The sequence below is a fragment of the Mesobacillus sp. QJM3NY_10 genome, assembly GCF_056173465.1.
In genome coordinates, this window is record NZ_CM149675.1 from 1,654,043 (window position 1) to 1,711,461 (window position 57,419).

The 57,419-nt window shown below is 42.6% G+C and carries 59 protein-coding genes and 1 other annotated feature (2 of these 60 running past the window's edge); of the genes, 52 read left to right on the top strand and 7 right to left on the bottom strand.

The features are described 5' to 3' along the window. On the top strand, positions 1–316 hold the 3' portion of the coding sequence (locus tag AC0VX7_RS08200; protein ID WP_475427427.1) for a hypothetical protein. It extends 41 nt beyond the left edge of the window; the window shows 316 of its 357 coding nt (coding positions 42–357); its start codon lies off the left edge, out of view; the stop codon is at positions 314–316. 23 nt (positions 317–339) lie between these two features. Here AC0VX7_RS08200 and AC0VX7_RS08205 read toward each other — a convergent pair whose 3' ends face one another. Then, complete coding sequence (locus AC0VX7_RS08205; protein ID WP_214909729.1) at positions 340–699, bottom strand: YugN family protein; 360 nt, start codon at positions 697–699, stop codon at positions 340–342. Positions 700–936: 237 nt separating this feature from the next. Between AC0VX7_RS08205 and AC0VX7_RS08210 the strand changes: the two genes are divergently transcribed. Together AC0VX7_RS08210 and AC0VX7_RS08215 are read left to right on the top strand one after the other, a co-directional pair. Next, a complete protein-coding gene (locus tag AC0VX7_RS08210) occupies positions 937–1,365 on the top strand; it encodes a CBS domain-containing protein (RefSeq protein WP_475427428.1) in 429 nt (142 codons plus the stop codon). A gap of 316 nt (positions 1,366–1,681) precedes the next feature. Beyond that, positions 1,682–2,758, top strand: coding sequence for a CAP domain-containing protein (locus tag AC0VX7_RS08215; RefSeq protein ID WP_475428108.1), 1,077 nt, complete (start codon positions 1,682–1,684; stop codon positions 2,756–2,758). A gap of 147 nt (positions 2,759–2,905) precedes the next feature. Here AC0VX7_RS08215 and AC0VX7_RS08220 read toward each other — a convergent pair whose 3' ends face one another. Next, positions 2,906–3,262: a hypothetical protein gene (locus tag AC0VX7_RS08220; protein ID WP_475427429.1), complete on the bottom strand. Its 357-nt coding sequence runs from the start codon at positions 3,260–3,262 to the stop codon at positions 2,906–2,908. Positions 3,263–3,273: 11 nt separating this feature from the next. Beyond that, positions 3,274–3,765 (bottom strand): PaaI family thioesterase, encoded by a 492-nt coding sequence (locus AC0VX7_RS08225; RefSeq protein WP_041965536.1) that lies wholly within the window; start codon positions 3,763–3,765, stop codon positions 3,274–3,276. Positions 3,766–3,968: 203 nt separating this feature from the next. Here AC0VX7_RS08225 and AC0VX7_RS08230 point away from each other — a divergent pair, with 203 nt between their 5' ends. From AC0VX7_RS08230 to AC0VX7_RS08245, 4 genes are all read left to right on the top strand, one after another. After that, positions 3,969–4,364, top strand: coding sequence for a YlbD family protein (locus AC0VX7_RS08230; RefSeq protein WP_041965534.1), 396 nt, complete (start codon positions 3,969–3,971; stop codon positions 4,362–4,364). A gap of 14 nt (positions 4,365–4,378) precedes the next feature. Then, positions 4,379–4,618, top strand: a complete 240-nt coding sequence (locus AC0VX7_RS08235; protein ID WP_215037018.1) for a YlbE-like family protein — start codon at positions 4,379–4,381, stop codon at positions 4,616–4,618. A 136-nt stretch (positions 4,619–4,754) separates the two neighbouring features. Beyond that, positions 4,755–5,222, top strand: coding sequence for a YlbF/YmcA family competence regulator (locus AC0VX7_RS08240; protein WP_475427430.1), 468 nt, complete (start codon positions 4,755–4,757; stop codon positions 5,220–5,222). 341 nt (positions 5,223–5,563) lie between these two features. After that, positions 5,564–5,839, top strand: a complete 276-nt coding sequence (locus AC0VX7_RS08245) for a YlbG family protein (RefSeq protein WP_215031965.1) — start codon at positions 5,564–5,566, stop codon at positions 5,837–5,839. 264 nt (positions 5,840–6,103) lie between these two features. Here the strand turns inward: AC0VX7_RS08245 and AC0VX7_RS08250 are convergent, their stop codons facing one another. Beyond that, entirely contained in the window at positions 6,104–6,493 is a 390-nt protein-coding gene (locus AC0VX7_RS08250; protein ID WP_475427431.1) for a DUF7147 family protein, read from the bottom strand. A gap of 165 nt (positions 6,494–6,658) precedes the next feature. Between AC0VX7_RS08250 and AC0VX7_RS08255 the strand changes: the two genes are divergently transcribed. From AC0VX7_RS08255 to coaD, 3 genes are all read left to right on the top strand, one after another. Then, entirely contained in the window at positions 6,659–8,053 is a 1,395-nt protein-coding gene (locus tag AC0VX7_RS08255; protein WP_475427432.1) for a stalk domain-containing protein, read from the top strand. A 298-nt stretch (positions 8,054–8,351) separates the two neighbouring features. Beyond that, on the top strand, positions 8,352–8,909 hold the full coding sequence (gene rsmD, locus AC0VX7_RS08260) for a 16S rRNA (guanine(966)-N(2))-methyltransferase RsmD (RefSeq protein WP_475427433.1): 558 nt from the start codon (positions 8,352–8,354) through the stop codon (positions 8,907–8,909). Between the two features lie 206 nt (positions 8,910–9,115). After that, a complete protein-coding gene (gene coaD, locus AC0VX7_RS08265; RefSeq protein WP_475427434.1) occupies positions 9,116–9,610 on the top strand; it encodes a pantetheine-phosphate adenylyltransferase in 495 nt (164 codons plus the stop codon). Between the two features lie 18 nt (positions 9,611–9,628). On the opposite strand, the gene ylbJ is transcribed toward coaD, so the two are convergent. Next, positions 9,629–10,852: a sporulation integral membrane protein YlbJ gene (gene ylbJ, locus AC0VX7_RS08270; protein WP_475427435.1), complete on the bottom strand. Its 1,224-nt coding sequence runs from the start codon at positions 10,850–10,852 to the stop codon at positions 9,629–9,631. Positions 10,853–11,139: 287 nt separating this feature from the next. On the opposite strand from ylbJ, the gene AC0VX7_RS08275 reads away from it, so the two are divergent. Together AC0VX7_RS08275 and AC0VX7_RS08280 are read left to right on the top strand one after the other, a co-directional pair. Then, positions 11,140–11,955 (top strand): patatin-like phospholipase family protein, encoded by an 816-nt coding sequence (locus AC0VX7_RS08275; RefSeq protein WP_215031948.1) that lies wholly within the window; start codon positions 11,140–11,142, stop codon positions 11,953–11,955. After that, positions 11,952–12,977, top strand: a complete 1,026-nt coding sequence (locus tag AC0VX7_RS08280; protein WP_475427436.1) for a SepM family pheromone-processing serine protease — start codon at positions 11,952–11,954, stop codon at positions 12,975–12,977. The genes AC0VX7_RS08275 and AC0VX7_RS08280 overlap by 4 nt, the downstream gene beginning before the upstream one ends. Positions 12,978–13,040: 63 nt before the next feature. On the opposite strand, the gene AC0VX7_RS08285 is transcribed toward AC0VX7_RS08280, so the two are convergent. Then, positions 13,041–14,258: a nucleotidyltransferase gene (locus AC0VX7_RS08285; RefSeq protein WP_475427437.1), complete on the bottom strand. Its 1,218-nt coding sequence runs from the start codon at positions 14,256–14,258 to the stop codon at positions 13,041–13,043. A 146-nt stretch (positions 14,259–14,404) separates the two neighbouring features. On the opposite strand from AC0VX7_RS08285, the gene AC0VX7_RS08290 reads away from it, so the two are divergent. From AC0VX7_RS08290 to AC0VX7_RS08305, 4 genes are all read left to right on the top strand, one after another. Next, positions 14,405–14,929: a YceD family protein gene (locus tag AC0VX7_RS08290; RefSeq protein WP_215031939.1), complete on the top strand. Its 525-nt coding sequence runs from the start codon at positions 14,405–14,407 to the stop codon at positions 14,927–14,929. Positions 14,930–15,009: 80 nt separating this feature from the next. Further along, complete coding sequence (rpmF, locus tag AC0VX7_RS08295) at positions 15,010–15,183, top strand: 50S ribosomal protein L32 (protein WP_041965520.1); 174 nt, start codon at positions 15,010–15,012, stop codon at positions 15,181–15,183. Positions 15,184–15,366: 183 nt separating this feature from the next. Next, on the top strand, positions 15,367–16,128 hold the full coding sequence (locus AC0VX7_RS08300) for an enoyl-CoA hydratase/isomerase family protein (RefSeq protein ID WP_475427438.1): 762 nt from the start codon (positions 15,367–15,369) through the stop codon (positions 16,126–16,128). An 89-nt stretch (positions 16,129–16,217) separates the two neighbouring features. Then, positions 16,218–16,838: an RsfA family transcriptional regulator gene (locus tag AC0VX7_RS08305; RefSeq protein ID WP_475427439.1), complete on the top strand. Its 621-nt coding sequence runs from the start codon at positions 16,218–16,220 to the stop codon at positions 16,836–16,838. Between the two features lie 195 nt (positions 16,839–17,033). Here the strand turns inward: AC0VX7_RS08305 and AC0VX7_RS08310 are convergent, their stop codons facing one another. Beyond that, on the bottom strand, positions 17,034–17,507 hold the full coding sequence (locus AC0VX7_RS08310) for an N-acetyltransferase (RefSeq protein WP_475427440.1): 474 nt from the start codon (positions 17,505–17,507) through the stop codon (positions 17,034–17,036). 236 nt (positions 17,508–17,743) lie between these two features. Between AC0VX7_RS08310 and AC0VX7_RS08315 the strand changes: the two genes are divergently transcribed. The 36 genes from AC0VX7_RS08315 to AC0VX7_RS08490 all read left to right on the top strand — a co-directional run. After that, positions 17,744–19,087, top strand: a complete 1,344-nt coding sequence (locus AC0VX7_RS08315; protein ID WP_475427441.1) for an acetyl-CoA carboxylase biotin carboxylase subunit — start codon at positions 17,744–17,746, stop codon at positions 19,085–19,087. 14 nt (positions 19,088–19,101) lie between these two features. After that, positions 19,102–19,314 carry an acetyl-CoA carboxylase biotin carboxyl carrier protein subunit gene (locus tag AC0VX7_RS08320; RefSeq protein ID WP_041965515.1) on the top strand — a complete coding sequence of 71 codons (213 nt, stop codon included), beginning with the start codon at positions 19,102–19,104 and terminating at the stop codon, positions 19,312–19,314. A 21-nt stretch (positions 19,315–19,335) separates the two neighbouring features. Further along, entirely contained in the window at positions 19,336–20,877 is a 1,542-nt protein-coding gene (locus AC0VX7_RS08325) for an acyl-CoA carboxylase subunit beta (RefSeq protein ID WP_475427442.1), read from the top strand. A 395-nt stretch (positions 20,878–21,272) separates the two neighbouring features. Further along, a complete protein-coding gene (locus tag AC0VX7_RS08330; protein WP_475427443.1) occupies positions 21,273–22,169 on the top strand; it encodes a 2-dehydropantoate 2-reductase in 897 nt (298 codons plus the stop codon). Continuing rightward, on the top strand, positions 22,166–22,558 hold the full coding sequence (locus AC0VX7_RS08335) for a DUF3397 domain-containing protein (protein WP_475427444.1): 393 nt from the start codon (positions 22,166–22,168) through the stop codon (positions 22,556–22,558). Before AC0VX7_RS08330 ends, AC0VX7_RS08335 begins: the two co-directional genes overlap by 4 nt. A 755-nt stretch (positions 22,559–23,313) precedes the next feature. Next, a complete protein-coding gene (bshC, locus tag AC0VX7_RS08340; protein ID WP_475427445.1) occupies positions 23,314–24,948 on the top strand; it encodes a bacillithiol biosynthesis cysteine-adding enzyme BshC in 1,635 nt (544 codons plus the stop codon). A 343-nt stretch (positions 24,949–25,291) separates the two neighbouring features. Beyond that, positions 25,292–25,723, top strand: coding sequence for a division/cell wall cluster transcriptional repressor MraZ (gene mraZ, locus AC0VX7_RS08345; RefSeq protein ID WP_102262102.1), 432 nt, complete (start codon positions 25,292–25,294; stop codon positions 25,721–25,723). 57 nt (positions 25,724–25,780) lie between these two features. Beyond that, a complete protein-coding gene (gene rsmH, locus AC0VX7_RS08350; RefSeq protein ID WP_475427446.1) occupies positions 25,781–26,719 on the top strand; it encodes a 16S rRNA (cytosine(1402)-N(4))-methyltransferase RsmH in 939 nt (312 codons plus the stop codon). Positions 26,720–26,748: 29 nt separating this feature from the next. Next, on the top strand, positions 26,749–27,108 hold the full coding sequence (gene ftsL, locus AC0VX7_RS08355) for a cell division protein FtsL (RefSeq protein ID WP_475427447.1): 360 nt from the start codon (positions 26,749–26,751) through the stop codon (positions 27,106–27,108). Then, complete coding sequence (locus tag AC0VX7_RS08360; RefSeq protein WP_475427448.1) at positions 27,108–29,318, top strand: penicillin-binding protein; 2,211 nt, start codon at positions 27,108–27,110, stop codon at positions 29,316–29,318. The genes ftsL and AC0VX7_RS08360 overlap by 1 nt, the downstream gene beginning before the upstream one ends. Positions 29,319–30,527: 1,209 nt before the next feature. Then, entirely contained in the window at positions 30,528–32,441 is a 1,914-nt protein-coding gene (locus tag AC0VX7_RS08365; RefSeq protein ID WP_475427449.1) for a stage V sporulation protein D, read from the top strand. Between the two features lie 219 nt (positions 32,442–32,660). Beyond that, positions 32,661–34,121, top strand: coding sequence for a UDP-N-acetylmuramoyl-L-alanyl-D-glutamate--2,6-diaminopimelate ligase (locus tag AC0VX7_RS08370; RefSeq protein WP_475427450.1), 1,461 nt, complete (start codon positions 32,661–32,663; stop codon positions 34,119–34,121). A 1-nt stretch (position 34,122) separates the two neighbouring features. Then, positions 34,123–34,572, top strand: a complete 450-nt coding sequence (locus AC0VX7_RS08375) for a hypothetical protein (RefSeq protein ID WP_475427451.1) — start codon at positions 34,123–34,125, stop codon at positions 34,570–34,572. A gap of 1 nt (position 34,573) precedes the next feature. Beyond that, the gene (gene mraY, locus AC0VX7_RS08380) at positions 34,574–35,548 is read left to right on the top strand and encodes a phospho-N-acetylmuramoyl-pentapeptide-transferase (protein ID WP_475427452.1); all 975 of its coding nucleotides are present in this window, start codon (positions 34,574–34,576) and stop codon (positions 35,546–35,548) included. Continuing rightward, entirely contained in the window at positions 35,549–36,901 is a 1,353-nt protein-coding gene (gene murD / locus AC0VX7_RS08385) for a UDP-N-acetylmuramoyl-L-alanine--D-glutamate ligase (protein WP_475427453.1), read from the top strand. It abuts the gene before it with no gap. 101 nt (positions 36,902–37,002) lie between these two features. Further along, complete coding sequence (gene spoVE, locus AC0VX7_RS08390; RefSeq protein ID WP_475427454.1) at positions 37,003–38,103, top strand: stage V sporulation protein E; 1,101 nt, start codon at positions 37,003–37,005, stop codon at positions 38,101–38,103. A 534-nt stretch (positions 38,104–38,637) separates the two neighbouring features. Further along, the gene (murG, locus tag AC0VX7_RS08395) at positions 38,638–39,732 is read left to right on the top strand and encodes an undecaprenyldiphospho-muramoylpentapeptide beta-N-acetylglucosaminyltransferase (protein WP_475427455.1); all 1,095 of its coding nucleotides are present in this window, start codon (positions 38,638–38,640) and stop codon (positions 39,730–39,732) included. A 61-nt stretch (positions 39,733–39,793) separates the two neighbouring features. Further along, positions 39,794–40,702, top strand: a complete 909-nt coding sequence (gene murB, locus AC0VX7_RS08400) for a UDP-N-acetylmuramate dehydrogenase (protein ID WP_475427456.1) — start codon at positions 39,794–39,796, stop codon at positions 40,700–40,702. A gap of 262 nt (positions 40,703–40,964) precedes the next feature. Further along, the gene (locus tag AC0VX7_RS08405) at positions 40,965–41,756 is read left to right on the top strand and encodes a cell division protein FtsQ/DivIB (RefSeq protein ID WP_475427457.1); all 792 of its coding nucleotides are present in this window, start codon (positions 40,965–40,967) and stop codon (positions 41,754–41,756) included. After that, entirely contained in the window at positions 41,704–42,438 is a 735-nt protein-coding gene (locus AC0VX7_RS08410; protein ID WP_475428109.1) for a DUF881 domain-containing protein, read from the top strand. Before AC0VX7_RS08405 ends, AC0VX7_RS08410 begins: the two co-directional genes overlap by 53 nt. A gap of 77 nt (positions 42,439–42,515) precedes the next feature. Further along, on the top strand, positions 42,516–43,295 hold the full coding sequence (locus tag AC0VX7_RS08415) for a DUF881 domain-containing protein (RefSeq protein ID WP_475427458.1): 780 nt from the start codon (positions 42,516–42,518) through the stop codon (positions 43,293–43,295). Then, complete coding sequence (locus tag AC0VX7_RS08420) at positions 43,295–43,645, top strand: small basic family protein (protein WP_215031879.1); 351 nt, start codon at positions 43,295–43,297, stop codon at positions 43,643–43,645. Before AC0VX7_RS08415 ends, AC0VX7_RS08420 begins: the two co-directional genes overlap by 1 nt. A gap of 137 nt (positions 43,646–43,782) precedes the next feature. Further along, on the top strand, positions 43,783–45,066 hold the full coding sequence (gene ftsA, locus AC0VX7_RS08425; protein WP_475427459.1) for a cell division protein FtsA: 1,284 nt from the start codon (positions 43,783–43,785) through the stop codon (positions 45,064–45,066). A 40-nt stretch (positions 45,067–45,106) separates the two neighbouring features. Beyond that, positions 45,107–46,249 carry a cell division protein FtsZ gene (gene ftsZ / locus AC0VX7_RS08430; protein ID WP_041966019.1) on the top strand — a complete coding sequence of 381 codons (1,143 nt, stop codon included), beginning with the start codon at positions 45,107–45,109 and terminating at the stop codon, positions 46,247–46,249. 642 nt (positions 46,250–46,891) lie between these two features. Continuing rightward, positions 46,892–47,830 carry a sigma-E processing peptidase SpoIIGA gene (spoIIGA, locus tag AC0VX7_RS08435; protein WP_475427460.1) on the top strand — a complete coding sequence of 313 codons (939 nt, stop codon included), beginning with the start codon at positions 46,892–46,894 and terminating at the stop codon, positions 47,828–47,830. Positions 47,831–47,874: 44 nt separating this feature from the next. Continuing rightward, a complete protein-coding gene (gene sigE / locus AC0VX7_RS08440) occupies positions 47,875–48,594 on the top strand; it encodes an RNA polymerase sporulation sigma factor SigE (RefSeq protein WP_475427461.1) in 720 nt (239 codons plus the stop codon). 171 nt (positions 48,595–48,765) lie between these two features. After that, positions 48,766–49,545 (top strand): RNA polymerase sporulation sigma factor SigG, encoded by a 780-nt coding sequence (gene sigG / locus AC0VX7_RS08445; RefSeq protein ID WP_023614979.1) that lies wholly within the window; start codon positions 48,766–48,768, stop codon positions 49,543–49,545. A gap of 343 nt (positions 49,546–49,888) precedes the next feature. After that, positions 49,889–50,164 carry a YlmC/YmxH family sporulation protein gene (locus AC0VX7_RS08450; RefSeq protein ID WP_041966015.1) on the top strand — a complete coding sequence of 92 codons (276 nt, stop codon included), beginning with the start codon at positions 49,889–49,891 and terminating at the stop codon, positions 50,162–50,164. A gap of 66 nt (positions 50,165–50,230) precedes the next feature. Next, a complete protein-coding gene (gene pgeF / locus AC0VX7_RS08455) occupies positions 50,231–51,061 on the top strand; it encodes a peptidoglycan editing factor PgeF (RefSeq protein WP_475427462.1) in 831 nt (276 codons plus the stop codon). Further along, the gene (locus AC0VX7_RS08460; protein WP_475427463.1) at positions 51,061–51,747 is read left to right on the top strand and encodes a YggS family pyridoxal phosphate-dependent enzyme; all 687 of its coding nucleotides are present in this window, start codon (positions 51,061–51,063) and stop codon (positions 51,745–51,747) included. The genes pgeF and AC0VX7_RS08460 overlap by 1 nt, the downstream gene beginning before the upstream one ends. Position 51,748: 1 nt before the next feature. Then, positions 51,749–52,189 (top strand): cell division protein SepF, encoded by a 441-nt coding sequence (locus AC0VX7_RS08465; RefSeq protein WP_215031864.1) that lies wholly within the window; start codon positions 51,749–51,751, stop codon positions 52,187–52,189. Between the two features lie 5 nt (positions 52,190–52,194). Next, positions 52,195–52,455, top strand: coding sequence for a YggT family protein (locus AC0VX7_RS08470; protein WP_475427464.1), 261 nt, complete (start codon positions 52,195–52,197; stop codon positions 52,453–52,455). 80 nt (positions 52,456–52,535) lie between these two features. Continuing rightward, positions 52,536–53,309 (top strand): YlmH family RNA-binding protein, encoded by a 774-nt coding sequence (locus AC0VX7_RS08475; protein ID WP_475427465.1) that lies wholly within the window; start codon positions 52,536–52,538, stop codon positions 53,307–53,309. Between the two features lie 91 nt (positions 53,310–53,400). Next, positions 53,401–53,922 (top strand): DivIVA domain-containing protein, encoded by a 522-nt coding sequence (locus AC0VX7_RS08480; protein WP_215031857.1) that lies wholly within the window; start codon positions 53,401–53,403, stop codon positions 53,920–53,922. Between the two features lie 49 nt (positions 53,923–53,971). Next, positions 53,972–54,214 (top strand) — a binding site (T-box leader). Between the two features lie 77 nt (positions 54,215–54,291). After that, entirely contained in the window at positions 54,292–57,051 is a 2,760-nt protein-coding gene (ileS, locus tag AC0VX7_RS08485; protein WP_475427466.1) for an isoleucine--tRNA ligase, read from the top strand. A 155-nt stretch (positions 57,052–57,206) separates the two neighbouring features. Next, a protein-coding gene (locus AC0VX7_RS08490) for a TraR/DksA C4-type zinc finger protein (RefSeq protein ID WP_215031853.1) crosses the window boundary here: on the top strand, positions 57,207–57,419 show its 5' portion. 75 nt of this gene lie beyond the right edge of the window; the window shows 213 of its 288 coding nt (coding positions 1–213); its start codon is at positions 57,207–57,209; its stop codon lies beyond the right edge, outside the window.

The following is a 57,419-nucleotide window of genomic DNA, read 5'->3' on the forward strand; positions in this document are numbered from 1 at the left end:
GGTATGCCGTGCAGTCTGTGCAATTGTTCATGCCAACATAAATGAAAACGTCTTTTTTCAACAGTCGGGGGCTAAAACCAGGATTTCACGATTGCGAAGAAATGCATTTGCTGACAATGGAGTAATTGTTGAACTTGATCAAGGTTACGTAAAAATAAAAGTATACGTTGACACTGTAGTTGGAGAGTACTCTATCCTACTAAATGCCACGGAGCTTCAGAAAAACTTAGAAGAGGAGATTGTGCTGCTTACTTCCTTTTTACCGAAAGAGATTGATGTCATCATAACGGGTATTAATGTAAAAAAGACGCAATGAATGCGTCTTTTTACATTATGATTTTAGAGTGCGAATTTCTCTACTTCTGCTTTCACATCGTTTAAAAGCTTTTCGCACTGGCTGACAAGTGCTTTCGGGAATTGCTCACCTTCACCATATTCAACGCCATGCGGATAATAGTGTTTGCCTAACAAAGGAGTCATCAACTGTATGATCGCTTTGTGTGCACCGACGTCACCTTCATGCACATAGCCCTGGACACGCAAATAAAATGTACCTTCTTTAACCACAAGCTTTTTGTCATAGGTTACTCGCTCATAGTCCCATTGACCCTCACGGACTAGGCCGTGCTCTAACATAACCTCATCAAGACGGTTCAAGTCCGCCTTCAGGTTTTCAATACCTGTATTTTCGAATTTCATCCTATTCCCTCCTAAAAACACACTGCAGTAATATCGCCTAAAATAGATTATATCTCAAATTTAATAATAGTAAAAATATGCTTAAGTTGCAATGAATATAAAAGCGAATTTATCTGCTTTCACACTAAGGGAAACTATAGACTAAATAAGAATTAAGTAATTGAGGGCATAAATAGCCTGATCCGGGCAACCCTAACTGTGAGTAGTCAAGCTTTGATTCATAAGGAGGAAATGAAAGTGCGTAAAATCCGTGATATCATGACTAGCGATGTGGAAACATGTACTTTGTTGGATAATGTATTTGAAGTTGCGGTCAAAATGAAAGAGTGGAATGTCGGATCAGTCCCTATCGTTGACAAGGATAAGCTTGTAGGTATGATCACCGACCGGGATATTGTCATTAGAGGGATAGCAGAAAAACATCCACCGTCTTCTAAGGTTGAGACGGTAATGAGTGACCACCTAGTTACAGCGACACCGGAAATGTCCACTAAAGATGCAACCAAGCTTATGGCGGAACATCAAATAAGAAGGCTGCCAGTAGTGGAAGGTGAAAAATTAGTAGGAATCGTTGCGCTTGGTGACTTTGCTGTGAATGAAATGACAGACGAACAAGCACAACATGCTCTATCAGAAATCTCAGAGCCTGGAAACCACATGCAATAGTCTAAGGCACTCATATTGGGTGCCTTTTTGTTATCATTCATACTACAATTGTTCGAGCATTTTGTAAGGGTTGTTGTTTGATTTTGCAATAAGCAGGCCGTATGTTAAAAGTAAGTTAATCAATAAACCGCAAGAAATATCGCAATCATGTTAATGCTTATGATTTTTTTTCAATCGGAAAGAACTCTTCTATTAAAAAGAACCATATAAATGATATAATAATTTCAAAAATCACTCATATAGTGATAGAGAGAGAATAGTGTCTTTTGACTCACATCAGAGTGGCTTGTCATACTCAAAAGAAGGGGGGATCTACCTGCGAACTATTTTTAGGATTTTAATTTTTGCCGCAATCTTTTTACTTATTGGTTTATACATGGGATTTAATAAGGAAGATACTGACGAATTGGTAATTGAACAGAAGTCGGTCCCTAAAGAGGATGAATCTCTCAACAAGGATATCGATGAACAAAATATTAGTGAGGGCATTGACCAGCCTGCACAGGGAGTTGGTTCCCTATTAGGTAAGGATATCGATTCTCTTAAGGCTACATTAGGTGAACCATCCAGGGTTGACCTTTCAGCCTATGGCTTCCATTGGTGGATTTTTAACAATGACCTTGACCAATATATCCAGGCTGGTGTCCTGAATGGCAAGGTTGTGACCGCATACGGGATTGGCCCTTCGGTAAATGTACAACCATTTAAAATAGGACAGCCAATCGAACAAATCTTTTCAATGAACGTGATTGAGCCTGATGTTACGTTTGAATATAATGGAAGTTCCTACAAATTCGAGCTTTCCGAGCAGGATATGAACACAAGACCCATTATAAAAATGGGTGAATACTTTGTTCAGCTTTATATTGATAAATTTACTGGTTCCGTCTCAAGCATCCGATATATGGACAAGGAAACGATCGTCAAGCAGCGTCCATATGAAATGGTCTACAGGGGAACTCTGATAGAACCGCCTGCATTATCTGAAGGGGATTGGGTCAGAATTGAGGCTGGTCTCGAAAAACAAATCCTTGATATTACAAATTCAATCAGATCAAGGCATGAACTGCCAACGCTGGAGTGGGATGAAAAAACGGCAGAAGTCGCATATGCCCATAGCAAGGATATGGCAATTGAAGACTATTTTTCGCATGAGTCGGAAAAATTTGGAGATTTATCGGAAAGGCTAAATGCAGCGGAGATCTTGTACCAAGTGGCTGGGGAAAACATCGCAGCTAATTATACAGATGGACCTGCAGTTGTCGAGGGATGGCTGAATAGTGAATCCCACCGTGAGGCGTTATTGAATGAGGAATTTTCGCATCTAGGAGTAGGGGTGTATCAGATGCATTATACCCAGAACTTCTTGAAAATGTGGGAGCAACAACAGTAATTGCTATTTTACATTATTCATTATGTACAGCGAAGGAGCATGCCCCAAGAGGTCATGCTCCTTCGTTCTGCCTTCATGATAGAAAGTGCAAATTTTATACTTTGAGAATTGTCCAGCTCCAGCGCATGTCCGGGCTGAATAAGGCGCTTACGCTTTTCTTATTGCCCTGTTGATTGAAAAGTAACCTTGCTTCCAGTTGCCGTATAGGTGTACCATTTCCCCTTCTTCGAATCGAGGTGGAACTGCCCCTTTCTTCAATGGAGTTACTTTTTTTACGGTTATCTCCTTTAAGCCAGTGTTAATCCTCAACACTGTTATGTGATTATACCGATGATAATAAAACCGTTCTCTATATTCATTAGACTCAATGATTTTTCCGCTCACGATCGCTTCCTCAGGAATATTCTCCAGGTTGATCCACTCCTGAAAATTCGCCTGCATTTCTTTTTTTGTCAACCAATAAAAATAGGCAAGGACAATCGGAATCGCAATTGCTGTAACCATTCATGATCACCTTATTTATGCTGTTTTTTTACAACGAAGAAGCTTCCAGAGGAGTGAGCGATCTTTCTGCCATCAGACCTGAATACATCAGCTTCAAGGACAACAGTACTTCTTCCTTTATGAATCAGCGTAGCTTTACAATGAAGATTGTCGCCGATCCCTGGCGCAAGATAATGGATGTTAATCTGTGACGTGACAGCTGCATACCCTTCTGGCAGGAGCTTATTCGCAAGTGTTCCCATCGCCGTGTCGAGTATCGTGGCAGTAAAACCGCCATGTACGATGCCAAGGGTATTATCAAGTACATTCGTAATCGGAATATCAATTTCACAAGTTTCATGATCGAGTCTCCTATCCATATGGAGAAGCCCATCGATGTACGTACTGTTTTTCCCGCTTAGTTTATTTTTAACCCCGGATAGTACCGTTTTAAGGGCTTCAAGTTCCTGCTCGCCTGATAGCGAGATGCATTCGTCTAAAAGCTGTTGCAATTCTTTTTCCACTATACTATTACCTCTTTCTGAATGGCTCTGTTCCTATAATTTCAAATGAATATCATTATTTTAAAAAAGCCATCTTTTAATCTGTTTTTTATTTTAACACTTTGGCTCTGCTAAAGCACAAGGTTGACTTCTGAAATCCTTCACCAATAATGATGAGTTTCATATGCTATTATAGGCATTTGTTACACTGTGAGGTGAAAGCTATGGCCAAAAAGAAACTTCATCCCTCTGTTGAAAAGTTCAAAGAATTTGTGAAAGCCCACCCTGAGCTCGTGCAGGAAGTCAGGAAGGGGAATACAACCTGGCAGGAAATGTACGAAGATTGGTACTTGCTTGGTGAGGATGATCCAAAATGGACTAACAAAAGCAATAATGACAAGGACGAAAAAAGTGAAGAAAAGAAAACCGATTGGATAGGGACGATCATGGGTGCTGTTAAAAATATGGATCCCGAACAGGTTCAAGGACAAATCCATAACATAAGCCAGGCACTCGGGGCAATCCAGGGAGTGCTTTCCCAGTTCCAGGGAAGCAAAGGCGGACAGCAGGCATCAAATAGTTCAGGACCTGCACATCCTTTCTCATTCAGGCAGGATTAGAATGGAGGCTAACAATGCGTAAAGATGTCATGGAGCAATTACGAACGAATAAAGAGTTGATAGAGTTCGTCCGAGCCCAGCCCCACTGGTACAGGAAGCTGAGCAGGGACCCAAGGGACATTTATTCTGCGCAGATCGCCGCGTTGAACCATTTTGAAAAAACGATCCCGCATAAGGTTCAGAAGTTCTCCAACAATGTCCAGATGGCATCGATGATGATGCATATGTTCTCAAGCATGAACTCCCAATCATGACAAAGCTTTCTTCTGTATGAGGAAGGCTTTGCTAGCTTTTAGAAGTGGACTAAGCAGACATGCCAGGCCTTTTAGATGAGGCCTTTTAGATGATGCTGGCTGGAAAGTTTAGCTTTTCTGGCAGTTTCATGGTAAAATGAGGTTCGGAGGTGAGCCAGCATTGCTTGCTGTTACATCAGAAAGAGTACTATTGTTGGAAGAAGCTGAACAGTTAGTCAGCATGATTTTACAATCTGATATTGCCGAGGATTATCGGGAATGTTTATATAATGTTAAAAATAATCCGGAGACACAAAGGAAGGTTCGTGAATTTGTGGACATGAAGGAACGCTATGAAGAGGTTCAGCGTTTCGGAAAGTACCATCCTGACTACAAGGAAGTCATGGGCAAGATCCGGATTGTAAAAAGAGAGCTGGACATGGATGAGGTTATTGCTGAATTCAAGAAAGCGGAAAATGACCTGCAAAGCCTGCTTGATGAGGTTAGCGTGATCATCGGCAGATCCGTTTCGGAGAGCGTGAAAGTTCCTACCGGGAATCCATTCTTCGAAAGCTCTTGCGGAGGCGGATGCGGCAGCGGAGGAAGCTGTGGGTGCTCTGCATAAATCGTTGCCAAAAGCATGGATTATCCATGCTTTTTTCTTTTGGTTTGGCTGGTACAGATTATTGTTAAAATCCTAAAGCCGATTTTAACGTAATATATACCCGTTTTGCAGGTCGGTATTAAGCTTGCATGCTCTTTTCTCATAAGAAGCGTCAACTTTACGAAGGAATATAGGTAATTCACTCCAATTTTGTATTCAATAGCAACAAAGTTTGAGAAAAGAGCCTTTGGTTTAGCTTTGATTGACCGCAATAGAGGGTTAAATAGGATTGATTATTGAAAAAACTGGTTTTTGTATGCTAGACTAGTACAAAGCAAACGTTTACCAAAGGGGAAAAGAATATGATAGGACAGAGGCAGGGAATCATCGTCTGGCTGTATTCATTAAAGCAGGCCAAGATGCTCAGAAGATTTGGAAATGTTCATTTTGTCTCGAAAAAATTGAAATATGCAGTCATATACTGCAATCTCGATGAGGCAGAAACGCTGATGGAAAAAATCAGTTCATATTCGTTTGTTAAAAAGGTGGAACCTTCCTATAAACCATTTTTAAAGATGGAATTCGAAAACTCTTCCCCTGATAAGGCAAAAGAATATGATTATAAGATGGGAATATAGAAACAAAGAGGGTGCCCAAAAGCTATTTAACTTTTGAGCACCCTCTTTATTTTTAGTATTATCTTGTTAAATTGGTCCGTTGATTTACGTTCCAGGCGCTTCGCTTTCCGCGGGGCTAGCGCTGAGCCTCCTCATCGCTTCGCTCTTGCGGGGTCTCACCTGGCCAGCTGATCCCGCAGGAGTCTTCGCGCCTTCCACTCCAATCAACTCAGGTAATATTAATTTTAGAAATGCAAAAATTACAACAATCCCCTTTTTATTTCTCTATTGCAGTGGTGGTATATAGTGGTTCAGCCTTAAAATTCCAATAAGGTGTTGATAGTAGAGTTCTTTTTCGGCGAACATCGTTGATGGTTTAGCATCGAATTCAATGATGGTTTTGCCCAGGTCGGCAGCTAGTTCTGCAAACAAGTCATAACGTTTGTTCTTCAACACATGTGGATTCGGAATGCCTTCCCTGCATACATAAAGTGCCTGGAATTTCCCAGGGTGTGTTGGCTTTAGCACAACGACAAGGGAGCTTACATCTTTTTCATTTATTTTTGTATGGATTGCCATCAAATGCATCAATCGATGCTGGTTTGCCCTGGCGGTTTCTATCAATTCGTAAAGGTCTGAATATCCTTGTCCAAGCTCAATAAAACGTTGAATCAATCTAAATTACCCCTTCCAACTTATCTTCCATCATACTTTACCATTTGTGGTCGAGAAATTGAAGCGTTAGTCAGACTCAATTTTTTCTTACAAATTTAAAATTTTATCTTACTCTCGAGCTTTGTATTTGCTATTTTATAGTAGTAGAGATTGGAGAGTAATTCAATGAAGAAAGTGTCTTTCCTGTTGACCACAGGATTATTCATAATTATATGCGCAGCCGTCATTTGGCAATGGAGTGCTTTTCAAAAAAACAACGACCAGCCAGCTGCTGTATCAAAAGGAGATATATCTCTTATTGTGACGGTAAAGGTTGAACAGAACGAGCTTCAAGTGAAGCAGACCTTTGATCATCTTGATATGAACCAACAATATCATGCAGTCATACCATCACATGCTATAGAGGTCAAGTGCACAGGTGCGGATGGGAATACATGCGAGGAAGGACATAAGCCAAAAGGGGATAAGTTTTATTTTGAATACACGATAAAATCTGGCCCCGGGCTTTCGATGCTTATGAATGATTGGATGATTGTTCTGAAGGATGCGGCGGTCAAAAAGACGAGAATCGAGTTAGTAGATCAATATCATAGCAGGGGCACATGGTCGGCCGGACTCCCGTTGAAAGGTTATAAGCAAACGGAGTTGCTGCACTATTATGTTTTTGAAGGAGCGAATCCAACTCCTTCGCTATATTGGCAGGAAAAGCCCCTTATCAAACTAACAGGGCAAAAGGGAATCGATTACTATACGACTCAAAAGGAACAGGTAATTTACAAGTTTGACAGTCTTGAGTCCTTTTCTGACAACCACTTATCTGTAGTGATCATTGATGGCCAAAGGACTGTCCGCGGTAACGGGCTCCTGCTGGCAGGAAACGAGTTGACCGATAAGGAGTTTGAGCAAGAATTGGCATTGGCATTTTTGTCTTCGAAGTTTGGAGCAGACGAGGAAGCAGCAGGGGGGATTCTTGAGGCATTGGCTTCACTGGTAACAAAGCAGGAGTCAGAAAATGAAAAGAGCAGGGCGATGGTTGAAGAGTTGGTAAAAACTTTGACTCAAGACGAAATAGCTTCTTTTATCACCTATTTATCCAAACAAGGACACATTGATGGCAACTCTCTTGATGGGTATTTGTTATCAATCAAGGGAATGGAAACGGACTTCTTTTCAATGAACAGCAAAAAAGGACGAGGAATTTTCCCATTGCTATTTACAGACGCAAGAAGCGTCATAGTGAATGGAGATGAAAAGGAAGAACTGGCAGTTGTCATCAAAGGAGATCAATATCTGTTTCCTTTAGTGCCGACTATGAATGCTTTAGGCTATAAAACAACATTAGGAACTGACTTTACATCATTCGAAATTTCATCTGAGAGCGACACTTATAAATTCAACGTAAAGAATAAAACATTCATTCATGATGGCCAAAGCTTCGGACTCCTTGAAAACCCATTCCAGAACCTGAATGGGGAATGGTATTTAGAAAAGCACTGGTTAAATGCGATTTTTAAAGTGCAGGTTTCGGAAGGTGAAGAATCGATTACTCTTGGGTTGTAGGTTTTTTACGATCATTATCAAGAAAAAAAAAAGCCCTGCAGTTTCTGCAGGGTCCTTCTATATCCCGTCAAAAGGATAGAAGGCAAAGGGAGAGGAGAAACCGGAGGAAGAACTTATGGGGAAACGTAAGTCTTCTCCGCGGTTGGCAACAACATCCTCAAATTGATGTTGTTAATCATCATTATTTCCACATTAGGAAGGGATATACACTTATTTGGTTAATTTTTTATATGTGTGGTAGGATAAGGGAGTAATTTACATAGAATGAAAATGCTTAAATGATTGAGGAGTACATAATATGAGAGTTGTATCAGGTGATTTGAAGGGCCGCGTCTTGAAAGCGGTACCGGGAACGTCCACAAGACCTACCACTGATAAAGTGAAGGAATCGCTGTTCAATATGATTGGGCCTTATTTTACAGAAGGATTGGGTCTGGATTTATTTGCTGGAAGCGGAGGCCTTGGGATCGAAGCTCTAAGCAGAGGTCTGGATAAAGTTATTTTTGTCGACCGTGAAGGCAAGGCGATACATGTTATTAATGAAAACCTTAAATCGTGCGGGTTGGAAGAAAGGGCCGAAGTATACCGAAATGATGCTGTCAGGGCGTTGAAAGCAATTCAAAAAAGAGACTTAACGTTCGATTATATATTCTTGGACCCGCCCTATAAAAAACAACAGCTGGTCAAGCTGTTGGAAACGATTAATAAAGAGAGACTTGTTCATCATGATGGCCTGATTGTCTGTGAACATGCTTCTGAAATCACTCTGCCAGAAAAGGTAGGCAGACTTGTGCAGACAAGGAACGAAAAATATGGAATCATAGGAATCACTCTTTATAAAGGGATGTTTTCGTGAAGATTGTTGTTAAAATCCTAAAGCCGATTTTAACGTAATAAAAAGCCGTTTATTTGGTCGGTATTAAGTTTGCATGCTCTTTTCTCATTTAAGAGTCAAATTTGCGAAAAAAATATAATTCATTCAATCCTGTTTTGTATTCAATAGCGACAAAGTTTGAGAAAAGAGCCTTTTAAAGTTGATACGGTAGATGAGGGGGAAGTATAGTGGCAAGAGTGGCTGTGTGTCCGGGCAGTTTCGACCCGATTACATTGGGGCATTTGGATATCATCACAAGGGCGGCGAAGGTATTCGATGAGCTTTATGTAGTGGTTTTGAATAATTCTTCAAAGCAACCATTGTTTTCTGTGGAAGAAAGAATTGAACTTATTGAACAAGTGACAAAGAGCATCCCGAATGTAAAGGTGGATTCATTCCAGGGATTGCTGGTTGATTATGCAGAGAGCGTCAACGCCGATGCCATTATCAGGGGCTTGCGAGCTGTTTCGGATTTTGAGTATGAAATGCAAATCACATCAATGAACAGAGTGTTGAGTGATAAAATCGAGACTTTCTTCATTATGACAAACAACCAGTATTCATTCTTGAGTTCAAGTATTGTCAAAGAGGTTGCAAAGTATGATGGGAATATCTCTGAATTAGTTCCTCGCGAGGTTGAAGAAGCATTACTTAAAAAATTCAATAGCGAAGAAGAGAAATAACGGGCAGAAATTTGCCCGTTATTTTTCTTTCAATATACGATTTCCAAGTAACCATACATAAATGAGCAAACTGCCGATTGTAATAAGCGGTCCGGCTGTGATGAGCATGTTATGCGCTGCTGCGAGGCGGCTGCCTTCCGAAGTAAGATATTCCATTACCGGCAGAGCATTGGATGGCTGGCCATCTTCAAAAAAGCGTACATATACCGGCTTCCATAAAATGAAAGCATAAAATGCTGAAAAGATGCCGTGAATGATCCTTGCAAAAAAGAAAGGCTGAAAGCGGATGTCTGTCTGGGCAAGAATGCTGGCAACCTGAGCCTGGACACTAAAACCGCTGAAGGCGAGTATGAAGCTGGTTATAACAGCCTGATGCATCAGGGTAGCTTCCTGAATCTGGCTGGTCATTTGGCTGCCGAGAGTAATTTCGAAAAGGCCTGAAATGAATGGCAGGCTAAGCATATCTGTCATGCCGAGCATCACTAGCATTATTTCAAGGAATTCAGCCAGGAATGAGGTGATGTGAAGATGGAATAGTAGTTTGTTAATAACCGAGAATAAGATAATGAACCCGCCGATCATTAACAAGGTCTGGATGGAAGACATCACAGCGTCACCCAGCAGTTTTCCTATCGGACGATTGTCTTTTATCCTTGTCCTGTGCAAAGCGGCAAACGCATCCCTGATCGTCAGGTTTCGTTCCTTTTCCTTTGTGGCATTTTCTTCACTTCTGCCATAGAACCTCATAATCAATCCAACGCTGATGTTTCCAAGGTAATGGGCAAGGGCCAGAATAACACCGAGCTGAACATTATAAAAGAAGCCAACTGACACAGCGCCAAAAATGAATAACGGATTGGATGAATTAGTAAACGATACAAGCCGTTCTGCTTCGATCTTAGACAGCTGTCCTTCCTGGCGCATTCGGGCCGTCAGCTTTGCTCCTGCAGGGAAGCCGGAAGCCATGCCCATTGCCCAGACAAAACCTCCTACACCCGGTACCCTGAACAGTGGCCTCATCAAAGGTTCCAACAAAACACCAATAAAACGAACCACACCAAATCCAATAAGCATTTCTGAAACGATGAAAAAAGGAAGGAGTGAGGGAAAGACAATTTCCCACCACATATTCAAGCCTCTAATCGAAGCATCAAAGGATTGCTGTGGAAAAGAAATAAGTGAAGCAGCCAGAAAAGTGACGGAGGCTGCAAGGAAAATTGTTTTAATTCTAGATTTAATCACCTAAATATCCTCCTTCCTGCGGTCTTGCTGTGAAACTTTTTTAAATCAATGGTAAAATAGAAGGAAACTCACCAGAGGGGTTATTTTCCATTTATCTTCCGATTCTATGTACCTTCCTTACAGTCATATATGTGGAAGGGCCTGTTATGATTTCAATTTAATTCAACTGATTATTTGGTTTAGAAAAATACATAAATAATGATTAGTTGTCAGCCTTGTCCTCATATAAATCAATATACTCGCTGAACTTCAAATTAGACCAAGTTTAGTCTGTACCCGAAAAAATCATGGTTTTAAGGGAGGAAAAAGCTTTGGCAAGTCCAAAGATAGGTTTAGCTCTAGGGTCAGGTGGAGCACGGGGATTTGCCCATCTGGGTGTCATAAAAGTTTTAAGAGATGAAGGCATCCCAATCGATTTGATTGCCGGAAGCAGCATGGGTGCACTGGTAGCATCATTTTATGGTGCGGGACTTGACGTCGACCGTCTCTATAAACTATCGCGTGTGTTCAAACGGAAATATTATCTTGATTTTACGGTACCAAAGATGGGATTTATCGCCGGGAAAAGGGTGAAAGAGCTCATCAGGATTTTTACCCATGGAAAAATGATCGAGGAACTGGATATCCCGATTGGCATAGTTGCCACAGACCTGATGTCAGGGGAGAAGGTCGTCTTTAAAAAAGGACCTGTGGCGGAGGCTGTAAGAGCTAGCATCGCGATTCCGGGTATTTTTGTCCCGGAAAAGCTGGATGGAAGGTTGTTCGTCGATGGCGGAGTTGTTGACCGGATTCCTGTATCAGTTGCTAAGGAGATGGGAGCAGATATCGTTATCGCAGTTGATGTATCCAGCGTGAAGAAGAACGAGGATGTTACCTCGATTTTCGATGTGATCATGCAGAGTATCGATATCATGCAAATGGAGCTGGTCTCAAATCGAGAGGTCGCTTCCGATGTAATGCTAAGGCCTCCGGTCGAAATGTTTAATTCCAAAGCATTCACTAATATAGAAGAGATCATTGCGATTGGCGAAGAAGAAGCAAAAAAGCACATCGATAAGATAAAAAAGTGCATTGAACAATGGAAGGAGCCTCAATCAGAATGAGCAGAAAAAAGTCTATAGCTCTGTCTATATTTGCAGCTATATTATTAATGGCCAGCGCTCTTTATTACTTGCCTTACTATGTTACCAAACCGGGAATGGCTAAGGAGCTGGAACCGATTGTCGAAGTTGAAGACGGGTACGATGAGGAAGGAAGCTTCATGCTTACGACAGTCAGGATGGGCAGAGCGAATATATATGCCTATATCATTGCCAAACTGAGCAAATATCAGGAAATCTATCCTGTAGAAGATATCAGGGCGGATAATGAGTCTGATGAAGAATACAATATCCGCCAGCTGCACATGATGGATAATTCGAAGACATCGGCAATAGAGGTGGCCTATAAAAAAGCTGGTAAACCAGTTAACTACACCTATAAGGGAGTATATGTGTTAAGGATCATGGAAGGGATGCCGGCTGAAGGCAAACTTATGCCTGGCGATCTAGTTTTCCGGGTGGATGATAATGACTTTGAATCATCTGAAGAGTTCATTGAATATGTCAGTTCAAAAAAACCAGGAGATACAGTCGAGCTTTCCTATAAACGGAATGGGAAGTCAAATTCAGTTAAAATACCTCTAAAGGCACTTGATGATGGAAGCGACCGACCGGTAGTAGGAATTCAGCTTGTGGATGACAAAGAAATTGACGTTGAGCCAGATGTAACAGTACAATCTGATGAAATCGGTGGTCCATCTGCTGGCCTAATGTTTTCGCTGGAAATCTACAATCAATTGATCGAGGAAGATTTGACCAAAGGTTATGAAATAGCTGGTACAGGAACAATGAGTTCCGATGGAACAGTGGGAAGGATCGGCGGGATCCAGCAAAAAGTAGTAGCTGCAGATAAGGCAGGTGCAGAAATCTTCCTTGCTCCGTTTGAAAAAGGTGCCAAGGGCTCGAACTATGAAGAGGCGCTGATCGCCGCTAAAGATATTGAGACGAAAATGAAAATAGTCCCTGTAGATACTTTTGAGGAAGCTGTATCCTATCTGGAGAATTTAAAAGAAAAATCAAGCTGAGACCAGCTTGATTTTTCTTTTTTTTGCGGATTTGTTACGTCTTTAAGACGCTCCAGAGATTTTTCATAATTTCAACATGATTGGCGGCCGTGCGAATTCTTCTGTTAGCAGCTGTTCTTGTCCATAGCCCTTTTGGCCGAGAGCATATATCCTTGATGCTTTGATATCCATTTCAATATCAGGATCGGAAAAAGCAGAAAGCTTTGAAACAAGTGGCAGGCTGAAATCCTTTTTCATATAGTTCAGGTAGGAGCGGCCTTTTTCCGTTGCGCCTAATAGTCTCAAATAATTCACCGTTTTTTGGCTCGTTTTCATGGTGTCTTTGCTTGTATTGGTTAAAATATGAAGGCAGACTCTCTGCAGCCTTGTCCAAGTGTAACGCTTGGTTTTGATTGATTCCATGAATTGCTGGAATGAGCCTGAGGAAGCTGCTGCTGCAAGCAATCTGTTCTCCAGACCTTCTTCCACTTCATAGAAGCCTCTTAATTCTGATGGTTTGCTCTGAAGCAATTTATATTTCAATAATGGCCAGTAATTTTCCCATGAATGAAAACCGCCATATTGATCTCTGTAGTTTATAAGCTGATCGTAGGTCGTTGCTGGTACGTACTGCTTAATATTTTCTATTTCTCCTGCGGCTCCGAATAGGGCTTTGCGTATGCTCGTAGCGCTGGCAATCGTGGCGGAAGCAAAATGCTCATCATGGTAACCGGCGTTCTTTCTGGTGATCGTATCAGCTTTCATTGAGCTTTTTTGCCTGATGATCGCCTGTATGTAATGAAGACCGAGGATGTTATTCGGCCTTGAAATATCGATGTAGCTTTCATCTGGAGCAAGATATTGAAAACTTAGGGAGATTGATTTAGGGTAACTATATCCTTCTCCAGTGTAAAATCTTATTCTCTCCTGGAATTTTTCATTGTTTTCTTCAAGAAAGGCGATCGTCTTATTGAAGGCAGCCAAATCACCTGATTCACTGCCAAAACAAAGAGTATCGCAGCCAGCAGCAGAAAGAATCGATACTGCCCCTTCTGCAAAGGTTTCCGCATGCTGTGTCGCAAAACGATAAGGAAGCTCGAACACGATGTCAACACCTGCTTCTAGAGCCATCTGTGTCCTTGCCCACTTTGAGACAAGTGCAGGCTCCCCGCGCTGCAGGAAGTTCCCGCTCATCGCCGCAATAGAGATATCTGCCCCGGATTGTTGCTTTGCCTGTTGCAGGTGGAATAAATGGCCATTATGGAAAGGATTATATTCAACAACAACGCCAACAGCTTTCATTCTTGTACTCCTTCATGTTAAGATGGATAGTGCATTGTCTTGAAGTTTAATTTAAAGTATTTATGTAAATTATAGTGTAAAGAAAAAATATTGACAAATGATTACGCGAAGGTCTATAATTACCTTTGTTGCCTTGGGGTGATTCTATGAAATGGACAATAAGTCAGATACAAAAACATCGAAACAAGGACTTTCTGATTGACGAGTTTGTCCGAATGGACTCGATTAAGGAAATAGATCCGACAATCCGCGAGGTATCTCCCATCCATCTTACTGGAAGGGCAGACATCAGTGCCACGAGAGTGACATTCCATTTCCGGGTTGATGGACATCTAGTCCTTCCTTGTTCACGGACACTGGTTGATGTAAAATATCCAATTGATGTGGAAACTACTGAAACTTTCATGTTAAACAGCCACGATTATGAGGCTGTTGAGGAAGTTCATCAAGTAACAGGCGATGTCATTGACCTTGAACCAATCATTAGGGAGATCTTGCTAGTGGAAATTCCAATGCAAGTATTCTGTGATGATAGCGCTGGTCAAGAAGGCGCACCCCAGTCAGGTAAGGATTGGGAAGTAATCGAGGAACAGGAGAAATCCGAAAAACTCGATCCCCGGCTTGCCGGACTTGCAAAATTCTTTGAGGACTCTAAGGATTCCTCTGACTAATTGATTAAAAAAGAGCGTGGAGGTCCAGAAAAGGACTGGCCTTCATAAACTTTCTTATTCCTTTTAAGGAGGTGGGAAGAATGGCTGTACCATTTAGAAGAACGTCTAAAACTGCGAAAAGAAAACGCCGTACTCATTTTAAATTACAAGTTCCGGGTATGGTAGCATGCCCTAACTGCGGTGAAATGAAACTTGCTCACCGTGTGTGCAAAGCTTGCGGAACATACAAAGGAAAAGAAGTTGTAAACAACTAATTTTTCTCGAAAAAAGCACAGGATGCATCCGCATCCCTGTGCTTTTTTTCTTTTGCGTGAAATTCATGTTTTTCCTGCAAACTCTTTTACACGCTAATTTTAGTCACTCCAGAAGCTTCAGCACTTTTTAAATGTACAGAAGATTGATAAAATTTAGTGGACGAGAATTATAGGAGGCAAACAATGGATCCATACATAATTTTAAAAGAAAAAAATGGAGTGCTGCTTTTTACGATCAACAGGCCCGATAGAAGAAATGCCATAAACTATGAAGTAATGTCCGGACTTGAAAAAGCAATCGATATGGCTGCAGGAAATGATGTTAAAGTCTTTGCTATTACAGGGGCAGGTGACCAGGCATTTTGTTCTGGTGGGGATTTGTCCGCCTTCCACAGTTTAAAAACAGAGACACAGGCGTATGGGATGCTCTCAAGGATGGCGGGTATTTTATATAAGCTTCTAGTCCTGCCGAAGCCGACGATTGCCATTCTGAATGGTTCTGCTGTAGGCGGAGGTTGTGAAATCGCTTCTGCCTGCGACTTCCGGATCGGAAGAGAAGGAATGAAAGCGGGATTTGTCCAGGGGAACCTCGCCATTACGACCGGATGGGGAGGAGGATCGATCCTATTAGAGAAACTTCCACAGAATATTGCGATGAAAATGCTCCTTGATGCAAAAATTCACACTGCTGAAGAACTCAAGGAATTTGGGTACATCCACCAAATTTATAAAGATGATCCGATAGATGCCTGTCTCTCATTTATGAGTGGGAGCTTGGATAAAGAGGCAACTGTATTAGAAGCATATAAAACAATGTTGAATAAAAAATGGAAGCTATTATCAATGAGAGAAAGGATGGAAGAAGAGGCTGCAAGATGTGCTGTCCTTTGGGAGGATGACGCACACCACAAAAAAGTGGACGAATTCATGAACAAAAAAAAATAAAAATAATTAGCAGGGTATTAGGTGTTATCAGTCTATCTTTCCTATTAGATGCATATGAATGAATAAAAAACAATAGGAGGGATTTATTGATGCCATTAACCCGTCAGGATGCCTGGTCACAGGATGAAGATTTATTGCTTGCTGAAGTTGTACTACGAAATATCAGAGAAGGCGGTACACAACTGAAAGCGTTTGAAGAAGTAGGAAAGCAGCTTTCGAGGACAGGAGCTGCTTGTGGTTTTCGCTGGAATTCCTATGTAAGAAAACAATATAAATCTGGTATTGAGCTGGCGAAAAAGCAACGGAAGGAAGCAAAAAAACAGGCAAAGACACAAGAGAAGGAAGAAGTGGCTGCGGCACCAGTAAGCGAAGCGCCAAGTAAGCCTTCAGAACAAGAGGAGAAGCATTCAAACCTTAGCATAGAAGCAGTAAAGCAATATCTTGACGATCTCTATGAAAAAGCTGCAGCAGCAAATAGCCAGGATGTGCAAAAAGAAAAAATCCGTGGGCTGGAAAAGCAAATCTATTACTTGTCTGCTGAAAATGATAAATTAGAAACACAGTTGCGTTCCATGGAAGAAGATTATCGTGCCTTGATTGACATCATGGATCGCGCGAAAAAAAGAGTAGGCCCTAAAGGCGAGGACCAGCAGCAAAAAATGAACTTCCAGGTTGAAGGAAAAGGAAATCTGGAGAAAGTCGAAAAATAGGCAATAGCGCCTGCCGGACATGGCAGGCGCTATTGTTTTGCATGATAGGAAAGTGTGAATTTTCAGTTCGATTATTGTCTAGCTCCAGCGCCTAGCCCCTCGAGACGTTTCGGTCCGCCCAATGAAGTCAAAGAACGACTTCACTGGTCGGCCCTCCAACGCTTGTCGGGGCTGACCAAGGCGCTTGCGCTTTTCTTATTGAACCTGTTCTGTTACACCTGCTGGATACCAGACAAGCGGATTCTCGCCACGGTCTCTCTCTACATCATAATGAACTGGCGTGAAGCCCATTTTATCCCAGAAGTCCTGGGATTTGACTCTAGGATTTGTTTTGATTGGCAAACCATAACTTTTGGCGAATTCAACAAGTGCTTTTCCATAACCATTGCCCTGGTAATTTGGAAGAACTTCTAACTTCCAAAGCTCAAGATAATCCTGGGGAGGTTCGAAATAGCGGTCAAATTGCTTCTTGACCTGGTAAAGGCTCATACGGGCAACAAGCTTGTCACCGAAATAGATTCCGTAGAACGGTGAATCGCTATCATTTTCAACAATGTTCGCTTCCAAGTCCTCAAGCATCGAAAGTTCCTGGTGGCCATACTCTTTGAATTTCTTGAATTCTTCTAATGTCTTATAATTGATTTTCAGTTTCTCCACTTTATTCACCATAAAACAATCCCCCGATCAAGCCGCCAATAATTCATTGTACATTTACCCGAAATATGGAATATTTAAAGGCAGCTGAATATATTTGTTTTTTATAGCCTATTTTTATTATATTATAAAAACATGAAAAATTCTGCATTTGAATTTTAGAAAGCGGTTCCAATTTTTGCAGGAAAGATACAGAATATTGTAGAATTTTATATAGTGAGCGTATTTTTTTACGGGAAAGGGGAAATAGCGTGCAAAAAATATTAATTGCGAACAGAGGAGAAATTGCGCTTCGTATTATCCGAACTTGCCGCGAACTTGGGGTTAAAACAGTAGCTGTCTATTCTGATGCGGATAAAGAGCTGCCTTTTGCAAAAGAAGCTGACAGCGCTTACCGGATTGGCGAGCCACCTGTTCAAAAATCATATCTTAATGCAGATGAAATTTTAAGAATTGCAAAGGAAGAAAAGGTGGATGGCATCCATCCTGGTTATGGCTTTTTATCAGAAAACGCAGAGTTTGCCCGTAAAGTGAAGGAAGCAGGTTTGACTTTCATTGGTCCTGCTCCGGATACGATTGAAAAAATGGGTGATAAAATCGTCGCAAGAACAACGATGGAAGAAGCAGGTGTACCTGTCGTTCCGGGCAGTGACGAGGGATTAAAGACGCTGGAGGATGCTGTCAAGCTTGCAGATGAAATAGGCTATCCTGTCATGCTAAAGGCGAGCGGGGGCGGCGGAGGCATTGGCATGGTGCTTTGTGAAAATGAGCAAGCGCTCGCTAAGAATTTTGATTCTACGAAGGGCAGGGCAAAGGCTTACTTTGGTTCTGATGAAGTATTCATTGAAAAATACATCAAAAATGCTCGGCATGTCGAGGTACAGATTTTTGGCGATACCCATGGCAACCATGTACATATGTTCGAACGTGATTGCTCGATCCAGCGTCGCCATCAAAAAGTGATTGAAGAGGCACCTTCGCCATTCCTGAAGGAAGAAGCACGGCAGAATATGTATGATACAGCTGTAAAAGCCGCTAAAGCAGTGGACTATGTGAACGCAGGAACTGTGGAATTCATTGTTGATGAGAACGAAAACTTCTACTTCCTTGAAATGAACACAAGACTGCAGGTTGAACATCCAGTCACAGAAACCATTACAGGCCTTGATCTTGTAAAGTGGCAGATTCTCGTCGCCCGTGGGGAAAAACTGCCGTTGCTCCAGGATGAAATTGAAAAGAAGGGTTGGGCCATAGAATTCCGTTTGTATGCGGAAGACCCAGTAAGGTTCCTGCCTTCACCTGGTAAGATCAATGAGTTTTCATGGGTAGATGCAAAAGGTGTTCGGGTTGATTCTGGTTATGAATCCGGTTCGACTGTAACCCCATTTTATGACCCTATGGTGGCCAAATGCATTGTAGGGGGCAATACTCGGGAAGAAGCAATTCTGCTAGCGCAGGAATTTTTCGAGAACCTGAAAGTCGAAGGCATTAAATCCAATGCCCCGTTGTTTGCGGAAATTTTAAGTGAAGAGGGCTTCAAATCGGGCAGCTACACGACAGCCTATTTAACAGAAAGAAAAATGGCATCTAAATAGAGGAGGAAGAGAACATGAAAGAAATTACAGCAAATATGGCAGGTACAGTACTTAATGTGATGGTAGCAGCGGGAGACACGGTATCAGAGGGGCAGGAAGTCCTAATGCTTGAATCAATGAAGATGGAAATCCCAGTTGAAAGCCAGGGTGCTGGAAACGTTGCTGAAGTGAAGGTTAATATCGGAGACTTTGTAAACGAAGGCGATGTCCTGCTTGTTTTAGAATAATAGATTTTTAGGAGGAGTAGAATGACTACCGCAAAGACTTTAACTGATACATTACAGGAAAAAGTTCAACAAATCGAAGCTGGCGGACAACAGAAATATCATGACAAGCTAGCTGAACAAAATAAATTGTTTGTACGTGAGCGCTTAAATCTATTATTTGACGAAGGAGTCTATGAGGAAGATGGCAAATTTGCCAACTTCCAGGCTGGCGACCTTCCGGCAGATGGTGTCGTAACAGCGATTGGCAAAATCGGCGGCCAGACAGTATGTGTCATGGCGAATGATTCAACAGTAAAAGCGGGTTCCTGGGGAGCCAGGACGGTTGAGAAAATCATCAGAATCCAGGAAACAGCCGAAAAGCTGAAAGTGCCATTATTGTACCTCGTGGATTCTGCTGGAGCCAGGATTACAGACCAGCTTGATATGTTCCCTAACAGAAGGGGAGCAGGCAAGATCTTTTACAATCAAGTGAAATTGTCTGGAGTAATCCCGCAAATCTGCCTTCTTTTCGGGCCTTCTGCAGCTGGAGGAGCATATATCCCTGCTTTCTGCGATATCGTCATCATGGTTGACCAGAATGCATCGATGTATCTGGGGTCACCAAGGATGGCGGAAAAGGTAATTGGCGAGAAAGTAACGCTTGAGGAAATGGGCGGAGCCCGCATGCATTGTTCTGTCAGTGGTGTAGGCGACATGCTCGTTTACAGCGAGGAAGAAGCCATTGAATCAGCGAAGCGCTATTTGAGCTATTTCCCTGCAAATTTCCAATCGAAGACAGAAGTGGTCGAAGGAGTAGCTCCTAAGGATGGAAGAAGTCTTGAAGAGATTGTTCCATTGAACCAAAACGCTCCATTTGATATGTATGAAGGTATTGATTCATTGATCGACGAGGGAAGTTTCTTTGAAATCAAAAAGTTGTTCGCTCCAGAGATCATCACTGGGCTTGCGCGTATAGACGGAAAGGCAGTTGGAATCATTGCCAACCAGCCGAAGGTGAAGGGCGGAGTATTGTTCGTAGACTCTGCCGATAAGGCTGCTAAATTCATCACGCTCTGTGATGCATTCCATATCCCATTGTTGTTCCTTGCTGACGTGCCGGGATTCATGATAGGTACGAAGGTTGAGAGAGCTGGTATCATCCGCCATGGTGCGAAACTGATTGCTGCGATGAGCTCAGCTACCGTACCGAAAATCTCTGTAATTGTCCGTAAGGCATACGGAGCTGGTTTATACGCAATGGCAGGACCGGCATTCGAACCAGATTGCTGCATCGCCCTGCCGACTGCGCAAATCGCGGTAATGGGTCCGGAAGCTGCTGTCAATGCGGTATACTCCAACAAAATCAATCAAATTGAAGACCCTAAAGAGAAAATCGCTTTTGTCCAGGAGAAGCACCAGGAGTATAAAGAAAGTATCGACATCTATAAGCTCGCTTCCGAACTGATCGTTGACGACATTGTTGCAGCAAACGACCTGAGGAATGCACTGATAGACCGATTCAAGCTATACGAAACTAAAGATATGGAATTCAGTGTAAGGAAACATCCTGTATATCCGGTATAAGAACAAAAAGCGCAAGCGCCTCGTTCAGCCCCGACAAGCGCTGGAGGGCCTGACAGTGAAGTCGTTCTTTGACTTCATTGGCAGGACCGAAGCGTCTCGAGGGGCTAGGCGCTGGAGCTGGATTAAGACAACCCATATAGTTATCCACATAGTAATTATTTTATAATTACATTAACAAAAGCAAAACGGAGATCCTATTGGGTCTCCGTTTTGCTTTTACGGGTGGGAAAAGATAACGCTCTATCAAAATTAATTTAAATAACCATAATCCCTTCTTCCTAATAAGCAATAGTTTCTGCTAAAATATGACTAAAGTCATTGTAATACCGGTGTGAAATATAATAGATTTTTTCCAATAGACATGAATGCCCTTTAGGGCAGGATGTGGGGTTTTTATGAAAATAGGAATAATCGGCGGCGGGTCAATAGGTTTATTATTCTCTTATTACCTGAGCATGGATAATAATGTTTCTATCTACACAAGGACACGGGAACAAGCAGACTCAATTAACGAACATGGTCTTCATCTTGTAAAACATGGAATAGAGCATACTCCTGCAAAGGTGACTGCTGTCCCAATCCAGGAATGGAAGGGGAACGATGATTTAACAGTTGTTGCGGTGAAGCAATACCAGCTGGAAAGTTTAATATCTGAAATAAAAGTTAAAGCCAAAGGGAGCATCCTTTTTCTTCAAAATGGCTATGGCCATATCAAACTGCTTTCCGAATTGGAAACAGCTGAAGTTTATGTCGGATCCGTTGAACACGGAGCTGTAAGAAAGAACGGCTTTACAGTTCAGCATAATGGGTTGGGCGTAACAAGAACAGCGGTATATAAAGGAGAAGATGACCTTCTTAGAGAATTATCTAGTATAGCTGCTTCGGGTTTTCCGTTCATCCTTGAACCGGATTTCAAGGAGATGCTAATCAAAAAGTTGGTGGTCAATTCGGTTATCAATCCATTGACAGCAATTCTTAAAGTTAAAAACGGTGAACTGATCCACAATCCATTTTACTTTGAAATTTTTAAGCAAATGTTTGATGAGTGTGCTCATGTACTTGATTTGCCTAATCGGGAACAGTACTTCCAAAATCTTATGACAGTTTGCGAAAAAACGGCAAATAACCATTCATCCATGTATAAAGATATTGAAAATGGCCGACAAACTGAAATTGACGCCATACTCGGGTATTTGCTCGAATTATCTAGAAGCAAAAATATAAAAGCTCCATTAATACATAATTATTATCATTGCATCAAGGGGAAGGAGCACGAAAGGGAGGGAGCATGATGCCGGGATTCTTCTCCGCACTTGTTGCCGCATTGATCACAGTTCCAATGATTGGCTACCTCGCTGTGTTCATCATCAGTAAGCAAATTACAGGCAATCATCGGCGTTCGGTCAATCTGGCAATTGATTTCAGCACCTTTTTGCTGGTGCTGTCTGTCCATTTTTTGATCATCACCATCTGGGAAAAGTCTTTACTGTGGCTGATTTTGATCATTTTATTTGGACTTGCGGCAATATTTGTCTGGATTCATTGGAAGTACAAAGAGGAAATCGTACTGCCGAAAGTATTTAGAGGCTTTTGGCGCTTCAATTTCCTGCTTTTCTTTTCTGCCTACATCGTCCTTGTGTTGTATGGTTTGGTTAAGCGCCTGACGTTTTTGTTTGCTTAATCTAGTGTTGGACCGTTCTTTAGAAGGTCCAGCATTTTTTATTGTCAGTCGGGATGAGAGAGAAGAGGGCAAAAGCTGTCAAGAAACCTTCGTGGAGAAAGTGCTAAAGCTGTCAGGAATCCATCGTAATCATGACAGGTTTAAGGTAAAAGAGGCAAAAGCTGTCAAGAAAGCATCATAATCATGACAGGTTTCGTGGAGAAGAGGCAAAAGCTGTCAAGAAAGCATCATAATCATGACAGGTTTCGTGGAGAAGAGGCTAAAGCTGTCAAGAAAGCAGCGTAATCATGACAGGTTTAAGGTAAAAGAGGCTAAAGCTGTCAAGAAAGCATCATAATCATGACAGGTTTCGTGGAGAAGAGGCTAAAGCTGTCAAGAAAGCATCGTAATCATGACAGGTTTCGTGGTAAAGAGGCTAAAGCTGTCAAGAATCCATCATAATCATGACAGGTTAGAGGTAAAAGAGGCTAAAGCTGTCAAGAAAGCATCATAATCATGACAGGTTTCGTGGAGAAGAGACTATAGCTGTCAAGAAAGCATCATAATCTTGACAGGTTAGAGGTAAAAGAGGCTATAGCTTTCAAGAAACCATCGTAGTTATAACAGGTATTGCTTGCGAAAGTACAAAATGGTCAAATTCATTATAAAAATCTTGATTTTAGAAATTTCGTAAAGCAAAGTTTTTTTCTTTTCATTTCAAACAATGCTATACTCATAACAGTGAAAATTGCTTACGAGAAAGGAAGTACAAGTTAATGGAGATGTTGAATCTCTCTCTTCCGGCAGCGAACCGGTTTGCGACAGATTACCTGGCAGGAAGCCCTGAATTGCAGAGCTTCTTTCATTATAATTTTACAGACGAAAATTCTTATATTCATCGCCTTGATGAATTGAAAAATAGAAGCTTTATGAGGAATGAGCTTGCAGACCATATCCAGTTCTTCATGTCTCGTTATGCCAAGTCGGACAAAATCACTGATCATATTGATAAGCTCAGAAAAGAAAATAGCGTTGCAGTCATCGGAGGACAGCAGGCAGGGATTCTGACTGGACCGCTATATACCATTCATAAAGTTATTTCGATTATCAAGCTTGCTGAACAAAAAGAGGCGGAGCTGGGCGTCCCAGTCGTACCCGTATTTTGGATTGCCGGAGAAGACCATGATTACCAGGAAGTTAACCATGTGTACGTCATGAAGGACAATAAACAGGAAAAGTGGGTTTATCCTGAAAGGAATCTAGAGAAAAAAATGATTTCAGAAGTGTGTATCAACAGGGAATTATGCTATTCCTGGGTTGAAGAAATCATGGAAACCTACGGAGAAACAAAGCACACGAAAGAAGTATTGGCATTTGCTTTAGAATCTTTGGAGAAAGCGGAATCCTTCGTTGATTTTTTTGCGATGATTATCATGGAGCTTTTCAAGGACTCAGGCTTGCTGATTGTGGATTCCGGAAATAAAGAACTGCGCAGACTGGAAAAAGAATATTTCATCAATCAAATTAAAAACCACCGTGAAGTTACAACTGCTGTTCTTGGCCAACAAGAACAGACAATCTCGGCTGGCTTTGCGAATATGATTGATATTAACGAGAATGCTGCGAACCTTTTCTTTTACGATGAAAAAGTAAATGAGCGGATTTTGCTTCAATTTGACCCAGAAAGTGGCGGATTTTCAGGTAAGAATGGAGAAGTCAGCTTCACATATGATGAGTTGATGGAGATTGCGAACGAATATCCCGAGAAGCTTAGCAATAATGTCATCACACGTCCGTTAATGCAGGAGTGGCTGTTCCCAACGCTTGCCTTCATTGGAGGTCCGGGTGAAATTGCTTATTGGGCCGAGCTGAAACTCGTTTTTGAACATTTCAGTCTCAAAATGCCTCCACTCGTTCCGAGACTTAACATCACACTGCTTGAAAGATCGATTGAGTCTGACCTAAATGAACTGAACCTCGATTTGAAAGAGGTATTAATCTCAGGCACTAGCGGGCATGAACTCAAATTTATCGACTCATTAAAGGATCGTGAAGTGGAAGAACTTTTCGAGAATGTAAAAACAATGCTGGTAGATCAATATAAAGTCATCCGAGAAAAATCTAACGGAATTGACCCGGTACTGATGCCCATGCTGCAGAAGAACGAATCCATTCTGATAAAGCAGGTTGGTTTTATGGAAGATAAAATCGTAGAGGCAATCTGCCGTAAGCATGACCATATCCTGAGAAAATTTACAAGAGTAGAAAATGCGTTAAAACCAGGCGGATCACCGCAGGAAAGAGTCTGGAACCCATTTTACTATTTGAATAAGTACGGATTAGATTTAATACCAGAATTACTAAAGCTACATTATGAATTCGATGGTACCCACAAAATTATTAAATTGTAACTTCAAGCTTCATCCTACGAGGATGGAGCTTTTTTCTTTTGAAAAAATTGACGACCTCTGCACTGCCCGAAAAGAAGGGGGAAGATGATTTACGGTAAAAGCAACTGCTCTGCATTACCCGAAAAGAAGGGAAAAGATAAATTATCGTAAAAGCGGCACTTCTGCATTGCATGAAAGGAAGAGAAAAGACGAATTAAGGTGAATGCACCTTTTTGAAATGAAAGAAATTGATGGAAATGATTATTTCCGGGAGGATTTCATAGGCGGGGGGAGAATATTTAAAATAAGGTGGTGAAAAGTGGGGGAATGTGGTACATTGTATTTAGAAAGTGGGGGTAGTGGCATGTTCATGGGTGAATACCATCATAATGTTGATAGCAAAGGCCGATTGATCATCCCTGCCAAGGTCCGTGAAAACCTGGGAGAAATGTTCATTCTTACCCGTGGACTTGACCAGTGTTTATTTGGCTATCCCGTTTCTGAATGGTCAGTGATCGAAGAAAAGCTAAAAGGACTTCCGCTGACTAAAAAAGATGCACGAGCATTTACCCGTTTTTTCTTTTCGGGTGCTACCGAGAGTGAAATTGACAAACAGGGGAGAGTCAATATTCCTTCCCCGCTGATGCAATACGCCAAGCTTGAGAAAGAATGTGTGATTTTAGGTGTTTCCAATCGAATTGAAATTTGGAGCAAAGCCATCTGGGAAGAATATTTCGCAGAATCTGAGGAATCTTTTGCTGAAATTGCGGAAAATATGATTGGATTTGATATTTAAGGGTAACATTATTCTGATATAATATTACCTGCTCCTCGATTGGAAAGGTGGATCATAATGTTTAAACATACAACAGTTTTACTGGAAGAAACAGTAGACGGGCTCGATATCAAGCCTGACGGTACATATGTGGATTGCACTCTCGGTGGCGCAGGCCACAGTGAATTGATTTTGTCCAAGCTTTCAGAAGAAGGAAAGCTATACGCGTTTGACCAGGACGATATCGCAATTGCGAATGCAAAAGAGAAGCTTGCTGCTTATGGCGACAGGCTGACAATCATTAGAAGCAACTTTCTTCATCTGAAGGAAGAGCTTGAAAAACATGGTGTAACTGAGGTTGACGGTGTGCTATATGACCTTGGAGTTTCATCTCCACAGCTGGACACGCCTGAACGAGGCTTCAGCTACCATCATGATGCTCCGCTTGATATGCGGATGGACCAGGACGCACCATTGTCCGCTTACGATGTAATTAATGAATGGCCATATGAGAAATTGGTCAAAATCTTTTTCCGGTATGGGGAAGAGAAATTTTCAAAGCAGATTGCCAGAAAGATCGAGGCGGCAAGGGAAAGTAAACCGATTGAAACCACAGGTGAACTTGTCGAGTTGATCAAGGATGCAATTCCTGCACCTGCAAGGAGAAAAGGCGGTCATCCTGCAAAGAGGGTGTTCCAGGCAGTGAGAATTGCTGTTAATGATGAACTCGGTGTATTTGAAAAATCACTTGAGCAGGCTATTGACTTGCTTGCTGTAGGCGGAAGAATCAGTGTCATCACCTTCCACTCACTTGAGGACAGGATTTGTAAGGTTACCTTGAAAAAAGCGAGCGAAACACCCCCGCTGCCGCCAGGGTTGCCAATCATTCCGGAAGAATACCAGCCGAAGTTGAAGCTGGTCACACGAAAGCCAATTCTCCCTTCAGAGGAAGAGCTTGAGTTCAATAACAGGGCAAGATCTGCAAAACTGCGTATCGCTGAAAAAGTTAAAAAATAAAAATATAAAATATAATTTCAGGAGGGAAAATGATGAGCAATCTGGCTAGAAAATTGCAGCAAGAACAACAGCAGCGCACTGTTCAGGCGCCGGCAAAAGCGCCGGCAAAACGCAATTCGATACTGACGCCCGGCGAAAAAATCCTGATGTTTGTTTTCGGGGCAATTGTTTGCTTCGGCGCAACATTCATGGTTTCAAAACAGGCAGCCATTTACGAAGTCAACAAAGAAATACAAATCATTGAAGGCAGCATTCAGGAGCAGCAAAAGGTTAACAGTGACCTTGAAATCCAGATTAGCGAATTAAGTACCTATGAAAGAATCAAGAAGGTAACAGAAAAGCTCGGTTTAACATTGAATGAAGACAATGTTAAAGGTGTGGAAAACTGATGATCAAGAAACAGCCAAATATGAATGCAGGAGCAGCGGTATTATTCGTAATATTCAGCCTGCTCTTTTTTATCTTGATTTTCAGGTTCATTACAATCCAGGTCACCGGGGAAGTGCATGGACAAGCCCTGGCTGCAAGGGCGCAGCAAAAGTACTCGAATGAAAAAGTAATCGAGGCGACAAGAGGAACGATTTTTGACCGAAAAGGCGAAGTTGTTGCTGAGGATACAACTGCCTACACGCTTGTCGCTATCCTTAATGAATCGGTGACAACGAATAAAAAGAAACCAAAGCATGTGAACGATCCTGCGAAAACAGCAGCAGTCCTTGCGAAGTATATCGATATGAGTGAGTCGGATATCTATAAAAGACTGACGAAAAAAGGCCCTTGGCAGGTTGAATTCGGAAAAGCCGGCCGCGACATTTCCCATCAGGCCAAACGTGAAATTGAAGAGCAGAAGCTGCCTGGGATTACTTTTTTACGAGATTCAAAGAGGTTCTATCCGAATGGTGTATTTTCATCCCACTTAGTCGGTTTTGTGGAAAAGGAAGAAACGGAGGACAATAAAACTGTTACTTCTGGACAGCTGGGGATAGAAAAAACACTTAATAATGAATTGACTGGTAAAAATGGCTCTCTTTCATTCGAAAGTGATTTATGGGGCTTCCTTTTACCTGACGGGGAGAGAAAAGTCACTCCTGCACAAGATGGCAGCAATGTGTTTTTAACGATTGATAAAAAAATCCAAACGTTCGTGGAGGATGCGGTCGATCGTGTAGACAAAGAATACAAGCCAAAGAAAATCATTGCAGTCGTCGCTGATCCGAAGACAGGGGATATCCTTGCGATGGCACAGCGTCCGAGCTTCCACCCGACGACAAGAGACGGGCTGGATAATAGCTGGCATAACGAGGTGGTGGAAACACCGATCGAGCCAGGTTCGACGATGAAAATTTTCACGCTTGCCGCGGCAATTGAAGAGAACAAATGGAATCCGAATGAGTGGTATAAATCTGGTTCCTATAAAGTTACCGAAAACTCCAAGCCGATTCGCGATCATAACGGCAGCGGCTGGGGCTCAATTACCTATCTTGAAGGAATCCAGCGCTCCTCTAACGTTGCAGTGGCAAAGCTGGTAAATGAAAAAATCGGTACGGAAAAATTCAGAGAGTACTTAACTGATTTTGGCTTTGACCAGCCTACAGGCATTGACCTTCCAAACGAAGCAGCTGGAACGATTGTCTATAGATGGCCGATTGAGAAAATTACGACATCATACGGCCAGGGAACAACTGTGACACCAATCCAGATGATCCAGGCAGCAACAGCAGTAGCAAATGATGGGAAGATGATGAAACCGCGAGTGATTGATAAGATAGTCAATCCGAACACTGGTGAAGTGATCACACAGGAAGATCCGAAGTCCGTTGGTCAGCCTATATCAGCTGAAACAGCAAAGCAGGTACGAGATGTTTTAGGGACAGTTGTAACTGGTGAGCATGGTACAGGGAAATCATACGCAATCGAGGGGTACGAGGTAGCTGGTAAAACAGGTACTGCGAACTTAACGGCCAACGGCAGTTATTTAGATGGAGCGAGCGATTATCTGTTTTCATTCCTTGGGATGGCTCCAAAAGATGATCCTAAACTAATCGTTTATGTCGCCGTTCAACAGCCGGAAATCGACCATTATTTTAAAGGTTCTATTCCAACGTCGATGATCTTCAAATCTGTGATGAAAAGCAGTCTACAGTATTTGAATATCAAACCTGCTTCAATGGAGAAAGCGGATTCCATACCGGTTCCCGAGGTAACCGGTATGAATTCAGCAGAAGCAAAGAAGTTGCTTGAATCCAAAGGGTTTGAAACAGTGATTATAGGAGACGGAAACCAGGTTGAGGAGCAGTTGCCAGAGGCAGAGATAATGGCTCTCGAGGGAGAAAAAGTCTTTATCAAGGCTTCGGGAGTCATGACATACCCAAACATGACAGACTGGTCACTCAGGGACGTCATGAAGCTAGCGCAAATTACAGGGGTTAAGCTAAACAAAGCCGGCAGCGGTTATGTCACAAAACAAAGCCTTAAGCCAGGGTTGCCAATCAATGAAGGCGAAAATTTGATTGTCGAGCTGGAAACCCCGCTGCAGCAATTTGAGAAATCATTGAAAACTGAAGAAGAAAATGAAGAAACAGAGGAAGTGGGCGGATGAGCCCTTCCTCTGTTTTTTTTGTTTAAGAAGACTCTTTTGTAAAAACCTTGGATACTGACAAGTCTATGCCTATAAGTTGTCTCAGGTTCGGATAAAAATCCTGCCGGAGCTTCTGTTTTTGTCCGAAGTCCCACCAGGTTCGGACAAAACCAGAGCCGGAGCTCCCCGTTTTGTCTGAAGTAGCCCTAGGTTCGGACAAAACCAGAGTCAAAGCTCTTCCTTTTGTCTGAAGTAGCCCTAGGTTCGGATAAAACCAGAGTCGGAGCTCCCTGTTTAGTCTGAAGTAGCCCTAGGTTCGGACAAAACGAGAGAAGGAGCTCCCCAATTTGTCCGAAGTCGCACCAGGTTCAGACAAAACCAGAATCGGAATTCCTTAATTTGTCCGAAGTAGCCCTAGGTTTGGACAAAACGAGAGAAGGAGCTCCCCAATTTGTCCGAAGTAGCCCCAGGTTCGGACAAAACCAGAGCCGGAGCTCCCCGTTTTGTCTGAAGTAGCCCTAGGTTCGGACAAAACCAGAGTCGGAGCTCTTCCTTTTGTCCGAAGTAGCCCCAGGTTCGGACAAAACGAGAGAAGGAGCTCCCCAATTTGTCCGAAGTCGCATCAGGTTCGGACAAAACCAGAGCCGGAGCTCCCTAATTTGTCCGAAGTAGCCCTAGGTTCGGACAAAACCAGAGTCGGAGCTCTTCCTTTTGTCTGAAGTAGCCCTAGGTTCGGACAAAACCAGAGCCGGAGCTCCCCGTTTTGTCTGAAGTAGCCCTAGGTTCGGACAAAACCAGAGTCGGAACTCTTCCTTTTGTCTGAAGTAGCACCAGGTTCGGACAAAACCAGAGTCGGAGCTCTTCCTTTTGTCCGAAGTAGCCCCAGGTTCGGACAAAACGAGAGAAGGCGCTCCCCAATTTGTCCGAAGTCTCACCAGGTGCGGACAAAACCAGAGTAGGAATTCCCTAATTTGTCCCAAGTCCCACCAGGTTCGGTCAAAACCACAGCTGGGGCTTCTAAGTTTGTCTGAAGTAGCCTCAGGTTCAGACAATATCCACTAGTATCCCTCAGAAGTTGTCCTAAGCATTCTAGGCTCAGGTTCTAAACAAACCTCAGCTTGTCTCTTCTTCTTGTTATATTCGAATTCGTACAAGCATATATTTGAACGAGTGTCTGAGAGTATCTTAGTTTACTATTGGAACAACTATAGAGGGAGGTTCGTTCAATATATGCGTGTATCAAATGTGACGGTCAGAAAGAGGCTGGCTCTCGTTCTGGTGGTTGGAATTTTAGTGTTTTTCATCATAGATGTCCGGCTTGGCTATGTGCAATTTATGCTGGGAGATTTTTTGACAGGGAAGGCTAAGGATTCGTGGAGCAGGAACGTCCCATTTGAACCTCAGCGCGGGGAAATAACGGATAGGAATGGAGTGGCGCTCGCAACGAATATTAGTGCACCTACTGTTTACGTGGTGCCTCGCCAGGTGGAGGATCCCGAAGCTGCGGCGGAAATATTGGCGAAGGCTTTAAATATGTCTAAAGAGAAGGCCTATCAACATATTACTAAAAAAGCGATGATTGAGAGAATTCCAGAGGGCAGAAAGATTTCTCACGAGAAAGCGAAGGAAATCAGGGCGCTTGATATCAAAGGTATATACATCGGCGAAGATTCAAAGCGCCATTATCCATACGGCAGCTACCTATCCCATGTCCTGGGTTTTGCGGGAATCGATAACCAGGGATTGATGGGATTGGAACTCTACTATGATAAGGAATTAAAAGGCCAAAAAGGCTCGGTCCAATTTTATGCGGATGCTAAACAACAGCGAATGAACAATATGGCTGATGACTATGAGCCGCCGGTGGATGGGCTCGACCTGAAGCTGACGATCGACAGCAGAGTACAGACGATCGTTGAGCGGGAGTTGGATATAGCCCAGGCAAAATACAATCCGGATGGCATCATTGCGATTGCCATGAACCCGAATAATGGGGAAATCCTCGCAATGTCAAGCAGGCCAGACTTTGATCCGGCTAACTTCCGCAATGTAGCACCGGAAGTCTATAATCGTAACTTGCCGATATGGAGCACATATGAGCCAGGATCCACTTTTAAAATCTTGACTCTGGCGGCAGCCCTTCAGGAAGGAAAGGTCGACCTTGAAAAAGATCACTTCCATGACTCAGGTTCAGTAGAAGTGGCTGGAGCGAGAATACGCTGCTGGAAAAAAGGCGGCCATGGTAGTCAGACGTTCCTAGAGGTTGTCGAGAATTCCTGCAACCCTGGATTCGTTGAGCTTGGGGATAGGTTAGGGAAAGAAAAACTGTTTAAATATGTGAAGGATTTTGGGTTTGGCGAGAAAACTGGCATTGACCTTCAAGGGGAAGGCAAAGGAATTTTGTTCAACCTGGACAGAGTCGGTCCGATCGAACAGGCAACAACAGCTTTTGGGCAGGGTGTTTCCGTCACACCGATCCAGCAGGTCGCTGCGGTTTCAGCAGCAGTAAATGGTGGAATACTTTATACACCTTATATTGCTAAAGAGTTGATTGACCCTGTTACAGGGGAGGTTGTCATGAAGAAATCCCCACAGGCCAAAAGAAGAGTAATCTCTGAAGAGACTTCAAAAGAGATCAGGCATGCGCTTGAAAGTGTCGTAGCGAAGGGTTCAGGTAAAAATGCTTATGTAGACTCTTACAGGGTTGGCGGCAAAACGGGTACTGCCCAGAAGGCAAAGGATGGCCGCTACCTCGAGAATAACCATATTGTTTCCTTTATAGGTTTTGCTCCAGCGGATGATCCGCAAATTGTAATCTATGTCGCAGTTGATAACCCTAAAGGTACAGTACAGTTTGGTGGGGTTGTAGCAGCACCTATCGTTGGCGATATTATGGAAGACAGCCTTCGCGCTATGGAGGTTCCTCCACGGAAAGACCAGATTGAAAAAGAATTGACATGGATGGACACGCCTATGGTGGAGGTGCCTGACCTGATCGGTTTATCCAAGCTGGAGCTCAGGCAACAACTTATCAATTTCAAGCTTGATATTGCAGGAGATGGGGAGAAAGTTGTGAAACAGCTTCCTTCACCAGGGGTGAAAATTAAGGAAGGATCAACCATTAGGGTTTATATGAATGATTAACTAAGAGCTATAATTAAAACATAAACCTATGGTGAGCAGGCGGCGGCAGGATAATCATCCGCCGCCTGCTTTAGGATACTTGGCTATTTCACTTGTTGAGGAGCAGCACCAGTCTAACTCGTGTAAAAAGGGCTTGCTCTTTTCATCTCAACAATGGCTAATTTCAGCCTAATCATGTAAAATAAGAGTCGCCATGTTGTTTGAGAGGATTTGATATTTATGAAATTACACGAATTGATTGGTTACTTGCACCCGTTCGTGGATTATAAGGGAGAAAATCCCGAAATTACTTCAATTGAAAATGATAACCGCAGAGTGACTCCTGGAAGTTTATTCATATGCATAAAAGGTTATACAGTTGATGGTCACGATTTTGCTGGATCAGCCGTGAAGAATGGAGCAGCAGCCGTTCTCGCAGAACGAGAATTGCCCGTGAATGTCCCGGTAATTGTTGTCAAGGACACGGTACGGGCAATGGCAGTGCTTGCGGATGCATTTTACGGCCAGCCTAGCCAGAAGCTTCATCTGGTTGGAATCACGGGTACGAATGGAAAGACGACGACCAGTCATATTATTGAACAGATTTTCAAGGATGCTGGTCAGAAGACCGGGCTGATTGGAACGATGTACACTAAGATAGGCGAGCAAATCTTTGAAGTGAAAAATACAACTCCGGAGAGTCTGACTCTACAAAAGACGTTCAAAAGAATGGTCGACGAAAAGGTTGATACAGCGGTAATGGAGGTATCTTCGCATGCGCTTGTTTATGGCCGTGTCCATGGAACGGATTACAATGTTGCTGTTTTCACAAACCTAACGCAAGACCATCTGGACTACCATAAGACAATGGAAGAATACAGGAAAGCGAAGGGGCTTCTTTTTTCACAGCTTGGAAATGCCTTTAACCATGAGAAACCGAAAATTGCAGTCTTAAATTCAGACGATCCGGCAAGTGATGAGTTTGCTATGCTGACAACTGCCCATATATTAACATATGGGATTGACAACCATGCTGACCTGCAGGCAATCAACATTGCAATGACGGCCAGCGGAACATCATTTGATTTGGTCAGCCCATTTGGCGTGAAAAAGGTAAACATCCAGTTGATCGGAAAGTTCAGCATTTATAATGTACTTGCGAGCATCGGAGCTGCCCTCGTTTCTGGCGTACCTTTAGAGGCTGTTATCGCATCTGTTGAAGGTGTTAAAGGAGTTTCGGGAAGGTTTGAAGTAGTCGATGCAGGACAGGATTTCTCTGTGATCGTTGACTATGCCCATACCCCTGACAGTCTTGAAAACGTCCTGAAAACAATACAGCAATTTGCACAGAAAAGGGTTTACTGTGTAGTTGGCTGTGGAGGCGACCGGGATCGAACTAAGCGTCCGCTTATGGCGAAAATCGCTTGTGAATATTCTACAGATGCCGTCTTCACATCAGATAACCCGCGCAGCGAGGATCCGGCAGAAATTATCAAGGATATGGAAGAGGGAGTAAAGGGCGAAGTTTATACTTCGATTATTGACAGGAAGGAAGCGATCCAGCACGCCATAAAAAGTGCGAAGTCTGGGGATGTGATCCTGATTGCTGGGAAGGGCCATGAAACATATCAGCAAATAGGTGACAGGACATTCGACTTTGATGACCGGATTGTGGCACGCGAGGCGATAGAGGAGAGGTAATATGCTGACATACCAGGATGTTTCAAATCTATTTTCAAGAGCAACTGGAATAAGGGATGAGAATATCCACTTTCATACTGTAAGCAGTCTGGCTGGTGCTAAACAGCCTAAAGGGCTATTTGTGCCGGTATCGAATGATTCCGGAACTTTACAGGATGCGATTTCAAATGGTGCTGTGGCAGCAGTCTGGCCTGAAGGCGAGCAGGTGCCGGCATATGCGCCAAACCATTTCCCGATTTTTTACACACAAGATAATTTGAAAGGCTTAGAGAAAATTATGAACTCATACTATGATTACTTAACACAACAAGAAGACATCAACGAAAGAACTAAATTCATTTTCCTGAACAAAGCACTTCTTAATGAAGCTGATGAAACATATGATATAGCTGTGATGGCCGAAAACATCAATGGTTTTGGCAGCAATCGTAATAAGGCAGGTGAGGAATAGAATGCTGGAGCAAGTTATCTTTTTCACAATATTGATGGGTTTCCTTATCACTGTTCTGCTTTCTCCAGTGTTTATTCCTTTTTTGAGAAGGCTTAAATTTGGCCAGAGCATCAGAGAAGAAGGGCCGAAATCGCATCAGAAAAAAACAGGTACACCGACTATGGGCGGCGTCATGATCTTAATCTCCATCACAATCACGACCCTCGTCATGACAGGGAAGTTCTCCCAGCCTTCAGTGGAAACGTATCTATTGTTATTTGTTACTCTAGGATTTGGCCTGCTTGGCTTTATGGATGATTTCATCAAGGTTGTCATGAAGCGAAACCTTGGCTTGACTTCGAAACAAAAACTGCTTGGCCAGATTATTATTTCCGTTATTTTTTACTTCATATTCAAGCAAAGTGAATTATCAACAGTCATCAGCATCCCGTTAACGAACATTTCCTTTGATTTGGGATGGGGATATGCGCTGTTCATTATTTTCTGGATGGTCGGGTTTTCGAATGCTGTTAACCTGACGGACGGGCTTGACGGGCTGGTTTCCGGAACAGCTGCGATTGCATTTGGTGCATTCGCTGTACTTGCCTGGAGCCAATCTCAATATGAGCTTTCTATTTTTTCAGTCGCGGTGGTTGGCGCTGTTTTAGGATTCCTTGTATTTAATGCACACCCTGCTAAAGTGTTTATGGGAGACACGGGTTCTCTCGCTCTTGGTGGTGCAATTGCAACTGTCGCGATCCTTGCGAAGCTTGAGATTATTCTGATCATCATTGGCGGAATATTTGTGATTGAAACATTATCCGTTATCCTTCAGGTTATTTCATTCAAAACTACTGGGAAAAGAATATTCAGGATGAGTCCACTTCACCACCACTATGAATTGATTGGCTGGTCAGAATGGCGTGTTGTTGTCACGTTCTGGACTGTAGGCCTTCTTTTCGCTATCCTTGGAATTTATATTGAGGTGTGGATCTAGATGAAAGATATCAAAACATATCAACATAAAAAGATATTAGTACTTGGCCTTGCCAAGAGTGGAGTCAGTGCGGCTGCTCTACTACATAAACTAGGGGCTTTTGTCACTGTCAACGATAGTAAGCCTCTTTCTGAAAATCCCGAAGCGCAAGGATTGCTTGAGCAGGGAATCAAGGTTGTTTGTGGAAGCCATCCGATCGAATTGATGGACGAAGGCTTTGAACTCGTCGTCAAGAATCCCGGAATTCCGTACTATAATCCTATGATTCTAAAAGCGATTGAAAAAGAAATTCCGGTTATTACCGAGGTTGAGCTCGCATACCAGATTTCTGAAGCACCGCTGATTGGTATTACGGGAACTAACGGAAAAACAACTACTACAACGTTAATATTCGAAATGCTTGAGGCAGGAAACAAGCATCCATTGATTGCGGGCAATATCGGTACGGTAGCATCAGGTGTTGCTCAGGAAGCCACAGCTGAAAATACGATCGTCATTGAACTGTCATCATTTCAATTGATGGGAATCGACCAGTTCAAGCCTCGGATATCCATCATTACAAATCTGTATGACGCACACCTGGATTATCACGGTACAAGAAATGAATATATTAGTGCAAAGGCTAGGATTACAAAAAACCAGACTGAAGAAGACTTCCTGATTGTCAATGCCGACCAGGAGGAATGCATGGAAATTGCCCGCAATTCCCGAGCGCAAATCGTTCCTTTTTCAACAAGGAAGGTGCTTGAAAGTGGTGCTTATGTGAAGGATGGATGGGTTTGCTTTAACGGGGAGCAAATTATAGAAACAAAGGATATCGTCCTGCCGGGCAAGCATAATCTGGAAAATATATTATCGGCCGTAGCGGCGACGCTGCTTTCAGGTGCAGATAAAGAGGCCATCAGTAAGGTGCTTACTACCTTTGCAGGCGTTCGTCACAGGCTTCAGTATGTGACCACTATCGATGAACGTAAATTTTATAATGACTCAAAAGCAACGAATATTTTGGCTACTGAAAATGCCCTTGCAGCTTTCGATGCACCAATCGTCTTGCTGGCCGGCGGTCTTGACAGGGGCAATTCTTTTGATGAGCTTGTTCCTTCGTTAAAAAATGTGAAGACATTGATTACTTTTGGAGAGACAGCTGAAAAAGTTGGACAGGCTGGACAAGATGCAGGAATAAAAACGATTTTGCGGGCCGATAATGTGGAAAAGGCCGTTCCCGTGGCATTTGAACATTCAGAACCCGGTGATGTCATCCTGCTGTCTCCAGCATGTGCAAGCTGGGATCAGTATAAAACTTTTGAGGTCAGGGGAGACATGTTTATCGAGGCCGTGCATAAGCTTAAGTAAGGGCTTGTCTCGAACAACATGACTCAGGTTGCTTGGCCTCATTGCAGGCTGGATGGGAAGCGGCATATGAGCCCTAAATCATACAGCCGAGGTGTATTGCTTTGCCAACGAAAAAATCTACTCCAGACATTTTTCTACTGATTGTTACATTTACGCTTTTGGCAGTGGGCTTGATCATGGTCTATAGCGCAAGTGCTGTCTGGGCGGACTATAAGTTTAATGATTCTTTTTTCTTTGCGAAACGTCAAATGCTCTTTGCAGGTGTCGGGATCATCGCGATGTTTTTCATCATGAATATTGACTATTGGACATGGAGAACATGGGCAAAGGTCATTTTGATTATTTGTTTTGTCCTGTTGATCCTTGTTTTGATTCCTGGAGTCGGGAATGTGCGGAATGGATCAAGGAGCTGGATTGGAGTAGGTGCCTTTTCGGTTCAGCCATCAGAGTTCATGAAGATTGCGATGATTGCCTTCCTCGCGAAATTTTTGTCAGAGAACCAGAAAGCAATCACTTCTTTTAAAAAGGGACTTTTCCCTTCTTTAGGGCTTGTGTTTTTGGCATTTGGCCTCATTATGCTTCAGCCTGATTTAGGAACAGGAACAGTCATGGTCGGTACTTCTGTTGTCATCATCTTTATTGCCGGTGCCAGGATTAGCCATTTTGTCGGACTCGGTTTGCTGGGGGTCGCCGGTTTTGTCGGACTGATTATTTCTGCGCCATACAGGATGAAACGGATTACATCGTTTCTAGACCCATGGCAAGATCCTCTCGGAAGCGGGTTTCAAATGATCCAATCGCTATACGCAATCGGTCCTGGGGGATTGTTTGGTCTTGGCCTGGGACAAAGCAGGCAAAAGTTCTTTTATCTGCCTGAACCCCAAACAGACTTTATATTCGCAATTCTCGCTGAGGAGCTTGGATTCATTGGCGGTTCATTGATTCTTCTTTTATTCTCCTTACTGCTTTGGAGGGGAGTAAGGATTGCGCTTGGGGCTCCCGATTTATTCGGAACATTTCTGGCCACTGGGATCATTGCAATGATTGCAATTCAGGTGATGATCAATATCGGTGTTGTCACCGGCCTTATGCCTGTTACTGGTATAACGCTCCCATTCCTGAGCTATGGGGGCTCATCCCTGACACTGATGTTGATGGCCGTCGGTGTACTGCTGAATATCAGTCGACACTCGAGATATTAAACTGTTATAAAAACAAAAGACCCTGCCATCAGGGTCTTTTGTTTTGGCTCTTTTCTCAAACTTTGTTGCTATTGAATACAAAATTGGATTGAATTACCTATATTCCTTCTTAAAGTTGACGGTTCATATGAGAAAAGAGCATGCAAACTTAATACCGACCTGCAAAATTAGTATATATTACGTTAAAATCGGCTTTAGGATTTTAACAACAATCTTTACGAAAACAGCCTTTGTTTTTGATTACTATTCCTTCTGTGAGTTATGATTTAAAAAGGAGCCGGAAATTCGGACATGTCCTGTGAATATGTTAGGAATATGGCTATGTTCATGCTATATTACATTTAAATAACAATATCTTTAAAAACTGTTCTTAAGTTTAGAATATAGTAGAATAGGGTAAAACCGGGGAGTGCCTTTTTTATAGGCTCCTTTTCACAATTCTTATTCACATCACGCAATCCGGAAAAACCTGGTGTGTAAATGCATGCGTGATGGACGCGATTAAAAAAGAGATAAGTTGTTGAGGTGTGGAAAATGAAGATTGCAGTTAGCGGCGGCGGTACAGGTGGACATATTTACCCTGCGCTCGCACTAATAAGGGAAATTCAAAAAAAGGATGAGAATGTCGAGTTTCTCTACATAGGGACGGAAAAAGGGCTCGAAAGCAAGCTCGTGCCAAGGGAGAACATCCCGTTTAAGTCCATACATATCACAGGGTTCAAACGAAAGATTTCATTTGAAAACGTAAAAACAATCCTGCGTTTCCTAAAAGGTGTCAGGGATAGTAAAAAAATGCTCAAGGAATTCAAGCCAGATGTGGTCATAGGTACTGGGGGCTATGTTTGCGGTCCTGTGGTCTATGCGGCTGCGAAAATGGGCATACCCACAATTGTCCATGAACAAAACAGCGTTCCAGGTTTGACGAATAAATTCCTGAGCCGTTATGTTGATAAAATCGCGATTTGCTTTGAAGAAGCTAGGGAATTCTTCCCTGAGCAAAAGGTTGTGTTGACTGGTAACCCTAGAGCATCTGAGGTATTGGGGCAGGATGGAATCAAAGGCAGATTGTCTGCCGGATTAAAGCTTAAAATTCCTACTGTGCTTATTTTTGGCGGTAGCAGGGGTGCCAGGCCAATTAATGAAGCAGTCATTAAAAGCCTCACTGAATTAAGCGGTAAATCATATCAAGTGTTATATGTTACGGGCGATGTTCATTTTGAAGATGTCCAGAAGGAAGTTGAACTTGTCGGTAATCCGGAAAATGTCATCATCAAACCATTTATTCACAATATGCCCGAGGTGCTATCCGGTGTTGATTTAACTGTAGCAAGGGCAGGAGCGACTACCCTGGCTGAACTTACTTCATTGGGGATTCCCAGCATACTGATTCCGAGCCCATATGTAACCGACAATCATCAAGAAAAAAACGCACGGGCATTAAGTGAAAACGGAGCAGCACGGCTGCTGCTTGAAAAAGATCTTACAGGACCCAAGTTGGTCGAAAGTATTGACCACATACTGGGCAATGAAGAGAAGCTGGCCGATATGAAAAAGGCGGCGAAAAAACTAGGCATACCTGACTCAGCCCAGAGACTGTACCGTCTCATGGAGGAACTGGCGAAAAAGTAGCCTATAGGCATGCAGCTGCATAAAATAGTCAAAATAGCTGTATCGTGAAAGGAAGGTAATTATGAAGGATCTAGCTAACAAACTTAGGGAATTGAACATCGGTTCTGTTAAGGAAAATGAACCGCTGGCAAACCATACATCAATGAAAATTGGCGGACCTGCTGACATACTTATTGAACCTTCATCAATAGAAAATTTAAGAAAAGCGGTTGAAGTCTTTAAGGATTCTGGTGTTGAATGGACCGTGATCGGCAGAGGTTCGAATCTCCTCGTTTCAGATAAAGGCATTGAAGGTGTTGTGATTAAACTCGGTTCTGGGCTTGATGATTTGGAGATCGATGGTACTAGAGTGACAGCTGGTGGAGGTCTTTCGCTGGTCAACTTTGCGATCACCATTAGCCGAAAAGGACTTTCAGGGCTTGAATTCGCTGGCGGAATTCCTGGGTCGATTGGCGGTGCGGTTTATATGAACGCAGGGGCCCATGGTTCTGATATCTCACAAATTCTGGAGAAAGCCTATGTGCTTTTTGAAGATGGCGCTCTTGAGTGGCTCACTAACAAAGAAATGAAATTCTCTTATCGGACATCTGTCCTCCAGAAAGAGCGGCCAGGTGTAGTCGTAGGAGCCATTTTCCAACTTCAAGAAGGCAATAAGGATGAAATTGTGGCGGAGCTTCAAAAAAACAAGGATTATCGCAAAGAAACCCAGCCCTATAACTTTCCAAGCTGCGGCAGTGTCTTTAGGAACCCCCTTCCCAATTATGCTGGGAATTTAATCGAAAAATCAGGCTTGAAAGGCCATCAAATCGGCGGGGCACAAATTTCGGAGCTTCATGCGAATTTCATTGTGAACAAAGGAAATGCAAAGGCTGAGGATGTACTTGGTCTGATTCAGCATGTAAAGGATACAGTCCTAGATTTACATGGTGTGAAAATGGAGACAGAGGTAGAAATTATAGGTCGGAAATAGCAGGAAAGTGGTTCAAGCTGTCAATTTCTGTGATATAATAATTCATTAGATTAGGATGCTGTCCGGATAAAAACGGCATGACAGATTCTCATGCCGTTGGTTCTTTTCTTATTATGTGCTGTTGTACATACTTATTGTTTTCAATACCAGGGAAAGCTTCTGATTCTAAATTTATTATAACGATGGCTTTAACCTGCAAGATCAAGAAAAAAGATGTTATTCTTATTGGAAAAGGGTTCAGCCGATAAAGAGGGGATTGAAAATGGACAAGAGGAAAATCGTCTCAATTGAAGATCGGATTCCAAAGTTAAAACATCAAAGACGAAAGAAAGCTAATCGAAGGCTTATCATGCTTCTGGCTTTGTTTTTTATATTAATAGCCGGTGTTATCTATTTTCAGTCACCGCTAAGCAAGGTGAAAGAGATTACTGTTTCAGGAAATGAGTCTTATTCCTACGAGCACATCGTGGAAAAAAGCGGGCTCAGCTTCGAGTCAAATGTGTGGAAAATCGGCAAAGGCGAAGTTGAAGAAAAACTGGAGAAAATCCAGGAAATCAAACAAGCTACTGTGAACGTAAAGTTTCCAAATAAGGTCGTCATTGAGCTTGAAGAATATAGCAGGCTTGCCTACATTTCAAAGGGAAAGAATTTCTACCCGGTCCTTGAAAATGGAAATATTCTTGGAGAAAAGCAGATTGATGAAATTCCTGTCAACGCGCCAATCTTAATAGGCTTTAAAGAAGGGAAGGTCCTGGATGAAATGATCACTTCACTGGAGGAACTGCCTGAAGTTGTCATCAATTCAATCTCTGAAATTCACTCACAGCCAGTAAAGACGGATAAATATCTTGTTAAGCTGTATATGAATGACGGTTTCGAGGTAAATGCTACGCTCAGGACTTTTTCTGAAAAAATGGCACATTATCCTTCAATTGTCAGCCAGCTTGACTCTTCTAAAAAGGGTGTCATCGATCTCGAGGTTGGCTCTTATTTTAAAGCATATGAAGCAGAGGAAGCTGAGGAAGTTGAAATTGAAAAAGAAAGTGAACAGTAATCGTGTAATTCTTTCAATCGTTTTCCTGGTACTTGGCTTTATGGTCGCTTTTTCATTCCGTGTCACACAGGACGAGGGTGAGAAAGGCCAGGGCTTGACGGACAGGCAATGGGAGAAGCATTTAAGTCTGAGAAACGACTTGATAGAAGAGGAAGAAAAAAACCGGGAGCTTCAGAAAGAGTTGAATGCCAAGCAGGAAAAGGTAAGGGAAATTGAGGCCAGCCTTTCCAAAGAAGCGCAAGTTTTCTTTAACATGGCTGAGGACGCTGAGAAATATCGTATGTTCCTTGGCAAGGTAGAGGTCAGAGGTAAGGGAGTAAAAGTAACTCTGGCTGATGGAGAATACGATCCTGATGAAGAGAATATCAATAATTATCTTGTCCACGAGCATCATGTGTTCAAGGTGATCAATGAACTGTACATTTCAGGAGCAGCAGCTATTTCTGTGAACGGGCAGCGAATTTCTCACAATTCATATATTTTGTGTACAGGCCCTGTCATTACTGTTGATGGCTACCAGTATCCTGCCCCATTTGAAATCACTGCTATTGGTGACCCCGATGTTCTTTCCTCCGCTCTCAATATTACCGGTGGGGTAAAAGATCAGCTTGTGAATGACCAAATTGTTTTTTCGTTAGAAGAAAAGGAAGATATTAAAATGGATCCGATTTTGGGGAAATGATGACGACCATCGCTTTCTTTCCAAAATACGAATGCCGTACAAGAAATAGGTTAACAGGCTGTTTAGAATGGGATTGAATGAAAACCACAAGAAATGGCCTAATAGAAAGCAAGGTGAATGCATTGGGCCGACCTAAGAATCTCAGCTTCAGTATTATAGCTGCAATTATTGGATTAATGGTCGCCATTCAGTTTCAAACCGTCAGGGAACCAGAAGTCAGGGATACACGTGACACTTGGCAGCTTCGTGAGGATTTAATGAAGGAGAAGGAATTACAGTCCAAGCTGCTTCTTGAAATCAGGTCTAATGAAGAAAAAATAGCTAAGTATGAAACTGAGCGGCAGCAAAGCAAGGAAGAGGTACTGCGGGAAACCCTCGCAGAATTGAAGGATGAGGCTGGACTGACCGAGGTCACCGGACCGGGGATCACTCTCTTGATTAAGCCTGCTTTCAACTTGATTGTCGAAGGTGACAATCCGCCTTCGGTTTCTCCAGATATGCTTAAAAGGCTTTTGAATGAATTGAACCTGTATGGCGCAAAGCATGTTTCCATTGATGGCGAGAGGGTCGTAAATACTACCGTCATCCGGGATATAAACAGGGTGACAAAAATCAATGGACATTCTTTAAATCGTTTTCCTATTGAAGTTCGGGTAATTACGGAAAATGGAGATTCAGCCGAAAAGTTATACAATCGAATGAAGGTTTCCACGGTAGCCGAGGATTTTTTCATCGATAATCTGGAAGTGATCGTAAACAGGCCTGAGAGCATGTTGGTTGTACCTGCATATCAAGATACAATCAGGATCAGGTACATGGAACCCGTTAAAACAGACAAAGGGGGAGGCAACGGATAATGTGGCTTCCAATCATGGGGTTGGTCATCGGTGTAATCATTGGGCTATTGACCGATATCACAATTCCTGAAGAATACTCCAACTATTTATCAATCGCGATCCTTGCAGCCCTCGATACTTTGTTTGGAGGGATCCGCGCCCAGCTGCAAAATATATATGATGAAAAAGTTTTTGTATCAGGATTCTTTTTTAATATAGTATTAGCAGCAAGTTTAGCTTTTCTAGGTGTCCATCTTGGTGTAGACTTGTATTTAGCAGCAGTTTTTGCCTTTGGGGTAAGGCTGTTCCAGAATATAGCCGTCATCCGGAGAATAATATTGACGAAATGGTCAACGACAAGTGAAAAGTAGAAAAAAAAATGATATTTTAAAAGGGAAATATTTAATTGTGACGAATAAAGTAATGTAATTAAAAAATGAAACGCAATTAGATAGTGGCAAGAAATTGTTGTTCAAACACTAGGAATTGTTGAAGGAGGTGCCACAGAATGAACAGCAATGATATATATGTCAGTCTTGACATCGGTACATCCAGTGTGAAGGTAATCATTGGGGAAATGGTCAACGACACTTTAAATATAATTGGTGTTGGCAATGTAAAGTCCGAAGGGTTAAGAAAGGGCTCCATTGTTGATATAGATGAAACCGTTCATTCTATTAAAAGGGCAATCGAACAAGCTGAAAGAATGATAGGTTTAAAGATTAACCAGGTGATTGTAGGTGTCACCGGCAATCATGTTTCCCTGTTGCCATGCCATGGTGTGGTTGCAGTTTCCAGCGACAATCGCGAGATCACGAATGAGGACGTAGCGAGAGTCATTGATGCTGCACAGGTGGTATCGATTCCACCTGAGCGAGAGATAATAGACGTGATTCCAAAGCAATTTATCGTTGACGGTCTTGATGAGATCAATGATCCAAGAGGCATGATCGGTGTTAGGCTTGAAATGGAAGGAACGATCATTACCGGATCAAAGACCATCTTACATAATACTCTTCGTTGTGTTGAGCGTGCTGGACTTGAAATCGTGGATATCGGCCTACAGCCGCTTGCTGCAGGAGCATTCGCGCTTTCAAAGGATGAAAAGAATATGGGTGTCGCGATGATTGATATCGGCGGCGGTTCATCAACTGTCGCTGTGTTTGAGAACGGACACTTAAGAGGTACATCTGTCATTCCGGTTGGAGGAGACCATATCACCAAGGACTTATCAATCGGTTTGCGCACGACAACTGAAGAAGCGGATCAATTGAAATTGAAGCATGGACATGCCTTTTATGACTATGCATCCGAAGAGGAAGTATTCGAGGTTTCAATCATCGGCAGCGACCAGCAGCAGCAGTTCAATCAGCTGGAAGTAGCCGATATCATTGAGGCAAGAATGGAAGAAATCTTCTCCCTTGTCCAGGATGAATTGAAACACATGAACATAAGGGACTTGCCAGGTGGTTTTGTCCTGACAGGTGGAACAGCCAATATGCAGGGTGTTCTGGAGCTTGCCCAGGATATTTTCCAAAGCAGGGTAAGAATCGCCATTCCGGATTATATTGGCGTAAGAGAACCCCAGTACACGACAGCAGTCGGCTTAATCCAATTTGCTTATAAAAACGCAAAATTAAAAGGGAAGAAAATGGAAGCTACTTTTAGTGAAATGGAACCGAAAGAAAAGAGAGTTCAAAAACAGCCGCATCCAAAATCGAAGCCTGAGAAACAGCCTGAAGAAAAAGTCACCTCAAGAATGAAGAAATTTCTTGGCTACTTTTTTGAATAATCAGAGCTAACAGGAAATCGGCGAATTAGGAGGATTTGTCATGTTGGAATTTGATACAAATTTAGATTCACTTGCTACTATAAAAGTTATCGGTGTTGGCGGCGGCGGAAATAATGCGGTTAACCGAATGATCGAACACGGCGTACAAGGTGTGGAATTCATCGCGGTCAACACAGACGCACAAGCATTGAACCTTTCAAAAGCTGAAATCAGAATGCAAATCGGTGCAAAGCTAACGCGTGGACTAGGCGCTGGTGCTAATCCTGAGGTCGGAAAGAAAGCGGCCGAAGAAAGCAAAGAACAAATCGAGGAAGTGCTAAAAGGCGCTGACATGGTATTTGTTACTGCCGGTATGGGCGGAGGAACAGGTACTGGTGCAGCTCCAGTTATCGCTCAAATCGCCAAGGACCTTGGAGCGTTGACAGTAGGTGTAGTTACACGTCCATTTACATTTGAGGGACGCAAGCGTGCTGGACAGGCTGGCGGTGGAATCTCATCGATGAAGGAAGCAGTAGATACTTTGATTGTGATTCCTAACGACCGTTTGCTTGAGATTGTTGATAAGAGCACTCCGATGCTAGAAGCTTTCCGTGAAGCGGATAATGTTCTGCGCCAGGGTGTCCAGGGTATTTCAGACTTGATCGCTACACCTGGTTTGATCAACCTTGACTTTGCCGATGTTAAAACAATTATGTCCAATAAGGGTTCAGCATTGATGGGAATTGGTGTTGCTGCAGGTGAAAACCGTGCTACTGAAGCAGCTAAAAAGGCTATTTCCTCACCGTTGCTTGAAACTTCACTTGATGGTGCTCAAGGTGTTCTTATGAATATCACTGGCGGAACGAACCTTAGTTTATACGAGGTACAAGAAGCTGCTGACATCGTCGCCACTGCTTCAGACCAGGATGTAAATATGATCTTCGGTTCTGTCATCAATGAAAGCTTAAAAGATGAAATTATCGTTACGGTAATTGCAACAGGCTTCAATGAGGAAGTCGTCCAGCCTAAGCCAACAAGACCAGGTTTTGGAGGGCAGCAAAAGCCAGGTATGGGTGCGATCAAGCGCGAACAGCCTAAACGTGAAGAAATCCAGCAGGAAGCACCAAGAAGCAATCAATCTCCACAGGGCGATGATGCTCTTGATATCCCAACATTCCTGCGCAATCGTAACAGAAGACGCTAATTTATACTTCAGAAGGGCATAGCCGAAACGGCTATGCCCTTTTTATGTTATTTTTCACGAGAGAAAGTATAAACTTACACTTAGATAAGTGTCCATCTCCAGCGCCTAGCCCCTCGAGTCGCTTCGGTCCGCCCAATGAAGTCAAAGAACGACTTCACCGGTCGGCCCTCCAACGCTTTTCGGGGCTGATCAAGGCGCTTGCGCTTTTCTTAGAAATCTACTAAACAACATACTTTTGGAATATATGACCTACTAAAAATTTAAGCATCATTTATTCCTAAAGTTAATAATCTGAAAATTGACAAAATCCGAAGGGAAAAGTGAAAATCTCTGTTGTTTTGGTGCCAGATTATGACACACTTCATAGGCCAATGACGATATACTTTTCCGTAACGGAATGATAGAGCAAGAAGCAAATCGGTGATCACGTGCTTCAACAGTGGTTGCTAAACTTTGCTCGACGCCAGGTTGTTTTTTACCATCCAAAGTAGTTTGGTCGGTTTGCCAGATTGAACCGTTAATTAGCCGTTGGCATGCTTGATCATTTCAAGCAAGAGGGATGAAGATTCTGAATCTGAGTCTGGCACAGCACTTTCAGCTGTCAAACAAGGCGCATGCGAATTCTGTACAGGAGGATGAGGGGTGAAGGTCTATCTGGATGTCATCTGGGCATTGAATTTATTCTTTGATACGTTCCTACTCTACTTGACTGCCATCATCCTGAAAAGACAGGTTAAGCTATGGCGGCTATGTTTGGGAGGGGCTATAGGTTCACTGCTCATTATATTATCAATTACTCCGTTTCATGCTGCAGCGGGGCACCCAGCGGGGAAACTGTTCTTTTCGATATTGATGGTCCTGGCAGCTTTTGGCTATAAAAGATTCCGTTTTTTCTTCAAGGCACTTATGACATTTTATGTAACGACCTTTCTGCTTGGGGGCACTTTGACAGGGGTACATTACTTTATCCAATTTGATATGAACCTGGCATCGAATGTGGCCATGAACCATATTAAAGGGTTTGGCGATCCAATCAGCTGGTTGTTTGTATTGCTGGGGTTTCCGCTCGCCTGGCATTTTTCGAGGAGAAATATTGAACAATTCGAAATGACAAAGATTCAATATGAATCACTGGCAATAGTTGAAGTGCAGTTCATGGAGATGGATTTTAACATGAAAGGACTGATAGATAGCGGCAACCAGCTTTATGATCCTATCTCAAAAATGCCAGTCATGATTTTATCCATAGCAGATTGTTTGGATCGTATGCCAAGTGAAATCAAAAGAATTGCTGAAAATCCCGATTGTGTTTTGTCAGGTGATGAAAATTTTTCGCAGCAGCTGGAAAATCGAATGAGAATCATTCCATGTAAGGTAGTCGGACAAGAGCATCAGTTAATCATTGCCTTTAATCCTGACAAGATCAAGATTACTACAGACGAAGGAACTTATATTGCAGAAAAGGGGTTAATATCTTTTACTGCGCAGGAACTTTCGGCTGATGGCAGTTTTCAATGTATTATCCATCCAAAAATGATGGCAGGGATGGCAAAACAAGAGCCAACGGTGAAGGTAAGCTAATATTACTATACTCAGAAATACATAATTTAGAAGGAGGACAATCAATGAAAAATTTGCGGCTTCGGATATCCTATTACTGGTATAAATTATTAATGAAACTGGGCTTGAAAACAGATGAAATATATTATATCGGCGGTAGCGAAGCGTTGCCACCTCCTTTAACGAAAGATGAGGAAGAAGTGCTTTTGAACAAACTTCCAAATGGGGATAAAGCGGCAAGGTCGATTCTCATAGAAAGGAATTTGAGACTCGTTGTCTACATCGCGCGTAAATTCGAAAACACGGGCATTAACATTGAAGACTTAATCAGTATCGGAACAATCGGTTTGATTAAGGCGGTCAATACGTTCAATCCTGAGAAGAAAATTAAGCTAGCGACCTACGCTTCTAGATGTATTGAAAATGAAATCCTGATGTATTTGCGAAGGAATAATAAACTGCGGTCGGAGGTTTCCTTTGACGAGCCTTTGAATATTGATTGGGATGGAAATGAACTGCTCTTGTCCGATGTTCTTGGAACCGATGACGATATTATCACAAAGGACCTTGAGTCCAATGTGGATAAAAAATTGCTGGTTAAAGCGCTGCAGCAGCTTTCCGATCGTGAAAAGCAAATCATGGAATTGCGTTTTGGTCTTGGGAGTGGCGAGGAAAAGACACAAAAGGATGTAGCGGATATGCTAGGAATTTCACAATCTTATATTTCACGTCTGGAAAAAAGAATCATCAAACGTTTGCGTAAAGAATTCAATAAAATGGTATAGCAGAAAAATTTTCTATAAAAAAATTTTTTCTCTCTGATAAAAGTGATAACTTGGCGGTTTTCCTGGCTGATTCTTCCTGAAACCAGTCCAGGCTTTAGGTAAATAGTGCATATTTTTCCTTCCTGCGGAGATACTGATTTTTGACAGCAGCTCCTGTGAGGAGGGAAAAGATTGACACGAAACAAAGTTGAAATTTGCGGTGTTGATACATCAAAGCTTCCCGTTCTTAAAAACGAGGAAATGAGAAAACTTTTTAGAGAAATGCAAAGCGGTGACATCACAGCAAGAGAGAAACTTGTGAATGGGAACCTGAGGCTTGTTTTAAGTGTAATCCAGCGTTTTAACAACCGGGGCGAGTTTGTTGACGACCTATTTCAGGTCGGATGTATAGGCCTTATGAAGTCCATTGATAATTTTGATCTGGGACAAAATGTTAAGTTTTCCACCTATGCCGTCCCGATGATCATCGGTGAAATTAGACGGTATTTACGAGATAATAATCCAATCAGAGTCTCGCGCTCATTAAGGGATATAGCCTATAAAGCGCTTCAGGTACGCGAAAGGCTGATGAGTGAGGCATCAAGGGAACCAACTGCGGAAGAAATCGCCAAGGTTCTTGAGGTACCTCACGAGGAAATTGTCTTCGCTCTTGATGCGATTCAGGATCCCGTGTCCTTATTTGAACCGATCTATAACGATGGCGGAGATCCAATCTATGTGATGGACCAGCTAAGTGATGAACGGAACAAGGATACAAACTGGATTGAAGAAATCGCCTTGAAGGAAGGTATGAGACGCCTGAATGAGCGTGAAAAGTTGATTCTAAGGAAGAGATTCTTCCAGGGTAAGACACAAATGGAGGTAGCCGATGAAATCGGCATCTCACAAGCCCAGGTGTCCCGTCTTGAAAAAGCAGCCATCAAACAAATGAATAAGAATATCCAAAGCTAAGCTGCCTTTTGGCAGCTTTTTTATCGTTTAGGAAATTATAAAAATTATTTAGTTGGATAAATACATGTAGTATTCTTAATCCAGCTCCAGCGCCTAGCCCCTCGAGTCGCTTCGGTCCGCCTAATGAAGTCAAAGAACGACTTCACTGGTCGGCCCTCCAGCGCTTGTCGGGGCTGAACAAGGCGCTTGCGCTTTTTTGTTCTTTGCTTTATACAAGGGCATTACGAAGTAGGACGACTCTTTAAAATTCAAGATCCACTGAAGTAATTCATACATCTGTTTCCCCTTCATATATTTTATATAAGGGCTAATTAATGCCAAAGCGAAATCCGGAGGGATCTATATGGTTAAGGTGACAGAATTTCAAGTTAAAGATGTCGTGAATGTTTCGGATGGAAAAAGGCTTGGTAATATAGAGGATTTTGAAATCAATTTAAATACGGGTAAAATCGAAGCTGTTGTGATTGGGAGTTCAGGTAAGGTGCTGGGATTCTTCGGAAAGGAAGATGAGGTTGTGATTCCCTGGACAAATATCCTGAAAATAGGTGAAGATGTCATTTTAGTCCGGTATAAAGACAGCGGGGGATATCTCCAACAAAAAAGTGACGGGGATGAGTAACATCGTAATACTGTTGTATTGCGGTTTGTATGTGATAAACTAGACAAAAACGTGTGAGGTAAAAATATGGAACCATTCATCTTAGAAAGCCAGGAATATTTTAAAATTAAAGAGTGGATGGAGCGTTATCCTGGACTTGAGGTTGGGTTTACAACGAAGAACGGTGGCGTGAGCCAACAGGATGCTTTTTCGGGTTTGAACTTCGGCTTTCATGTAGGAGACGAGCAGAATGCTGTTTGTGAAAATCGTCTCCTGCTGGCCGATAAGATCGAATTTCCTCTTTCCAGCTGGGTTGGAGCAGAACAAACTCATGATATCAGCATCGCCAAAATCGGAAAATCAGATCAAGGAAGAGGCTCAACGACCTATGATACTTCTTTTTCAAGAACGGATGGCTTTCTGACAGATGAGCAAGGAGTACTGCTGACACTTTGTTATGCAGACTGTGTCCCGCTTTATTTTATTGAACCGGAGACCAGGCTGATCGGGGTCGCTCACGCTGGCTGGAAAGGCACTGTTCACGGTATTGCGGCGGAGATGGTCAACAAATTTCAGCAAAATGGTGCAAAAACAGAAAAAATTTCTGCCATTATAGGCCCATCAATATGCAAAAAATGTTATATTGTTGATGAGAGAGTCATCAATTTAGTGAAAAATATACTAGATGGTGTCGATATATTACCATATAATCAAGTTAGTGAAGGTCAATATTCTCTCGATTTAAAGGAATTGAACCGTCAGATTCTGTTAAAGACAGGGGTAGAAGACGGGAATATACATGTAACCGATTATTGCACTAGCTGCCATAGTGAGCATTTCTATTCCCATAGACGGGATAAGGGTAATGCAGGCCGAATGATGGCTTATATCGGCTGGAAGGAGGATAGCCATCCATAATGAAAGTCAGAAAAAATCTGGAGGTTATCCAGAATCAAATAGCAGATGCTTGTAACAAAGCCGGGCGTAATCCAGATGAAATCAAGATTATTGCGGTTACTAAATATGTCTCACCAGAACGGGCACAGGAAGCCGTTGATGCTGGGGTCACCCATCTTGGTGAAAATCGGGATGAAGGACTGCTTCATAAAATTGGCCAATTAGGGGACAAGCCGGTCTGGCATTTTATTGGGACGCTGCAAACGAGAAAAGTGAAAAACATCATTGAGCATGTTACATATATCCATTCATTGGACAGGCTGTCACTTGCAAAGGAAATCAATAAACGATCCGGTTCAAAAGTGAGATGTCTGATCCAGGTCAATGCATCCGGCGAAGAGAGCAAGCATGGGATAAAACCGGATGATGTCATTGGTTTTGTAAAAGAACTGAAGAAGTACTCCAATATTGAAATCAGCGGATTGATGACGATGGCCCCTTTAACGGAGGATGAGCAAGTGATCAGGGATTGCTTCAGGACAATGAAAAGCCTGCAAGCAGATATACAATCGCGGAAACTTGAATTTGCACCATGTAATGAACTGTCAATGGGAATGTCAAATGACTTTCAAATAGCTGTTGAAGAAGGATCAACAATGGTGCGTATTGGCACTGCCTTGGTAGGCAATGAATCGGAGGTGCATTAATATGAGCTTAAAATCAAAAATTAAGACATTTTTTTTCCTGGAAGATGAATATGACTATAATGATGAGGAAATGCTCGAGGGAGAAGCTGAGCCTTTCAAGCCCAATAAACAGCCTGTTCAACAAAAGCAGAATGTGGTAAGCCTGCAGAGTGTGCAAAAGTCTTCGAAAGTGATCCTGATGGAACCTAGAATGTATGCGGAAGCACAGGATATTGCTGATCATTTAAAAAATCGCCGGGCAGTCGTTGTGAATCTGCAGCGTATTGAACAGGATCAGGCAAGGCGTATTGTGGATTTCCTCAGCGGAACAGTCTATGCGATCAGCGGGGATATCCAGCGGATCGGCATGAATATCTTCTTATGTACCCCGGATAATGTGGAAGTAACAGGAAATATTTCTGAGCTTATGCAGGAGCGGGATTACCAAGAGTCGAGGTGGTAGAGTAAATGGATATAGTAATAGGTATAATAGCACAGGTAGTCAGTCTTTATCAGTGGGCCCTGATTATTTATATTTTCATGTCATGGTTCCCTAATGCAAGAGAAACAGCAATAGGACAATTTTTAGCTCGTATTTGCGAGCCTTTCCTGGAGCCTTTCCGCAGGATCGTTCCTTCAATCGGCATGATTGATATTTCGCCAATCGTTGCTTTCCTTGTGCTGCGTTTTGCTGTCAGCGGATTGTATCAGTTGGCTGCATGGTTTTAATAGTAATCAATTCTTCTCATGCAGGGTCTGAAATAGACCCTGCATGTTTTCTATCAAGGTAATAAAAAAGGAGTACATAAATGTCTATTTACCAGCATTTCCGTCTTGAGGAACGGGAATTTATCGATCAGGTCATTAACTGGAAAGAGTATGTTGAACAAAATTATGCTCCGAAATTGACGGATTTCCTGGATCCGAGGGAGCAGCAAATCTTGTCTACCGTTATCGGCAAGCATCCCGATGTTAAGTGGGAGCTGTTTGGCGGTGCACCAGGTACCGAGAGAAAACGGGCTTTTCTTTATCCAGAGTATTTGGAAGCTAAAGAAGAGGATTTCCAGGTAAAGCTTTTTGGTATTGAATATGCAAAGAAGTTTGTGAATATCGAACACCGTCAAGTTTTGGGCAGCCTGATGTCACTTGGCTTGAAGCGTGGGAAATTTGGAGATATCCTGATTGACGGAGATGTTGTGCAATTTTTCGCAGCTGAGGAAATCGCCGATTACATCGGGCTTCAATTAGAATCAATCGGCAGAGCTTCGATTGGCTTGTCAGAGCTTCCGCTTGAAATGGCAGTGGGAATTACTGAGGAATGGAATGAAATGACCACTACCGTTTCGTCATTGCGTCTGGATACCGTCATGTCCGCACTGTTCAATATCTCAAGGCAAAAATCCCAGTTGCTCATTCAGCATGGCCAAGTAAAGGTTAATTGGACTGCGATTGAAAATACTGCTTTTGAATGCGGTGAAGGTGATGTTATTTCAGCACGTGGTTACGGGCGTGCGAAAATCATCACAATTGAAGGGAAAACAAAAAAAGATAAATATCGAGTTATTGCCGGGAGAAAAAAATAATTATATAGTAATAGAAGAAGGATTTTTAGTTTATTTGTCGAATCATTGCTTTAAGTACATAAAGGATTATAACTTAATGGGAGGTGGCGTCATGCCTTTAACGCCGTTAGATATACACAACAAAGAATTCAATAAGGGATTTCGCGGGTATGATGAAGATGAAGTAAATGAGTTTCTTGACAATGTGATTAAGGACTATGAACTAATTATCCGTGAAAAAAAGGAAATGGAAGAAAAGCTTAATGAAATGAATTCCAGGCTTGGCCATTTTACGAATATAGAAGAAACCTTGAATAAATCAATTGTGATCGCGCAGGAAGCAGGGGAAGAAGTTCGCCGAAATGCGCAAAAGGAAGCAAAGCTGATCGTCAAGGAAGCGGAAAAGAACGCTGACCGGATCATCAACGAATCTCTATCCAAGGCACGTAAAATCGCCCTGGAAATTGAAGAATTGAAGAAGCAGTCAAAAGTATTCAGAACAAGGTTCAAGATGCTGATCGAGGCGCAGCTTGATATGCTGAACACCGATGATTGGGATCATCTGCTTGAATATGAATTGGATTCAACAGAATTGAAGGCTGCTGCAAGAGAAGAAGAAGATTCACTGGCTTGACGCGGGGACGTTATTTCGCATATAATTTCATAACAAAGTGCAATACATGACAGAAACGATGACAGGGACAGTATGGCGTTCCAGTTGCTTGCTTTTCAGCGAAATGGGGAAGGTGGAAGCCCATTGCAAGCGGATAGCCAGAAGATCACCCGATAGTTCCGAGCTGAACATCCATTTTAGGATCAGTAAGCACAGGCGTGACATTCGCGTTAAGAATGCTAAGAGGACAGGATGATGAATCCTTGTCTATTTAGGGTGGTACCGCGGGAATATAAACCTTCTCGTCCCTTTTCAGGGATGAGGAGGTTTTTTTATTTTCATTATTGTTTCTTTCGTGATTGCAACGGTAAAAATAGGAGGATCAATCTAATGGAGTACAAAGATACTTTGCTCATGCCGAAGACCGAGTTTCCAATGCGCGGAAACCTTCCGAACAGGGAACCTGAAATTCAGGCAAAATGGGAAGAAATGAATATTTATGAAAAGGTTCAAAAGCACACAGAAGGACGCCCGCTGTTCATCCTGCATGACGGACCTCCATACGCTAATGGAGATATCCATATGGGTCACGCACTTAATAAAATCCTCAAGGATTTTATCGTCCGTTATAAATCAATGAGCGGCTTTTGTTCGCCATATGTACCTGGCTGGGACACTCATGGATTGCCAATCGAGCAGGCATTGACGAACAAGGGTGTAAAACGCAAGGAAATGACTGTAGCTGAGTTCAGGAAGCTATGTGAAGAATATGCATATGAGCAAATCAACAACCAGCGTGAACAGTTCAAGCGTCTTGGTGTTCGCGGAGACTGGGAAAATCCTTATATCACATTGAAGCCTGAATATGAAGCACAGCAAATCAAAGTATTCGGCGAGATGGCGAAAAAGGGATACATCTACAAAGGGAAAAAGCCTGTTTACTGGTCACCGTCAAGTGAATCAGCACTTGCTGAAGCTGAGATTGAATATCAGGATAAGCGTTCTGCATCAATCTATGTTGGATTCCCTGTTAAAGACGGCAAAGGAGTTCTTGACCAGGATGTTGAAATCGTCATCTGGACGACAACACCATGGACGATTCCGGCAAACCTTGGAATCTCCGTTCACCCAGAATTGACATACGTTGTTATAGAAGCTGACGGAAGGAAATTCCTTGTTGCTGAAGAACTACTAGAAGCAGTTACGAATGAAATCGGCTGGGAAAATACTTCAACAGTTAAGAAACTTGCTGGTAAAGAGCTTGAAGGTGTCCTTGCAAAGCATCCATTATACGACCGCACTTCACTTGTCATGCTTGGCGAGCACGTAACGACAGATGCTGGTACAGGATGTGTCCACACTGCACCAGGACACGGGGAGGATGACTTCCATGTTGGCCAGAAGTATGGACTTGAAGTTTTATGCCCTGTAGATGATAAGGGTGTTATGACAGCTGAAGCAGAAGGCTTTGAAGGTTTATTCTATGATCAGGCGAACAAGCCAATCACAGAAAAGCTTGAAGAAGCTGGCGCTTTACTGAAGCTAAGCTTCATCACACACTCATACCCGCATGACTGGAGAACGAAAAAACCTGTTATCTTCCGTGCTACAGCACAATGGTTTGCGTCGATCAAAGATTTCCGCGGCGAATTGCTAAAAGCTGTTGAAGAAACAAAATGGGTACCAGCATGGGGCGAAACAAGACTATTCAATATGGTCCGTGATCGCGGTGACTGGTGTATCTCCCGCCAGCGTGCATGGGGTGTTCCAATTCCGGTATTCTATGCCGAGAATGGCCAGGAAATCATCACGGATGAAACAATCGAACATGTTTCAAATCTGTTCCGTGAGCAAGGCTCTAATATCTGGTTTGAAAAAGAAGCTAAAGAATTGCTCCCTGAAGGATTTAGCCACCCTGGCAGCCCTAATGGCCAGTTTACGAAAGAAACGGACATCATGGATGTTTGGTTCGACTCAGGCTCATCCCACCAGGCAGTTCTAGTAGAGCGTGATGACCTCCAGCGCCCTGCAGACCTTTATCTTGAAGGCTCTGACCAATACCGCGGCTGGTTCAACTCATCATTATCTACAGCAGTTGCAGTAACAGGCAAAGCACCTTACAAAGGTGTCTTGAGCCACGGTTTCGCACTTGATGGCGAAGGCCGCAAGATGAGTAAATCAATCGGTAACGTTGTCGTTCCTGCGAAGGTTATGAACCAATTGGGTGCAGATATCCTGCGTCTCTGGGTTGCATCCGTCGATTATCAATCCGACGTACGTGTTTCTGACGCAATCCTGAAGCAGGTTGCTGAAGTGTACCGTAAAATCCGTAACACATTCAGATTCTTGCTTGGCAATCTTTCTGATTTCAACCCTGAAACAGATGCAGTGCCATTCGAGCAGCTGCGCGAAGTTGACCAGTTCATGCTTGTGAAGCTGAACAAATTGACCAAATATGTGCGCAATGCATATGACAACTATGAATTCGCCGGTGTCTACCATGCGGTAAACAACTTCTGTACACTGGATCTAAGCTCATTCTATCTTGATTTTGCAAAGGATGTCCTTTACATCGAGGCTGCAGGCAATGTTGAGCGCCGTGCAATCCAGACTGTATTGCATGAAAGCTTGATTGCTCTGGTTAAGCTGACTGCACCAATCCTTTCTCACACTGCAGATGAGGTTTGGGGATTCATCCCTTCAGCAGACAAAGACAGTGTCCAGCTGACAGATATGCCTGAAGCAAAGGAAATCGCAAATGCAGAAGCACTTGAAAACAAGTGGAATGCATTCATGAAACTTCGTGACGATGTCCTGAAGGCTCTTGAAGAAGCCAGGAATCAGAAGGTCATTGGTAAGTCCCTGACTGCGAAGGTTTCTTTATACGTAAACGACAGCACAAAAGAGCTTTTGGATTCAATTTCTGAAAACTTAAGCCAGCTGTTCATTGTTTCAGGGTTCGAAGTCGCAGGAAGCTACGACCAGGCTCCTGATCATGCGATTAAACTTGAAAATACAGCGATTGTTGTTACAAAAGCTGAAGGCGAAACATGTGAGAGATGCTGGGTTGTCACACCAGAAGTCGGCAAGGTTGAAGAACACCCAACATTATGTGAACGCTGTGCAACTGTTGTAAAAGAAAATTACTAATCAATTTTCGAACTCCGGGTTTTTGTCCCGGAGTTTTTTTATGTATGCCAATAATCATCCTGCTTGGGAAATCCTGCAGTACATGTAAAAAGTTTAGCTGAGTCAGCAAATTGTTACGGGAAATAATAGCTGTAAACAGGAACGGGGGCAGATATATGGAAGGTAATCTTGATTACATTTACAATGAGCTCCGCGAAACGAGAACAGAATTGTTAGCGTACCTGAATGACGGCCAGAAAGATGAGAGGATTTTGCAATACATTGTTGATGAATTAAACGATATCGAAACAGCATTGGAGAAAATGGAATTTGGTGAGTATGGGAAGTGTGAGATATCTGGAGAATATTTACCTTACGAGTTTTTGCAG

What these genes read in the sequence shown, in the direction of transcription:
- AC0VX7_RS08205 (WP_214909729.1), bottom strand. Translation starts at nt 699, where the DNA reads ATGAAATTCGAAAATACAGGTATTGAAAACCTGAAGGCGGACTTGAAC.
- AC0VX7_RS08220 (WP_475427429.1), bottom strand. Translation starts at nt 3,262, where the DNA reads ATGGTTACAGCAATTGCGATTCCGATTGTCCTTGCCTATTTTTATTGG.
- AC0VX7_RS08230 (WP_041965534.1), top strand. Translation starts at nt 3,969, where the DNA reads ATGGCCAAAAAGAAACTTCATCCCTCTGTTGAAAAGTTCAAAGAATTT.
- AC0VX7_RS08235 (WP_215037018.1), top strand. Translation starts at nt 4,379, where the DNA reads ATGCGTAAAGATGTCATGGAGCAATTACGAACGAATAAAGAGTTGATA.
- AC0VX7_RS08240 (WP_475427430.1), top strand. Translation starts at nt 4,755, where the DNA reads ATGAGGTTCGGAGGTGAGCCAGCATTGCTTGCTGTTACATCAGAAAGA.
- AC0VX7_RS08245 (WP_215031965.1), top strand. Translation starts at nt 5,564, where the DNA reads ATGATAGGACAGAGGCAGGGAATCATCGTCTGGCTGTATTCATTAAAG.
- AC0VX7_RS08255 (WP_475427432.1), top strand. Translation starts at nt 6,659, where the DNA reads ATGAAGAAAGTGTCTTTCCTGTTGACCACAGGATTATTCATAATTATA.
- rsmD (WP_475427433.1), top strand. Translation starts at nt 8,352, where the DNA reads ATGAGAGTTGTATCAGGTGATTTGAAGGGCCGCGTCTTGAAAGCGGTA.
- AC0VX7_RS08275 (WP_215031948.1), top strand. Translation starts at nt 11,140, where the DNA reads ATGGTTTTAAGGGAGGAAAAAGCTTTGGCAAGTCCAAAGATAGGTTTA.
- AC0VX7_RS08280 (WP_475427436.1), top strand. Translation starts at nt 11,952, where the DNA reads ATGAGCAGAAAAAAGTCTATAGCTCTGTCTATATTTGCAGCTATATTA.
- AC0VX7_RS08285 (WP_475427437.1), bottom strand. Translation starts at nt 14,258, where the DNA reads ATGAAAGCTGTTGGCGTTGTTGTTGAATATAATCCTTTCCATAATGGC.
- AC0VX7_RS08290 (WP_215031939.1), top strand. Translation starts at nt 14,405, where the DNA reads ATGAAATGGACAATAAGTCAGATACAAAAACATCGAAACAAGGACTTT.
- rpmF (WP_041965520.1), top strand. Translation starts at nt 15,010, where the DNA reads ATGGCTGTACCATTTAGAAGAACGTCTAAAACTGCGAAAAGAAAACGC.
- AC0VX7_RS08300 (WP_475427438.1), top strand. Translation starts at nt 15,367, where the DNA reads ATGGATCCATACATAATTTTAAAAGAAAAAAATGGAGTGCTGCTTTTT.
- AC0VX7_RS08305 (WP_475427439.1), top strand. Translation starts at nt 16,218, where the DNA reads ATGCCATTAACCCGTCAGGATGCCTGGTCACAGGATGAAGATTTATTG.
- AC0VX7_RS08310 (WP_475427440.1), bottom strand. Translation starts at nt 17,507, where the DNA reads ATGGTGAATAAAGTGGAGAAACTGAAAATCAATTATAAGACATTAGAA.
- AC0VX7_RS08320 (WP_041965515.1), top strand. Translation starts at nt 19,102, where the DNA reads ATGAAAGAAATTACAGCAAATATGGCAGGTACAGTACTTAATGTGATG.
- AC0VX7_RS08325 (WP_475427442.1), top strand. Translation starts at nt 19,336, where the DNA reads ATGACTACCGCAAAGACTTTAACTGATACATTACAGGAAAAAGTTCAA.
- AC0VX7_RS08330 (WP_475427443.1), top strand. Translation starts at nt 21,273, where the DNA reads ATGAAAATAGGAATAATCGGCGGCGGGTCAATAGGTTTATTATTCTCT.
- AC0VX7_RS08335 (WP_475427444.1), top strand. Translation starts at nt 22,166, where the DNA reads ATGATGCCGGGATTCTTCTCCGCACTTGTTGCCGCATTGATCACAGTT.
- bshC (WP_475427445.1), top strand. Translation starts at nt 23,314, where the DNA reads ATGGAGATGTTGAATCTCTCTCTTCCGGCAGCGAACCGGTTTGCGACA.
- mraZ (WP_102262102.1), top strand. Translation starts at nt 25,292, where the DNA reads ATGTTCATGGGTGAATACCATCATAATGTTGATAGCAAAGGCCGATTG.
- rsmH (WP_475427446.1), top strand. Translation starts at nt 25,781, where the DNA reads ATGTTTAAACATACAACAGTTTTACTGGAAGAAACAGTAGACGGGCTC.
- ftsL (WP_475427447.1), top strand. Translation starts at nt 26,749, where the DNA reads ATGATGAGCAATCTGGCTAGAAAATTGCAGCAAGAACAACAGCAGCGC.
- AC0VX7_RS08360 (WP_475427448.1), top strand. Translation starts at nt 27,108, where the DNA reads ATGATCAAGAAACAGCCAAATATGAATGCAGGAGCAGCGGTATTATTC.
- AC0VX7_RS08365 (WP_475427449.1), top strand. Translation starts at nt 30,528, where the DNA reads ATGCGTGTATCAAATGTGACGGTCAGAAAGAGGCTGGCTCTCGTTCTG.
- AC0VX7_RS08370 (WP_475427450.1), top strand. Translation starts at nt 32,661, where the DNA reads ATGAAATTACACGAATTGATTGGTTACTTGCACCCGTTCGTGGATTAT.
- AC0VX7_RS08375 (WP_475427451.1), top strand. Translation starts at nt 34,123, where the DNA reads ATGCTGACATACCAGGATGTTTCAAATCTATTTTCAAGAGCAACTGGA.
- mraY (WP_475427452.1), top strand. Translation starts at nt 34,574, where the DNA reads ATGCTGGAGCAAGTTATCTTTTTCACAATATTGATGGGTTTCCTTATC.
- murD (WP_475427453.1), top strand. Translation starts at nt 35,549, where the DNA reads ATGAAAGATATCAAAACATATCAACATAAAAAGATATTAGTACTTGGC.
- murG (WP_475427455.1), top strand. Translation starts at nt 38,638, where the DNA reads ATGAAGATTGCAGTTAGCGGCGGCGGTACAGGTGGACATATTTACCCT.
- murB (WP_475427456.1), top strand. Translation starts at nt 39,794, where the DNA reads ATGAAGGATCTAGCTAACAAACTTAGGGAATTGAACATCGGTTCTGTT.
- AC0VX7_RS08405 (WP_475427457.1), top strand. Translation starts at nt 40,965, where the DNA reads ATGGACAAGAGGAAAATCGTCTCAATTGAAGATCGGATTCCAAAGTTA.
- AC0VX7_RS08410 (WP_475428109.1), top strand. Translation starts at nt 41,704, where the DNA reads ATGAAGCAGAGGAAGCTGAGGAAGTTGAAATTGAAAAAGAAAGTGAAC.
- AC0VX7_RS08415 (WP_475427458.1), top strand. Translation starts at nt 42,516, where the DNA reads ATGAAAACCACAAGAAATGGCCTAATAGAAAGCAAGGTGAATGCATTG.
- AC0VX7_RS08420 (WP_215031879.1), top strand. Translation starts at nt 43,295, where the DNA reads ATGTGGCTTCCAATCATGGGGTTGGTCATCGGTGTAATCATTGGGCTA.
- ftsA (WP_475427459.1), top strand. Translation starts at nt 43,783, where the DNA reads ATGAACAGCAATGATATATATGTCAGTCTTGACATCGGTACATCCAGT.
- ftsZ (WP_041966019.1), top strand. Translation starts at nt 45,107, where the DNA reads ATGTTGGAATTTGATACAAATTTAGATTCACTTGCTACTATAAAAGTT.
- sigE (WP_475427461.1), top strand. Translation starts at nt 47,875, where the DNA reads ATGAAAAATTTGCGGCTTCGGATATCCTATTACTGGTATAAATTATTA.
- AC0VX7_RS08450 (WP_041966015.1), top strand. Translation starts at nt 49,889, where the DNA reads ATGGTTAAGGTGACAGAATTTCAAGTTAAAGATGTCGTGAATGTTTCG.
- pgeF (WP_475427462.1), top strand. Translation starts at nt 50,231, where the DNA reads ATGGAACCATTCATCTTAGAAAGCCAGGAATATTTTAAAATTAAAGAG.
- AC0VX7_RS08460 (WP_475427463.1), top strand. Translation starts at nt 51,061, where the DNA reads ATGAAAGTCAGAAAAAATCTGGAGGTTATCCAGAATCAAATAGCAGAT.
- AC0VX7_RS08465 (WP_215031864.1), top strand. Translation starts at nt 51,749, where the DNA reads ATGAGCTTAAAATCAAAAATTAAGACATTTTTTTTCCTGGAAGATGAA.
- AC0VX7_RS08470 (WP_475427464.1), top strand. Translation starts at nt 52,195, where the DNA reads ATGGATATAGTAATAGGTATAATAGCACAGGTAGTCAGTCTTTATCAG.
- AC0VX7_RS08475 (WP_475427465.1), top strand. Translation starts at nt 52,536, where the DNA reads ATGTCTATTTACCAGCATTTCCGTCTTGAGGAACGGGAATTTATCGAT.
- AC0VX7_RS08480 (WP_215031857.1), top strand. Translation starts at nt 53,401, where the DNA reads ATGCCTTTAACGCCGTTAGATATACACAACAAAGAATTCAATAAGGGA.
- ileS (WP_475427466.1), top strand. Translation starts at nt 54,292, where the DNA reads ATGGAGTACAAAGATACTTTGCTCATGCCGAAGACCGAGTTTCCAATG.